At 64.1% G+C, this 57,671-nt stretch carries 52 protein-coding genes and 3 pseudogenes (2 of these 55 cut by a window edge); 30 read left to right on the top strand and 25 right to left on the bottom strand.

From position 1 onward, the window contains the following. On the top strand, window positions 1-1,290 hold the 3' portion of the coding sequence (locus tag ABZ677_RS04735; RefSeq protein ID WP_358366960.1) for an NAD(P)/FAD-dependent oxidoreductase. 33 nt of this gene lie to the left of the window's left edge; only the last 1,290 of its 1,323 coding nucleotides appear in the window; its start codon lies off the left edge, out of view; its stop codon occupies window positions 1,288-1,290. A 94-nt stretch (window positions 1,291-1,384) separates the two neighbouring features. Here ABZ677_RS04735 and ABZ677_RS04740 read toward each other — a convergent pair whose 3' ends face one another. Continuing rightward, a complete protein-coding gene (locus tag ABZ677_RS04740) occupies window positions 1,385-1,783 on the bottom strand; it encodes a hypothetical protein (RefSeq protein ID WP_037194198.1) in 399 nt (132 codons plus the stop codon). Between the two features lie 210 nt (window positions 1,784-1,993). On the opposite strand from ABZ677_RS04740, the gene ABZ677_RS04745 reads away from it, so the two are divergent. Both ABZ677_RS04745 and ABZ677_RS04750 read left to right on the top strand, forming a co-directional pair. Then, window positions 1,994-3,046, top strand: a complete 1,053-nt coding sequence (locus ABZ677_RS04745; RefSeq protein ID WP_037193963.1) for an alpha/beta hydrolase family protein — start codon at window positions 1,994-1,996, stop codon at window positions 3,044-3,046. A gap of 105 nt (window positions 3,047-3,151) precedes the next feature. After that, complete coding sequence (locus tag ABZ677_RS04750) at window positions 3,152-3,448, top strand: hypothetical protein (protein ID WP_032376174.1); 297 nt, start codon at window positions 3,152-3,154, stop codon at window positions 3,446-3,448. A gap of 456 nt (window positions 3,449-3,904) precedes the next feature. Here the strand turns inward: ABZ677_RS04750 and ABZ677_RS04755 are convergent. Continuing rightward, window positions 3,905-4,090: pseudogene (locus ABZ677_RS04755) on the bottom strand (CsbD family protein); the annotation flags it as partial. Between the two features lie 301 nt (window positions 4,091-4,391). Between ABZ677_RS04755 and ABZ677_RS04760 the strand changes: the two are divergent. Together ABZ677_RS04760 and ABZ677_RS04765 are read left to right on the top strand one after the other, a co-directional pair. After that, window positions 4,392-5,591, top strand: a complete 1,200-nt coding sequence (locus ABZ677_RS04760; protein WP_255137228.1) for a lipid-transfer protein — start codon at window positions 4,392-4,394, stop codon at window positions 5,589-5,591. Next, window positions 5,588-6,052: a hypothetical protein gene (locus ABZ677_RS04765; RefSeq protein WP_358366964.1), complete on the top strand. Its 465-nt coding sequence runs from the start codon at window positions 5,588-5,590 to the stop codon at window positions 6,050-6,052. The genes ABZ677_RS04760 and ABZ677_RS04765 overlap by 4 nt, the downstream gene beginning before the upstream one ends. A 25-nt stretch (window positions 6,053-6,077) precedes the next feature. On the opposite strand, the gene ABZ677_RS04770 is transcribed toward ABZ677_RS04765, so the two are convergent. Next, window positions 6,078-6,752: a TetR/AcrR family transcriptional regulator gene (locus ABZ677_RS04770; protein ID WP_068055593.1), complete on the bottom strand. Its 675-nt coding sequence runs from the start codon at window positions 6,750-6,752 to the stop codon at window positions 6,078-6,080. A 144-nt stretch (window positions 6,753-6,896) separates the two neighbouring features. Between ABZ677_RS04770 and ABZ677_RS04775 the strand changes: the two genes are divergently transcribed. The 6 genes from ABZ677_RS04775 (at window position 6,897) to ABZ677_RS04800 (ending at window position 15,174) form a co-directional block, all read left to right on the top strand. Continuing rightward, entirely contained in the window at window positions 6,897-7,817 is a 921-nt protein-coding gene (locus tag ABZ677_RS04775) for an alpha/beta fold hydrolase (RefSeq protein WP_052047947.1), read from the top strand. A 2-nt stretch (window positions 7,818-7,819) separates the two neighbouring features. Then, window positions 7,820-8,698 (top strand): metal-dependent hydrolase, encoded by an 879-nt coding sequence (locus ABZ677_RS04780; protein WP_358366968.1) that lies wholly within the window; start codon window positions 7,820-7,822, stop codon window positions 8,696-8,698. Beyond that, window positions 8,695-9,801: a PDR/VanB family oxidoreductase gene (locus ABZ677_RS04785; protein WP_358366971.1), complete on the top strand. Its 1,107-nt coding sequence runs from the start codon at window positions 8,695-8,697 to the stop codon at window positions 9,799-9,801. Before ABZ677_RS04780 ends, ABZ677_RS04785 begins: the two co-directional genes overlap by 4 nt. Before the next feature lie 42 nt (window positions 9,802-9,843). Continuing rightward, a complete protein-coding gene (locus ABZ677_RS04790) occupies window positions 9,844-11,625 on the top strand; it encodes an amidohydrolase family protein (protein WP_358366974.1) in 1,782 nt (593 codons plus the stop codon). After that, window positions 11,622-13,610 (top strand): SDR family oxidoreductase, encoded by a 1,989-nt coding sequence (locus ABZ677_RS04795; RefSeq protein WP_358366977.1) that lies wholly within the window; start codon window positions 11,622-11,624, stop codon window positions 13,608-13,610. The genes ABZ677_RS04790 and ABZ677_RS04795 overlap by 4 nt, the downstream gene beginning before the upstream one ends. A 220-nt stretch (window positions 13,611-13,830) precedes the next feature. Next, the gene (locus ABZ677_RS04800; RefSeq protein WP_358366979.1) at window positions 13,831-15,174 is read left to right on the top strand and encodes a lipase family protein; all 1,344 of its coding nucleotides are present in this window, start codon (window positions 13,831-13,833) and stop codon (window positions 15,172-15,174) included. A gap of 42 nt (window positions 15,175-15,216) precedes the next feature. Here ABZ677_RS04800 and ABZ677_RS04805 read toward each other — a convergent pair whose 3' ends face one another. After that, entirely contained in the window at window positions 15,217-16,566 is a 1,350-nt protein-coding gene (locus tag ABZ677_RS04805; RefSeq protein WP_358366981.1) for a lipase family protein, read from the bottom strand. A 616-nt stretch (window positions 16,567-17,182) separates the two neighbouring features. On the opposite strand from ABZ677_RS04805, the gene ABZ677_RS04810 reads away from it, so the two are divergent. Then, on the top strand, window positions 17,183-17,392 hold the full coding sequence (locus ABZ677_RS04810; RefSeq protein WP_143546327.1) for a hypothetical protein: 210 nt from the start codon (window positions 17,183-17,185) through the stop codon (window positions 17,390-17,392). Here the strand turns inward: ABZ677_RS04810 and ABZ677_RS04815 are convergent. Then, entirely contained in the window at window positions 17,352-18,038 is a 687-nt protein-coding gene (locus ABZ677_RS04815; protein WP_358366984.1) for a TetR/AcrR family transcriptional regulator, read from the bottom strand. The two genes, ABZ677_RS04810 and ABZ677_RS04815, sit on opposite strands and share 41 nt — an antisense overlap. Before the next feature lie 362 nt (window positions 18,039-18,400). On the opposite strand from ABZ677_RS04815, the pseudogene ABZ677_RS04820 reads away from it, so the two are divergent. From ABZ677_RS04820 to ABZ677_RS04830, 3 genes and pseudogenes are all read left to right on the top strand, one after another. Beyond that, a pseudogene (locus tag ABZ677_RS04820) lies at window positions 18,401-19,998 on the top strand (NAD(P)/FAD-dependent oxidoreductase). 17 nt (window positions 19,999-20,015) lie between these two features. Continuing rightward, window positions 20,016-20,817: pseudogene (locus tag ABZ677_RS04825) on the top strand (alpha/beta fold hydrolase). Continuing rightward, entirely contained in the window at window positions 20,814-21,491 is a 678-nt protein-coding gene (locus ABZ677_RS04830) for a TetR/AcrR family transcriptional regulator (RefSeq protein WP_358366987.1), read from the top strand. The pseudogene ABZ677_RS04825 and the gene ABZ677_RS04830 overlap by 4 nt, the downstream one beginning before the upstream one ends. Before the next feature lie 67 nt (window positions 21,492-21,558). Here the strand turns inward: ABZ677_RS04830 and ABZ677_RS04835 are convergent, their stop codons facing one another. After that, a complete protein-coding gene (locus ABZ677_RS04835) occupies window positions 21,559-23,166 on the bottom strand; it encodes an AMP-binding protein (RefSeq protein WP_358366990.1) in 1,608 nt (535 codons plus the stop codon). A gap of 160 nt (window positions 23,167-23,326) precedes the next feature. Here ABZ677_RS04835 and ABZ677_RS04840 point away from each other — a divergent pair, with 160 nt between their 5' ends. Further along, window positions 23,327-24,478 carry a helix-turn-helix domain-containing protein gene (locus tag ABZ677_RS04840; RefSeq protein WP_037193984.1) on the top strand — a complete coding sequence of 384 codons (1,152 nt, stop codon included), beginning with the start codon at window positions 23,327-23,329 and terminating at the stop codon, window positions 24,476-24,478. A 151-nt stretch (window positions 24,479-24,629) separates the two neighbouring features. Further along, window positions 24,630-25,397: an SDR family NAD(P)-dependent oxidoreductase gene (locus tag ABZ677_RS04845; RefSeq protein ID WP_358366994.1), complete on the top strand. Its 768-nt coding sequence runs from the start codon at window positions 24,630-24,632 to the stop codon at window positions 25,395-25,397. 6 nt (window positions 25,398-25,403) lie between these two features. Here the strand turns inward: ABZ677_RS04845 and ABZ677_RS04850 are convergent, their stop codons facing one another. Genes ABZ677_RS04850 through ABZ677_RS04900 form a run of 11 tightly spaced genes read right to left on the bottom strand, consistent with a single transcriptional unit; the run spans window position 25,404 to window position 36,916 of the window. After that, window positions 25,404-26,846: an AarF/UbiB family protein gene (locus ABZ677_RS04850; RefSeq protein ID WP_358366997.1), complete on the bottom strand. Its 1,443-nt coding sequence runs from the start codon at window positions 26,844-26,846 to the stop codon at window positions 25,404-25,406. Then, window positions 26,815-27,393 carry a hypothetical protein gene (locus ABZ677_RS04855; protein ID WP_358366999.1) on the bottom strand — a complete coding sequence of 193 codons (579 nt, stop codon included), beginning with the start codon at window positions 27,391-27,393 and terminating at the stop codon, window positions 26,815-26,817. The genes ABZ677_RS04850 and ABZ677_RS04855 overlap by 32 nt, the downstream gene beginning before the upstream one ends. 37 nt (window positions 27,394-27,430) lie before the next feature. Continuing rightward, a complete protein-coding gene (locus ABZ677_RS04860; RefSeq protein ID WP_358367002.1) occupies window positions 27,431-28,567 on the bottom strand; it encodes an MCE family protein in 1,137 nt (378 codons plus the stop codon). 14 nt (window positions 28,568-28,581) lie between these two features. Next, entirely contained in the window at window positions 28,582-29,715 is a 1,134-nt protein-coding gene (locus tag ABZ677_RS04865; RefSeq protein WP_358367005.1) for an MCE family protein, read from the bottom strand. Window positions 29,716-29,726: 11 nt separating this feature from the next. After that, a complete protein-coding gene (locus ABZ677_RS04870; protein WP_358367007.1) occupies window positions 29,727-30,827 on the bottom strand; it encodes an MCE family protein in 1,101 nt (366 codons plus the stop codon). Next, complete coding sequence (locus ABZ677_RS04875) at window positions 30,824-31,834, bottom strand: MCE family protein (protein ID WP_082898755.1); 1,011 nt, start codon at window positions 31,832-31,834, stop codon at window positions 30,824-30,826. Before ABZ677_RS04875 ends, ABZ677_RS04870 begins: the two co-directional genes overlap by 4 nt. Next, entirely contained in the window at window positions 31,831-32,856 is a 1,026-nt protein-coding gene (locus tag ABZ677_RS04880) for an MlaD family protein (RefSeq protein ID WP_037193996.1), read from the bottom strand. Before ABZ677_RS04880 ends, ABZ677_RS04875 begins: the two co-directional genes overlap by 4 nt. Next, a complete protein-coding gene (locus ABZ677_RS04885; protein WP_358367011.1) occupies window positions 32,853-34,130 on the bottom strand; it encodes an MCE family protein in 1,278 nt (425 codons plus the stop codon). Before ABZ677_RS04885 ends, ABZ677_RS04880 begins: the two co-directional genes overlap by 4 nt. A gap of 8 nt (window positions 34,131-34,138) precedes the next feature. Next, on the bottom strand, window positions 34,139-35,005 hold the full coding sequence (locus tag ABZ677_RS04890; RefSeq protein WP_037193998.1) for an ABC transporter permease: 867 nt from the start codon (window positions 35,003-35,005) through the stop codon (window positions 34,139-34,141). A 1-nt stretch (window position 35,006) separates the two neighbouring features. Beyond that, window positions 35,007-35,816, bottom strand: a complete 810-nt coding sequence (locus ABZ677_RS04895) for an ABC transporter permease (RefSeq protein ID WP_037194213.1) — start codon at window positions 35,814-35,816, stop codon at window positions 35,007-35,009. An 11-nt stretch (window positions 35,817-35,827) separates the two neighbouring features. Then, window positions 35,828-36,916, bottom strand: coding sequence for a ferredoxin--NADP reductase (locus ABZ677_RS04900; RefSeq protein ID WP_094684333.1), 1,089 nt, complete (start codon window positions 36,914-36,916; stop codon window positions 35,828-35,830). Window positions 36,917-37,031: 115 nt separating this feature from the next. On the opposite strand from ABZ677_RS04900, the gene ABZ677_RS04905 reads away from it, so the two are divergent. The 7 genes from ABZ677_RS04905 (at window position 37,032) to ABZ677_RS04935 (ending at window position 43,095) form a co-directional block, all read left to right on the top strand. Then, window positions 37,032-38,039 carry an alpha/beta hydrolase gene (locus ABZ677_RS04905; protein WP_358367014.1) on the top strand — a complete coding sequence of 336 codons (1,008 nt, stop codon included), beginning with the start codon at window positions 37,032-37,034 and terminating at the stop codon, window positions 38,037-38,039. Continuing rightward, the gene (locus ABZ677_RS04910) at window positions 38,036-38,914 is read left to right on the top strand and encodes an SDR family NAD(P)-dependent oxidoreductase (RefSeq protein ID WP_037194001.1); all 879 of its coding nucleotides are present in this window, start codon (window positions 38,036-38,038) and stop codon (window positions 38,912-38,914) included. The genes ABZ677_RS04905 and ABZ677_RS04910 overlap by 4 nt, the downstream gene beginning before the upstream one ends. 1 nt (window position 38,915) lies before the next feature. Next, the gene (locus tag ABZ677_RS04915) at window positions 38,916-39,836 is read left to right on the top strand and encodes a ferritin-like domain-containing protein (RefSeq protein ID WP_358367018.1); all 921 of its coding nucleotides are present in this window, start codon (window positions 38,916-38,918) and stop codon (window positions 39,834-39,836) included. Beyond that, window positions 39,833-41,368: an NAD(P)/FAD-dependent oxidoreductase gene (locus ABZ677_RS04920; RefSeq protein WP_358367021.1), complete on the top strand. Its 1,536-nt coding sequence runs from the start codon at window positions 39,833-39,835 to the stop codon at window positions 41,366-41,368. The genes ABZ677_RS04915 and ABZ677_RS04920 overlap by 4 nt, the downstream gene beginning before the upstream one ends. Before the next feature lie 80 nt (window positions 41,369-41,448). After that, the gene (locus tag ABZ677_RS04925; RefSeq protein WP_358367023.1) at window positions 41,449-42,186 is read left to right on the top strand and encodes a MerR family transcriptional regulator; all 738 of its coding nucleotides are present in this window, start codon (window positions 41,449-41,451) and stop codon (window positions 42,184-42,186) included. 76 nt (window positions 42,187-42,262) lie between these two features. Next, window positions 42,263-42,469 (top strand): hypothetical protein, encoded by a 207-nt coding sequence (locus ABZ677_RS04930; protein ID WP_037194008.1) that lies wholly within the window; start codon window positions 42,263-42,265, stop codon window positions 42,467-42,469. Between the two features lie 50 nt (window positions 42,470-42,519). After that, window positions 42,520-43,095 carry a YdcF family protein gene (locus tag ABZ677_RS04935; protein WP_094740009.1) on the top strand — a complete coding sequence of 192 codons (576 nt, stop codon included), beginning with the start codon at window positions 42,520-42,522 and terminating at the stop codon, window positions 43,093-43,095. A 10-nt stretch (window positions 43,096-43,105) separates the two neighbouring features. Here ABZ677_RS04935 and ABZ677_RS04940 read toward each other — a convergent pair whose 3' ends face one another. Together ABZ677_RS04940 and ABZ677_RS04945 are read right to left on the bottom strand one after the other, a co-directional pair. Beyond that, entirely contained in the window at window positions 43,106-43,471 is a 366-nt protein-coding gene (locus ABZ677_RS04940; RefSeq protein ID WP_094632813.1) for a CrcB family protein, read from the bottom strand. After that, window positions 43,468-43,872, bottom strand: a complete 405-nt coding sequence (locus ABZ677_RS04945) for a CrcB family protein (RefSeq protein WP_358367027.1) — start codon at window positions 43,870-43,872, stop codon at window positions 43,468-43,470. Before ABZ677_RS04945 ends, ABZ677_RS04940 begins: the two co-directional genes overlap by 4 nt. Before the next feature lie 128 nt (window positions 43,873-44,000). On the opposite strand from ABZ677_RS04945, the gene ABZ677_RS04950 reads away from it, so the two are divergent. From ABZ677_RS04950 to ABZ677_RS04960, 3 genes are read left to right on the top strand one after another with little or no spacing between them, the layout of a single operon-like run. Next, a complete protein-coding gene (locus ABZ677_RS04950; protein ID WP_037194222.1) occupies window positions 44,001-44,333 on the top strand; it encodes an STAS domain-containing protein in 333 nt (110 codons plus the stop codon). 21 nt (window positions 44,334-44,354) lie between these two features. Further along, complete coding sequence (locus tag ABZ677_RS04955; RefSeq protein ID WP_052047952.1) at window positions 44,355-44,810, top strand: ATP-binding protein; 456 nt, start codon at window positions 44,355-44,357, stop codon at window positions 44,808-44,810. A gap of 39 nt (window positions 44,811-44,849) precedes the next feature. Further along, entirely contained in the window at window positions 44,850-46,637 is a 1,788-nt protein-coding gene (locus ABZ677_RS04960) for an ABC transporter ATP-binding protein (protein ID WP_358367030.1), read from the top strand. 17 nt (window positions 46,638-46,654) lie between these two features. On the opposite strand, the gene ABZ677_RS04965 is transcribed toward ABZ677_RS04960, so the two are convergent. Next, window positions 46,655-47,035, bottom strand: coding sequence for a hypothetical protein (locus ABZ677_RS04965; RefSeq protein WP_358367033.1), 381 nt, complete (start codon window positions 47,033-47,035; stop codon window positions 46,655-46,657). 90 nt (window positions 47,036-47,125) lie between these two features. Continuing rightward, a complete protein-coding gene (locus ABZ677_RS04970) occupies window positions 47,126-47,635 on the bottom strand; it encodes a low molecular weight phosphatase family protein (RefSeq protein ID WP_358367036.1) in 510 nt (169 codons plus the stop codon). A gap of 144 nt (window positions 47,636-47,779) precedes the next feature. On the opposite strand from ABZ677_RS04970, the gene ABZ677_RS04975 reads away from it, so the two are divergent. Beyond that, the gene (locus tag ABZ677_RS04975) at window positions 47,780-49,138 is read left to right on the top strand and encodes an Hsp70 family protein (RefSeq protein ID WP_358367039.1); all 1,359 of its coding nucleotides are present in this window, start codon (window positions 47,780-47,782) and stop codon (window positions 49,136-49,138) included. Between the two features lie 22 nt (window positions 49,139-49,160). Here the strand turns inward: ABZ677_RS04975 and ABZ677_RS04980 are convergent, their stop codons facing one another. Continuing rightward, window positions 49,161-50,099: an endonuclease/exonuclease/phosphatase family protein gene (locus tag ABZ677_RS04980; RefSeq protein ID WP_037194017.1), complete on the bottom strand. Its 939-nt coding sequence runs from the start codon at window positions 50,097-50,099 to the stop codon at window positions 49,161-49,163. A 358-nt stretch (window positions 50,100-50,457) separates the two neighbouring features. Here ABZ677_RS04980 and ABZ677_RS04985 point away from each other — a divergent pair, with 358 nt between their 5' ends. Both ABZ677_RS04985 and ABZ677_RS04990 read left to right on the top strand, forming a co-directional pair. Next, the gene (locus ABZ677_RS04985) at window positions 50,458-51,462 is read left to right on the top strand and encodes a DUF1839 family protein (RefSeq protein ID WP_094632820.1); all 1,005 of its coding nucleotides are present in this window, start codon (window positions 50,458-50,460) and stop codon (window positions 51,460-51,462) included. After that, the gene (locus tag ABZ677_RS04990) at window positions 51,459-53,879 is read left to right on the top strand and encodes a glycoside hydrolase family 2 protein (RefSeq protein WP_358367043.1); all 2,421 of its coding nucleotides are present in this window, start codon (window positions 51,459-51,461) and stop codon (window positions 53,877-53,879) included. Before ABZ677_RS04985 ends, ABZ677_RS04990 begins: the two co-directional genes overlap by 4 nt. 43 nt (window positions 53,880-53,922) lie before the next feature. Here ABZ677_RS04990 and ABZ677_RS04995 read toward each other — a convergent pair whose 3' ends face one another. The 3 genes from ABZ677_RS04995 to ABZ677_RS05005 form a co-directional block, all read right to left on the bottom strand. Next, the gene (locus ABZ677_RS04995) at window positions 53,923-54,885 is read right to left on the bottom strand and encodes a glycosyltransferase family 2 protein (RefSeq protein WP_094740002.1); all 963 of its coding nucleotides are present in this window, start codon (window positions 54,883-54,885) and stop codon (window positions 53,923-53,925) included. After that, window positions 54,882-55,739: a glycosyltransferase family 2 protein gene (locus ABZ677_RS05000; RefSeq protein ID WP_094613278.1), complete on the bottom strand. Its 858-nt coding sequence runs from the start codon at window positions 55,737-55,739 to the stop codon at window positions 54,882-54,884. The genes ABZ677_RS04995 and ABZ677_RS05000 overlap by 4 nt, the downstream gene beginning before the upstream one ends. Before the next feature lie 213 nt (window positions 55,740-55,952). After that, a protein-coding gene (locus tag ABZ677_RS05005; RefSeq protein ID WP_358367047.1) for a hypothetical protein crosses the window boundary here: on the bottom strand, window positions 55,953-57,671 show its 3' portion. 534 nt of this gene lie beyond the right edge of the window; only the last 1,719 of its 2,253 coding nucleotides appear in the window; the start codon falls outside the window, past its right edge — the gene reads right to left on this strand; its stop codon occupies window positions 55,953-55,955.

Consider the following 57,671-nt stretch of genomic DNA (forward strand, 5'->3'; position numbering starts at 1 on the left):
GGATTCGGCGGACTTCATGCGGCCCGACGTCTGCGCAACGAGGACGTCGATGTGACCGTGCTCGAACGAGGCACCTCCCACGTCTTCCAGCCACTGCTCTATCAGTGCGCCACCGGTCTGGTGTCCGAGGGCTCGATCGCCAGTCCACTGCGACACCTGCTGCGCAAGCAGAAGAACGTGCACGTGGCATTGGGTGAAGCGACCTCGGTGACCGCAGTGGGCGACGGCTCGGCTGGCGACGGCGGAGTGGTGACCGCGAGTCGCTTCGACGGCTCGACGTTCGAGCTGCCCTACGACTACCTCGTCGTTGCCGTCGGAATGCAGCAGGCCTATCACGGCCACGACGAATACGTGCAGTGGGCACCGGGGATGAAGACCCTCGACGATGCCCTCGCGATCAGGCGAAAGCTGATCTCCGCCTTCGAGATGGCCGAATCCCTGCCCACCGCCGACGAACGCCGACCCTGGCTCACGTTCGCCGTGGCGGGAGGAGGTCCGACCGGAGTCGAATTGGCCGGTCAGATAAGGGAACTCGCCTCCCGAGCGCTGGCGAAGGAGTTCGACTCGATCCACCCGTCGGAAGCGCGGGTGCTGCTCTTCCACGGCGGTGACCGCGTCCTCGAATCGTTCCCCGACTCGTTGACGAAGAAGGCGCAGCGCACCCTCGACACCGTGGGTGTGGAGACGCATCTCGGGGTGCACGTCACCGATGTCACGGCCACCGACGTCGAAGTGACGGCCAAGGCCGAGCCGAAGACGGTCACTCGCTACGACACTCACACGGTGCTGTGGACCGCAGGCGTCGAGGCCGTTCCGTTCGTGAAGCAGCTTGCCAACGCTATGGGCGTCGAACAGGACCGATCCGGGCGCATCGCCGTGCAACCGGATCTCTCGATCCCGGGACACCGCAACGTCTTCGTCGTCGGAGACATCATGTCGCTGAACAAGCTTGCGGGCGTCGCCGAAGTGGCGATGCAGGGCGGCCGAGCAGCGGGCGCGGCGATCGCAGCAGACCTGTCCGGTTCTGCGCGAAAGGATTTCGAGTACCGAGACCTCGGGACCGCGGCCTACATCGCCCGAGGTCATGCACTGGTGCAGGCCGGGCCGCTACGCATGTCCGGATTCCTCGGCTGGGTGTCGTGGGGCGTCATCCACATCGCGTTCCTGGCCGGCAACCGCAACCGCGTGGGGACGCTCATCAACTGGGCCGCAACCTTGGCCACCGGCACCCGACGCGAACGGGCCATCACGTACGGCGACCCGGAAACGGCGCGTAAGCCGTACAACTGACCTGAGCGTCCACTGTTTTCACCCTCACACGGAATCCCGCTTTCGGGGGGCGAATAGTGGACGCTCAGGTCAGTTGCTGCCGGTGTCGACGGGGTCAGCCGATGCCGGGGATGAAACCGGGGTAGACGAAGTGCCCGGGACCGCCGCCGGGCAGCAGCTGGCCCGTCGAACCCGGATAGTTCATGTTCAGCAGAATCAGCTTGTGCGGGTTGCCATTCGAATCGGCCTGCCAGCAGGAGCCGAGCACGCCGTGAAATCCGGTGCACACGATGCGGGTGCTGTTGCCGTAGGGGGAGGTGAGTCGATTCTCGCTGACGAAGGGGTTCCAGTAGTCCGGGTCCTGAGGCGTGAGGAACAGCCCGGTGACGTCCTGTGGAGCAGACGGACTCGGATACGGCGGCGGAGTAGGCCACTCGTCGGCGGCGGCCGTTCCCATGCCGAGGGCGGCGGCACCTGCAATGACGCAAGCAATGACGGCGGTGCGACGAAACATCTCGATCGACTCCTTCGCGGGGCGGGCACCCAATAGACCACAGACACTCGTACCGAGGGAACAATTCGCCACCGCGACCGAGAGCATCACGATCGCGTCTCGGATTCGTCCGGTCCATAACGCTCGGGACGTTTGCTCGAGGTAACGTCACCTCATCTTCGGCCGATGTAGAAACTCGACCGGTGTAACTCGACGAAAAGGTGAAACAGCGTGCCACGATCTCGACGACACGGCTTCCGGCGAATCGGTTCGGCTACGGCCGTCGCCCTCGCAGTGGCGATTCTTCCGACCGCGCTGATGACGCCCGTCGCGTCCGCAGACGAACTGCCTGCGGCCACGACGCAGTCGAGCAACGGATCGCGGATCGAGTCGGTGAACACCCTCGACAACCGCCAGGTTCAGCTCCAGGTGTACTCGGCGTCGATGAACCGCACCATCCCCGTCACGGTGCAGCGCCCCGCCGACGAGAGCGTGTCGCGTCCCGTGCTGTACCTGCTCAACGGTGCAGGCGGCGGCGAGGATGCCGCGTCGTGGCAGTCGCAGACCGACGCCGAGGCCTTCCTCTCGGACAAGAACGCTTTCATCGTGACTCCGCAGAAGGGTAAGTGGTCCTACTACACCGACTGGCTCCAGGACGATCCGAAGCTCGGCAGCAACAAGTGGAGCACCTTCCTCGGTGAGGAACTGCCCCCGCTGATCGACGCCCAGTTCGACACCAACGGTCGCCAGTCGCTCGCAGCGCTGTCGATGACGGGCACCTCGGTTCTCAACATCGCGATCAAGTACCCGGGCAAGTTCACCGGCGTCGCTGCGTACAGCGGCTGCGCTCAGACCTCCGACCCCATCGGTCAGCAGTTCGTCAAGCTCGTCGTCGAGACCTACGGCGGCGGCAACGTCGAGAACATGTGGGGCCCGCTCGACGGCCCCGTGTGGCGCGAGAACGATCCGCTGCTCAACGCCGAGAAGCTTCGCGGAACGCAGATCTACATGAGCACCGGCAGCGGCCTGCCCGGTGCCCCGAACGACACCTACGCCAACCCGCGTCTGAAGAACGACCCGGCGACGCTCGCCAACCAGGTCATCGTCGGCGGCGGCATCGAAGTTGCCACCAACTTCTGCACCTCGAACCTGGCCAAGCGCCTCGACCAGCTCGGTATCCCGGCCACCGTGGACTTCCGCCCGATCGGAAACCACTCGTGGGGCTACTGGCAGGACGACCTGCACAACTCCTGGCCGTTCCTGGCAGGATCGCTCGGCATCTGATCCACACGACACCGAAGAACGGCCACTTGCACCTCGCGTGCAGGTGGCCGTTCTTCGTCGTCAGGGGCGGTGGTTCAGTGCGTGAATCGAACGTATGATCGAACGATGGCACGGCGCGCACAACCTCGACCGGCGTCTGCCGTGCGCCCCTTCAAGCTGCTCCGGCCGCCGCTGAAGGTCTGGATCGACCTCAACATCCTCTACCCGCTACCGCCGCACCACGCCTCGAAGTTCAACCCCGAGGGGTTCGATGTGCGACGCGTGGTGCCGGGAGATCTGGTCGAATGGTCCATCACCGTGGACGGGGATTGGCTCGGCCGCGTCACGTACGAGTTGATGTCGCGTGACCGAAGCGAAACCGTCACGCACTGGGTGCCCAGCCGGGCACTGAAGCCGCTGTAGAGACGAGAAAGCCCCGCCTCGATGGAGGCGGGGCTTTCTGCGCAATTACCTTCAGAAGCTGCGCTTGCGGGCCTTCTTGGCGAGCTTGCGGGTGGTGCGCTTCGACGGCACGAACAGGTGCGCAGCACTGTTGCGACGGTTGCGTCGACGGATCAGCACGAACGCGACAGCGCCGGCAACGGCTGCGATGGCGGCGATGACGGGGGTGCCGACCTTCGCGGCCTGGGCGACATCGTCGCTGTCGATGTTGCGAACCGTGTTCTTCACGTCGTCGGCGACGGCGGAGGCCTTGTCGGCTGCCTTGTCGGCGACCTGGGAGGCCTTCTCCTTCACGTCGTCGGCATCGACGTTGGCGACCTTGTCCTTGACGGTGTCCTTGACGTCCTCGGCAACGTCGGCCGCCTTGTCGGCGACGTCGGACGCGGCATGCTTGGCCTCCTTGGCTGCACCGGCAGCGGAATCGGCAACATTCTCGGCTACGTCGGAAGCCTTGTCGGCGGCCTGGTGGGTGTTGGCCTTGGCCTGGTCGGTGGCACCTTCGGCGCGGAGGCTGTCGTCACCGGTTGCCTCGCCTGCCTTCTCCTTCGCAGTCCCGGCCAGTTCTTCTGCCTTGTGCTGAGCCTTGTCGATGAAGTCGGCCATATCGGTGCGTACCTCTTTCGTGTAGGTCGTCTCCGGACATCCGGAGCTGGGGGCGTCGCGGAGGACGCCGATAAGTATGAGTCGAACCGGCTGCTCCGAAACATACGTCCGACGGCAGTGTGATGGGTCACTATCGACCGGGCGCACTCGGCGTTGTGCATTGTGTCCATCCAGGCGGTCGAAATGTCGGTGAAGTGCACCTGTCGAAAAGATCGGTTCTACGCCACAGTCGACGGGTGTCCGCACGGATGCGCCGACCGCCACCGTGGTCGATTCCATGTCGAGGGGAGCGCCCAGAACCGTGAGCGGCAACAGAGTGTTCGTCATCGGCGTCGGGATGACCAAGTTCGAGAAGCCCGGCAGCAAACCGGGGTGGGACTATCCGGACATGGCCCGGGAATCCGGTACCGCGGCCCTCGCCGACGCAGGTGTCTCCTACGCAGACGTCGAACAGGCGCATGTGGGGTACGTGTACGGAGATTCGACGTCCGGTCAACGCGCCGTTTACGAGCTCGGCATGACCGGCATTCCGATCACCAACGTCAACAACAACTGCTCCACCGGATCGACGGCCCTGTATCTGGCGACTCAGACGATCCGGGGCGGCCTCGCCGACTGCGTCCTGGCGCTCGGGTTCGAGAAGATGCAGCCCGGTTCGCTGTCGGTGGCCTACGAGGATCGAGCCATGCCGCTCGGGCTGCACATCCAGGCCGAGGCAGAGCTGTTCGACTTCCAGTTTCCGGCCGCGCCCTGGATGTTCGGCGCGGCGGGGCGCGAACACATGGACAAGTACGGCACCACCACCGACCAGTTCGCGCGGATCGCGGTGAAGAACCATCGCCATTCGGTGAACAATCCGTACGCGCAATTCGACGACGAGTACTCGCTGGACGACGTCACGGCATCGAAGATGATCTACGAGCCTGCGGGATTGACACGCTTGCAGTGTTCGCCCACCTCCGATGGATCCGGTGCGGTGATACTCGCCAGTGAGGCATTCGTGGAGCGGCGTGGACTGTGGGATCGGGCGGTCGAAATCGTGGGGCAAGCAATGGTCACCGATCTGCCGTCCACGTTCGACGACCACAGTGCCATCAGCATCGTCGGCGCGGACATGACCCGTCACGCAGCTCGAAAAGTGTACGAGCAAGCGAACATCGGCCCCACCGACATCGATGTCATCGAATTGCACGACTGCTTCTCGGTCAACGAGCTGTTGACCTACGAGGCTCTGGAGCTGTGCGACGAGGGCATGGGCGGGACGTTGATCGATCAGGATCTGACCACCTACGGCGGCACCTGGGTGGTCAATCCCTCCGGTGGACTGATCTCCAAAGGTCATCCCCTCGGTGCCACCGGTCTGGCCCAGGCCAGCGAATTGACGTGGCAGCTGCGTGGGACAGCCGGGGACCGTCAGGTGCCCGGTGCGCGAATTGCTCTGCAGCACAACATCGGGCTGGGCGGTGCTGCGGTGGTGACCGCCTACCGTTCGGTGATGTGAAACCTGGGCACCGCGCGGTGCCGGACTTGCTGACGTTGAACAGGGATCGCGTTCGTCGCCTCGACGGTTTCTACGATGTGGATCGCTTCACCGTCGACGACGAAGCGCGAACTCACATGCAGCACTGGCTCTTTCGAGCTGCAATCGATGTCGGGGCGATAACGTGGGATATCGCGAGGTGGGGGCATCCGGAATTCGTTGCGGTGTTCGCGCATCGGAATCAACACGAACTCGAATTCGCGATAGTCTACGACGTTCGGTCGGCGCCTCCGGTCGTGTCCAGTGACGTGACGGCGTACCCTGCGAATGCTCGCTCGCTGTCCGGCGACGCATTCGCTCGCCTGCCTTCGACTCTGATTCCCGATCCTCCGACAGAGTTGGCGTGGCTGGCGTATCTGGTCTGCCGTTTCAACGATCTGCATCGTCGCACCGCAGCACTGGTGGACAGGTGGCCTCGATGAAGACCACGAGTGTCTCAGCGGCATCTCATTGCTTGAGCTTCGCCAGGATCACGAACACAGGTTCTTCCGGGTCGATCTCGACTCCGGTTCGCTCCAGGAAGGCTCTCAGGAGTCCGCCGATCAGATCGGTCAGCTGGTCCACGAACCGATCGATATCCATGGTCTCGGATTCCTCTTCGAGCCACAGATCCGTCGTCGCGACGATCGCGCCCACCGCAGCTCGACTGGTGAACTCGACCCCGTCGTTCTCGAGGCCTATCGACTGCAGCACGGAGGTTGCCACTCCGGCGAATCGGCGCGCAACGTCCCTTCCGATATCGAACGCACCCGAGGAACTGTCCTCCGTCCACGAACGCGATTGGGCCAGAACGCGGAACACATTGGGGTGTCGATCCACGACGTTCGAGTAGCCACGCAGCGCGTGGCGCAATGCCGACGACGGAGCGTCCAGAAGGAAGTTGAAGTCCGCGACGGCGAGTTGATACACCTCGTCGGCCATGCGTTCGCCGAGCGCGGAGAGCAGGTCGGACTTGTCCGAAAACTGTCGGTACAAGCGCGGTTTCGTCGATCCGGCCTCACGAGCAATGGCGTTCATGCTCGGATTCGGACCATCGGCATCGATGACTCGGATCGCAGCATCGACGAATTCCTCGCGGGCGCGGGTCTGCCGGGAGTTCGGAGATCTTCGAGAGTCGGGCACGGCGGTCAGTCTAGGACGCTCTCGCGAGCTCGGTGTTGTCCGACAGGGGTTGACATACCGCGTCGGACTGCGCCATGGTGTAGCCGTAACCGCCGGTAACGAAAAGCGTACCGACGGTCCATTTCATTGAGGAGCGTCCTGCCGATGCCAGTCTCCTACGACCGGTCGTTTCAGCCACAACACAGAACGGTGGAGGTAACCGGTGCGCAGCTGTCGGTATTCGAGCAGGGAAACCTGCACGGTCCGACGGTGATTCTCGTGCACGGGTGGCCGGACACCCACCACCTGTGGGACGGCGTCGTGCCGGGTCTGGTGGATTCGTTCAGGGTGGTCACCTACGATACCCGCGGTCATGGACGGTCCACCTCGCAAGGAACTGTCGCCGAGATGCGGATCGAGCAGTTGGCGGACGACTTCCTCGCTGTCGTCGACAGCGTTCGGGCCGATCGACCCGTTCATGTTCTCGCGCACGATTGGGGATCGGTGCAGGTGTGGGATGCCGTATGCAGGCCAGGAGCGCATCGGGCCATCGCATCGTTCACGTCGATCTCGGGACCGAGTCTCCATCACATGGGTCGGTGGATGCAGTCACGGCTCGCCGCGCGAACCCCGATAGCGCTGTGGCAGTGGTTCACTCAAGTCATCTCGGGCATGTACACGCTCTTCTTCATGTCGGGGATTCTGTCGAGGACCTTCTTCAGGGTCTTCGGGACGCGGTATCTGTGGTCGTTGTTCCTGCGCATCGTCGAACGGGTCGACCGCCGAGACATCCACCTGGCAGAAAGTTTCACCGACGACATGGTCTCGGGTCTACGGATATACCGGGCCAACATCTTCCGCACCGTTCTGTTTCCGAGCAACCGCTTCACCTCGGTGCCGACCCAGTTGCTGATACCCACTCGCGACCCGGCCGTTCGCCCGGCCTCGTTCTCGGACATCGACCAGTGGGCCGCCGAGGTCGACATCCGTCGAGTGAAGTCCGGGCACTGGCTTCCCTTCAAGAACCCCGAGCTGGTGGCCTCGGCCACAACAGCTTTCATCGACAAGCACACAGCAAAGGATTAGCCGTGGACCCCCTCGATCCAGGTGTCGTCTCGCTCACCGCGCGCAACGTCGAGTTCGATTGGACGGATACACCTCTGCACTGGCTTCCCGACGAGCCCGTGGCCTCGCACACGATCAGCGCCCTGAACTTGTTGCTCCCGGAAGGTGAGCGCTGGTTCTGCGCCACGTACGCCGAAGCCCTCCCGTTGATCGAGGACGACAGGCTGCGCGAAGACGTCCGTGGCTTCATCGGACAGGAGACGATGCACGCCGAGACCCACAATGTGGTGCTCTACGACTTTCTGGACACCCATGGCATAGATCCTCGGCCGTTCGCTGCGCAGGCAGAGTTCCTGATGCGACGTGTCCTCGGTCCACGCCCCGGCCGCTCACCGAGGGGTGAACGTCAGCAACTCGTCGAACGTATTGCGTTGATCGGTGCCATCGAGCACATGACGGCATTTCTGGGTGACTACGCACTCAATTCGCGGTGGGACACACTGGGCGGCGACCCCACCATGATCGATCTCTATCGATGGCACGGTGCCGAGGAGGTCGAGCACCGGAATGTCGCACACGATGTCGCCCAATACTTCGGCGTCGGCTATTTCCGACGCAACATCGCCATGATCATTGCGTTCGTCGGGTTCTTGATACTCATGCTCCGCGGCACGAAGTACATCGTTCGACAGGACCCGTCGTTGAAGAACCGGGGATACCTGCGCATCTTCGTCGCCTGGATGGGCGCGATGAGGCGTGACGCATTGCCATCGCTTGCGCATCTGACCTGGGGAGTCGCACGATATCTCAACCCTTCCTACTCGCCGGAACACGAGGGCAACACCGCGCAGGCGGTGGCCTACCTGGCCTGGTCTCCGGCCGCGCGAGCGGCTGCGCGATGACAAGCGCACGTCCGGTGCCCACGGCCGTCCCGCCGGATCTGTACGGACGCCGCCGCCGGGATCTGTTTCTCGGTGTCATCTCCAACCTGATGAACGCGCACATGGCCGCGGTCGGTCGGCTCCGCAGGACTATGCCCGTCGGGCAACCGGTGGACAGATCCCTCACAGTCGTCGTCAGCGACCGTAGCGTCGAGGCCCGCGACGACAACGTCGTCGCCCTGACCTTCACCCGACCGTCAGGAGACGCTCTCCCGCCGTGGCGACCCGGCGCACACATCGATCTCACGCTCCCATCGGGGCTCCGCCGTCAGTACTCGCTGTGTGGAGATCCGGCCGACGCGGACCGATACCGGATCGCTGTGCGGCGAATCCCCGATGGCGGGGGCGGGTCGGTGGAAGCGCACGACGTTCTGGACGTGGGGACCGAGATCGTGATTTCGGAACCGCGCAACGCGTTCGCTTTTGCCGTGCCGGGCTACGGATCGCCGGCCCGGCATCTGCATTTCGTTGCCGGCGGTATCGGGATAACCCCCATCCTGCCGATGCTGCGCCTCGCAGACAGCCTCGGCATCAGCTGGTCGATGGTCTACACCGGTCGCAGCACCGATTCGTTGCCGTTCGTGCCGGAGGTGCTCGCATTCGGTGACAAGGTGACTGTCCGCACCGATGATGTCGACGGCCTACCGACCTCCGCCGAACTTCTCACCGGCATCCGCCCGTTCGCAGCGATCTATGCCTGCGGACCCCCGCCGATGATCGGTACGTTGCGGACCGGTGCCGATGCCCTCGCCGACTGCGAGTTCCATTTCGAGAGATTCTCGGCACCGACGATCGTCGACGGTCGAGCGTTCACGGTCGAACTCGCCCGATCCGGTCGAGTGGTCGACGTGCCCGCCGACGTCTCTGCACTCGACGCGATCGTTGCGGCGCAACCCGACACCACGTACTCCTGCAGACAAGGATTCTGTCGCACGTGCATCGTCGGAGTGCTGAGCGGTACACCGGATCATCGCGACGGCGCTCTGACCGATGCCGAGCGAGCGGACCACATTCTGATCTGCGTATCACGCTCGCAGGGCGAACGGCTCGTGCTGGACCTCTGACCCTTTTCAGGACCACATCCCGAACCAGAAGGAGCACCAACGATGCACGACTTCGATCTCGTCGTAGAGAACGGGCTGTGGTTCGACGGCACCGGTGCCGAAGGGCGGATGCGCAACCTGGGCATTCGCGACGGACTCGTTGCCGAAATCTCCGCCGACCCGCTTCCCGTGGGTCGTGACACCGACGTTCTCGATGCCCGGGGAAAGTGGGTGATGCCCGGATTCGTCGACATACACACGCATTACGACGCAGAGGTACTCGTCGATCCACTGCTGCCCGAGTCGGTTCGGCACGGGGTGACGACCGTTGTCATCGGCAATTGCTCGCTCTCGACCGTGTTTTCCACCCCGGAAGAATGTGCGGATCTGTTCAGTCGAGTCGAGGCGATACCTCGTCAGTCGATGCTCGACATTCTCGACGATCACCGAAGCTGGACGAGTCCCTCCACCTACGTGTCGGTACTCGAATCGCTGCCGCTCGGTCCCAACGTCGCGGCGTTCATCGGTCATTCCGACATCCGTACCACGGTCCTGGGAATGTCCAAGGCCACCTCGACCCGCTACCGCCCCAGCGCATCCGAGCTCGATGCAATGGGTGACATGCTCACCGAGAGCCTCGATGCCGGGTTCCTGGGCCTGTCGTCGATGACCAACAAGCTCGACAAGATCGACGGCAAGGAATTCCGGTCCAGGTCACTGCCCTCGACGTACTCGCGGTGGCGCGAACTGCGTTTCCTGAACCGGATTCTGCGTGATCGCGGACGAATCCTGCAGAGCGCACCGACCATCAACTTTCATCCCAACATCGCCGCGTTCTTCGCCGAGAGCTCCGGTTTGAGCGGCCGCCCCAAGCTGAAGACGTCGTTGCTCTCGGCAGCGGATTCCAAGGCGTATCCACCGATCGTCTACCTCATGCTTGCCGTGGCTCCGCTGCTGAACAAGTTCGCCAAGACCGACTTCCGCTGGCAGCACCTACCGGTTCCGTTCACGGTATACGCCGACGGTATCGACCTCGTCGTGTTCGAGGAGTTCGGTGCCGGCGCCGCCGCATTGCATCTGCAGGACGAAGTGGAACGAAACGAACTGCTGCGCAACGAGAATTACCGCCGATGGTTCCGCAAGAACTACGACGACAAACTCAGCCCTCGTATCTGGCACCGAAATTTCTACGACGCGGTGATCGTGGCGAGCCCCGATGCATCCATGGTCGGCAAGACATTCGGCCGACTGGCCGATGAGCGGGGAATCCACCCCGTCGATGCCTACCTCGATCTGGTTGTGCTGTACGGAAAGTCGCTGCGTTGGCGGACGACGATAGCGAACGACCGGCCCAAGTATGCGGACAGACTGGCCCGAAGTTCCGGAGTGCACATGGGTTTCGGCGATGCCGGGGCACATCTGCGCAACATGGCGTTCTACAACTACCCGATTCGATTGCTGAAGCGAGTGCACGACACCGGCTTCATGAAGGTCGAGCACGCCGTGCACCGACTGACCGGTGAACTGGCCCAGTGGTTCGGAATCGATGCCGGTCATCTACGGCTCGGTGACCGTGCCGATCTGGTGATAGTCGACCCATCGGGACTGAACGCGAGTGTCGACGGCGTGTACGAGGCACCGATCGAACAATTCGGCGGAATCTCTCGCATGGTCAACCGCAACGACGAAGCGGTCGACGCAACCGTCGTTGCCGGAGAAGTCGTGTTCCGCGGCGGGCGATTCACTGCGGGCAAGAACGGCGGTAAGACCGGCCGCTTCCTCAGAGCCGGTGCGTATTCCAGAGACATCGACTCGACCGAACAATTGATCAGGAGTGCACTGTGAGCGTCAATTTCTTCGTCACCGGCGGAACCGGATTCCTCGGCAGGCGAGTGGTCCAGGAGATACTCGATCGGGATCCATCGGCCTCGGTCCACGTGCTGGTGCGAGCGGGATCGCTGGATCGCGTTGCGTCCCATCACCGGGTGCTGCCGATCATCGGGGATCTCACCGAACCGGGTCTCGGTATCGACGACGGGGTGTTGCCGGACCGTCTCGATCACGTCGTGCATCTCGGTGCGGTCTACGACCTGACCGCGGGTGACGATCAGGCCGTGACGAACGTGGAGGGAACACGCGAGGTAGCGCTCCTGGCCCTGCGCACCGGTGCCGTCATGCACCACGTGTCGTCCATCGCAGTCGCGGGCGATTTTCGGGGACGATTCACCGAGCACGACTTCGATCTGGGGCAGGGCTTTCCGACTGCCTACCACCGCACCAAGTTCGAGGCGGAGAAGCTCGTGCGAGGCATGGACGGACTCGAGTGGAAGGTCTATCGCCCGGCAGCGGTGATCGGAGATTCGAGAACCGGCGAGATGGACAAGATCGATGGTCCGTACTACTTGTTCGGCGCGTTGAAGTTGCTCTCCGCGCTCCCTGCCGGTCTTCCGGTGGCTGTGCCCGCTATCGGCGCGACAAATCTGGTTCCGGTCGATGTGGTCACTCGCGCGCTGGTGCATCTGATGCTCACCGACACCGGGACGGAGCGGGTGTTCCATCTCGTCAACCCCACACCTCAGCCCGTGCGCGAGGTGTACAAGGCATTGGCTTCTGCGGCCGGAGCTCCGCATCCGGTCGCCTCGCTGCCCGGGTCCGTGGGGCGATTCGCGTTGCGAAATCCTCGTCACCGGCAGCTACGGCTGCTCCGGTCGGCGGTACTGAGACGTCTGGACCTACCGAGCGTCGTGCTCGAGCACTTCGCGATCCCCACCGAATTCTCCTCCGCGATAACGTCGTTGGCCCTGAGGGGGAGTGACATCACGTATCCGCCGCTCGCCGACTACGCCACCGGTCTGTGGACGTATTGGTACAACCACCTCGATCCCACTCGCGCCCGGCGCCCGTCCACCCGGGGGCCGTTGGTGGGCCGACACATCGTTATCACCGGGGCGTCGTCGGGCATCGGCCGCGCGACTGCGATCAGGGTGGCCGAAGACGGCGCCCTCGTCGTACTGCTGGCCAGAAACGAAGAACAGTTGATGGCAACGGTGAACGAGATCCGCAGCAACGGTGGGCGGGCGTTCGGTTACGTGTGCGACGTGACGGACACAGAGGCCGTGGACGCCACCATCATTCGTATTCTCGCCGACCACGGTCACGTCGACATGCTGGTCAACAATGCCGGCCGATCCATTCGTCGCTCCCTTGCTCGGTCGACGGATCGGTTCCACGACTTCGAGCGAACCATGGCCGTGAACTACTTCGGTGCCGTCAGAATGACCATGGGTCTGCTTCCGCAGATGCAGGCACGCAGATTCGGCCACGTGGTCAACATCTCCAGTGCTGCGGTGCAGAATCACGCGCCCAGGTTTGCCGCCTACGTGGCGAGCAAGTCGGCACTCGACGGATTCAGCGAGGTGGCAGCGACCGAGCTGTTGCACGAAGGGATCACGTTCACCACCATCCACCTCCCGCTGGTCGATACGCCGATGATCTCCCCGTCCGACGGCTATCACGCCGGACCGATCACGAGTCCCGAGACGGCGGCCGCCATGGTGGTGCGGGCTCTGGTCAAGCGACCTAGGAGAATCGACGTTCCTCTCGGCACGATCGGCGAATGGGGACATACGTTCACACCGCGCTTGAAGCTGTGGATCGCGAGCGCCATGCATCAGGCCATGGGCGACTCACCGGCTGCCCGGGGTGCGTTGCGGGCCGACATGTCCGACACCGCGGTGCTCGAGGCCGTGCCCGCATCGGATCGACGCGATCGGCACGCGCCCAAGCCCTTTCGTCGTCTCGCTGCGATGGTTCCCGGCGCGCAGTGGTAGACCCTCCGGCGTCGTAGTTCGGGAAACGGCGTGGATCCGTCCCGTCTGGATAGTCGGATTCGATTCCGATGCAGGCAAATTCGACTCTGCTGGCATCAAGTGAAAATGCATCTTGTCAGATAGGTGTGGTGTGGCTTACGCTGATTCTCGGAAGCCACTCGGCTCACTCTCACTCTCTCGCGGGTACTTCGTCGGGACAGCAGAACGGATATCTCATCCAATGATCGATTCAGGTGGTCGGTGGGCGCGACGCGCTCAGGTAATTCTCTTGGTGGTCGGGGCAGTGCTGGCCGGGGGAGGAGTCGCAGAGGCGAATCCGCAATTCCCACCGGCCTTTCCGTCGGACCAGAATCAGCTGCCACAGCTACCGTCGGAACCGCAGTTGTACGAGGTGCTGCCTGTGCCGGTCCCCGACGAGGATCCCTGGTACGACGACCCGTCGGATATCGAGAACTTGGAGCCTGGTGCAGTGGTGCGCACGCGTGAGGTGCAAACGCGCATTCTGGGTATTCCCTTTCCCGTCTACACCCGGCAAATTCTGTACCGGACATCGGACGTGCACGACACACCGACCGTGACTGCGACGACGGTTGTCGTTCCGGGAATTCCGTGGACGGGAAGCCCGCGACCCGTGGTGTCTTTCCAGGAAGCGATAGATTCCACCGACTCGTCGTGCAACCCTTCCTTCACCCTTCAGGTCGGAACGATGAAAGAGTCTGCGCTGCTTGCGGGGTGGTTGGCGCAGGGATTTGCCATCAACATTCCTGACTTCGATGGCAAGAACAACACGTTCAACACGTACGACGAGGGCAAGATGGTGCTCGACTCGCTGCGGGCGATGAAGAACGAGATGAGCCTGGGGTTGTCGGAATCCGCGATTGCCCTGTACGGCTACTCGGGCGGCGGTTCGGGATCGTTGCGTGCTGCCGAACTTCGGCAGAGCTACGCGCCGGACATCGCGTTGAGTGGTACGGCGATCGGCGGGACGCCCGGCGATCTCGTGACGCTCTCGAACTACGCGACCGAACCCCAGACGGGAATTGCAGGCACCGGGAACTTCACGATGTGGCTCGGATTCGCTGCGCTCTCGCGTCAATATCCCGAAGTCTTCGACAGCAGTGAATTGTTGACCGTGGAAGGTCAGCAGTTGGTGGCCGATCTGGAGAGCCGCTGCGTCTACAGCGCAGCCCTCACCGGCGTGTATCGGCCGATCAGCGAATACTTCCAACCCGGAAAGTCTCTGGCGACCGCACCGGGAGTCCTGAAGGTGCTGCAAGACAACAGTCTCGGACAGCACATTCCGGACAGTCCGATCCTGTGGTGGCACGGAGTGTGGGATGAGCTCATTCCGCAGTCTTCGGTTCTGCCGACGGTGGAAAAATACTGGGCGAGCGGAGCCGATCTCCGGTTCTACACCTCACCGATACCGGAACATCTCGTGAACTCCACAGTCGGTTTTCCGCCGGCGGTGGCATGGATTTCTGCCGTGCTTCGCGGACTTCCCCCCGGCCCGACCTTCAAGGCGGATTTCGCGCCACTGCCGGAGGGATTTCCAGGAAGTTGAGGTGACGTTGGTTCGGTTGGTCAGCCGCCGTCGGCCCGTGTGTCAGCGGGGCGAATGCGCCTGCGGGGCAAGTGAGTTACCCGGAGCGATGCGGCCGCAGTTGCTCGGAGCGGGGCGATCTGCGAATCGATCCGTCAACCATGCCAACGCGCCGGGAAGCCACAGGGCTGCACCGACGGTGTGGCTGATGGTGTCGTACTCGTCGTACTGAATGGACAGGCCGGCGTCGCAGTACTTGTTCATCAGGCTGCGGACGTCGCCGGCAACCATGACGCCGTCCCCGGGTCCGGTACCCATAGGCCCGGGAAGGGTGCCCTCGAGGATTCCGTTCGAGGCCTGCGCTACGAACATCGGGATGGTGGGAGTTGGAGCCTGTCCCATGTTGATCTTGTTGACCACATCGACGAACTCGGGAACCGAATTGGGGTCGGCGAACTCCGGGGTGACCACGTCCGCCCACTTCAGGCCCGGATATTGGAACAGCACGTTCAGGATCGACGCGTCGTCCACGTGCGCGAAGAGGTCGCGTCCACGGTCGTTGTAGTACGGACCGAAGTCGATGTCGTAGGCACGTCCGAGGCCGATGATCGCCATACCTGCGACGCCTGCCCATCCGATACTTCCTTCGATGTAGCGCAGGTTCTTGGCCGGATCGACCAGCAATCCGCCTTGGGCGGCACCGATCAGGTTGTCGTCGATGTCAGGTGCGTAGCTGGGGGCGAGGATGGCCGCCCAGTTGGTTGCGATCGCACCACCCGAGTACCCGATCAGCCCGATCTCTGCGTCGTCGTCGATGCCCGTCTCCGGTACTCGCTGGGACGCCCTCAGTGAGTCGAGAGTCATCTGCCCGTATTCGGGCCCTGCGGCGAAATTCGCTGTGGGGCCCTGGGTATCGGCAACGACGACGGTGTACCCGAGGAGGAGGAGAGGTGCCAGGATGGCAGCTTCACCCGATGCGACCACACCGCCGACCGCGACGTTGCGGCCGCTCGGCGTCAGACCGAGCAGCGGTGTGTTTCCGGCTATGGCGCGTGAGGGGCCGTCGTCGGGATTGAGTGAGTCGTAGGCGGATTGGTACGCGACCACTTTGTCGGGTTGCGCGTTCGGTGGCCGCAGAATGGAGGTGACGTTCGCGACGGGACGGCCCTGCGAGTCCGTCGATCTGTACAGAATCTGGATTGCTTGCAGAGGCGTCGGCACGTTCACCACGTGATACGGAACGGTCCGAGTCGCGAGAACAGCTCCGGGTTCGAGATCTGCGAGCGCAACCTCGCCGGAGTACCGGAAGAACGGATCCTGAACCGGCGCTGACGTTGCCGTCGGTGCGGCAACAACTCCGATAGCCCCCACACAGGCAATTGCCAACAGTCGCCGCAGCGTCGAACCAACCATTCGATCTCCCCCGACCCACACGCCTCCGAATGTGAGGCGCATCACGTGTTGTTACCGGTGGGTAAGATAGCACACGAATTTTGTGGATTCTGCCGAATCGACGCTCCGTCACAGTCTTCGGGATTGCGGGGTAGCGGCGGTGTGGTGTGGCGGGAGTGTTGGTTCTCTCCGAGGCTTCCCGATGCGTCGACGCATCTCGGCGGCCTCGTCTTCCAGGCTGCTTCGGGAGATCACCGTGCCCATGCAGACGGCCAGCATGGTCGACACGACCAGCCATAGAAGAAAAGCGATGTAAACGACGAGCCACATCGTGCACCTTCTCTCGCTGCCACACAGCACATAAGCCATCACCGGATGGTTCATCGACAACTGGCATGCTAGCAGGGTGCATGTCCGGGCGCATCGCGTGACCTGGGGAACCTCACGGCAGCACGCCCGGCTCGCTACCGCCGTTCGTTGTCCAACTGCACAACCGGATGCGACCGGGGGTACGCGAATGTCCGATGGACCACGGCGCTGTGCCGGTGATGAACTGAACGAGTCCTGTCACGCACTCGATGACGGGACCGAGCGCGAACGCGGTTGCAGCAGTTGATCGACAGAGACGGAGGCGTCGATGCGTAACTCGACCGAGGATGCGATGCTGCTCGATTTCGCGGCGCAATGGCAGCCGTACGGCGGTCCCGAGGCGTCCGAGATCTTTCTCCGGTTCGGCATCGGGCGCGGTGAATTCCGAGCCCGAGTCCACCGGGCACTGATACGTACCGGCGCTGTCGACATGGACATCAAGGTCTATCGGAGCCTGCTGCGATATGCGACCGGATGACGGCGAGATCGTCGTTCGCTCGGTCGTGATCCACCAGAGCTGCCCTGGCCAGTTCGACCAGGGTGTCGACGTACGGCGCGAAAGTGGCATCGGGCGAAGGTGCAAGTGCCCATTCCTGGGCAAAGATGTTGGCAGCACCGATAATTGCGAGAACGACCAGCCGATAGTCCCTGTCCGCCAGTTCCCCTCGGGCCGCCGCAGCCGATGCAAGTCCACCGAACATATCGACGATCACGTCTCGCTGGCGGGTTCGCCACAACTCGATATCGGTGCTGACGCCGACGACCTCGACGTAACAGACGCGAGCTGCTGTGCGGGTGTGGCACGTGACGTCGAGATACGCGCGAATCGCGGCTTCTATCGATGTCGTCACCGGTTGCGGGCCGGTCGCACCGATGGCATCACGCGCCGCGTCTTCGCCGCTGCGGTTCAGTGACGTGACGAGCAGCTTGAGCAACTCCGAGCGACTGCCGATCTCGCGATAGAAGTGTCGCGTCGAGACATTGGACTCGGAGCAGAGCATGCCTATCGTCGTCGCGGCGTATCCGTGGGTGCCGAACAGCGTCAGGGCTGCGTCCAACAGTCGGGTGACACGCTCGGATGCGCGCTCCTCCGCAGATCTGCCTGCATACTTCCTGTCGGACATGACGCGAGCTTACTGACCGGTGTTGTGGGCGGTCAGCTCGTCGAGCGCAGCCTGCACTTTTCTCGGGGAGCGCGCGCCGATCTCGAGGCGTACGCCGCCGTGAGGGAACGTCGGTCGAAGTCCAGACCCGATCCCCTCGACGCGAGTAGGACGAGGGCGATGACTCCTGCGGCCCCGACCACCACAGGAGTCATCGGGTACTGGTTCCGGGCGCGATGGGGGTGCAGCCAACGGAGGGAGTGAAGTTCATGAGGGGTTCCTGTCTTCGGTATGCCTTGAAGACTGTCATTGACACCACCACTCGTCAATGGCACATTATGTGATGTAAGTCGCGATCCGCTGCTCAGTCGGTCGACATTGCGATGGTGTTCGGCAAGACAGTGAGGCGTGGCGTGGCGAAAAGCCCAGGTAGGTGGCCCGAGGTCGACGATACTGTCGACAACTTCAAGGACGTTCTCATCATCGGTGCCGGCATATCGGGCGTCGGCGCCGCATATCGCTTGCAGGAGATGGCTCCGGAGCTGAGCTACTCGATCCTCGAGGGCCGCGAGCGGGCAGGCGGTACCTGGGATCTGTTCAAATACCCCGGAATTCGGTCGGACAGCGACATCTTCACGTTCTCGTTCCCGCACACGCCGTGGCAGGGAGACACTCTGCTCGCGCACGGCGAAGACATCCGCAACTACATCGTCGATACCGCCTACGCCAATGGTATCGACGAGCACACGCATTTCTCGACCATGGTCACTGCGGCGAACTGGGATTCGTCGACGGACCTGTGGACGGTCGACGCGCTGACGAACGGTGTTCCCACTACCTACCGCAGTCGATTCGTGTTCCTGTGCACCGGCTACTTCGACTACTCGGGTGGGTACACCCCCGATCTTCCCGGGCTCGAGGAGTTCAGCGGGCAGGTGGTGCACCCCCAGCAGTGGCCGGAAGGGCTCGACCACACGGCAAGAGGGTCGTCGTGATCGGAAGTGGCGCAACCGCAATCACATTGGTGCCCTCTCTGGCGGCCGACGCCGCGTCGGTGACGATGCTGCAGCGTTCACCCACCTACATCGCGTCACTACCGATGACCGATCCGTTCACCACGATCACCAAGCGCCTCCTGCCGGACTCGCTGGCGCACAGTGCATTGCGGTGGCGCAATGCACTGTTGATGGTCGGCTCGTACCAGTTGTGTCGACGGGCACCGAAGACGGCCCGCAGGGTGTTCCGGGCGATGACGAAGGCGCAGCTGCCGCGTGGATACGACGTCGACAAGCATTTCAAGCCGACCTACGCCCCGTGGGACCAGCGTCTGTGCGTCGTGCCGGACGGCGATCTCTTCAAGGCCATTCGTTCCGGTCGCGCGACGGTGGTGACCGACCGGATCTCCGGTGTTACCGCCGACGGTATTCGCGTGGAATCGGGAGAGGAGATTCCTGCCGACATCATCGTCACCGCAACGGGGTTGAAGCTCCAGGCCTTCGGCGGAATCGAGCTGTCCCTGGACGGAACGCGGTTCGAGGCGCACGACAAGTTCGTCTACAAGGGCCACATGCTCGAGGATGTGCCCAACGTTGCCTGGTGCATCGGGTACACGAATGCTTCGTGGACGCTCAAAGCCGACATGACGGCCCAGGCGGTAGCGAAACTGTTGGTGTACATGCGATCTCACGGATACACCCACGCGACCCCGGACCGTCAGGGCAAGGCCGTGGAATCTCGTCCGGTCGTCGATCTCGCCTCCGGCTACGTCACGCGGTCTCTGAACGAACTCCCCAAATCAGGGACGGAGCGCCCGTGGTCGGTACGCCAGAACTACATTCTCGACAGAATAGACGCGCGCTTCGACGATCTGACGGAATCGATGACGTTCGGCCGTGCGGCGCAACCGAAGGTGGCCGGATCGAACCCGTCGGGTATGGAGAACGTGTACCGCATCGAGCCGAGAAAGATTGGTATGCAGTGACTTCGGACATCGATGGGCTGACTCTGGCGCACACGATCCGGGGTGAGGGCCCGACGTTGGTACTCATCCACGGCATCGTGCACCGGCAACATGCGTGGGACAGTGTCGTCGAAGACACTGGCACGGCACCGGCGAGTGGTGACGGTGGACCTGCCCGGCCACGGTGATTCGCCGGAGCTCCCCACCGAGGAGTTCGACCTCGGCCCGTGGATCGTCGCCGAACTCGAGCGGTTCCTCGAGCACGTGGCGGTGGACGGTGAGAAGCCACATGTGGCCGGGAATTCGTTGGGCGGATACTTCGCACTCGAACTCGCCGCCCGTGGGTCGGTCGCCTCGGCCACCGCGCTGTCTCCGGCCGGCTTCTTCCGCGGACACTGGGATCAGACACGTGCGCTGCTCGTGTTCCGATTGCTGCGCGCGTTGTCCCGAGCGATCAGTCCGATCGCACCGGCCGTGATGCGTTCGGTCGTCGGTCGCACGATCGCCAATGGCGTCTTCTACGCCAAGCCGTGGCGAGTTCCCGTGGCCACGGCCACCATCGACGCGCTCAGTATCACCACCAACCGCGCGATCGACGCGGCGGGTAACGCAGTGCCGCGCTTCAGCATTCCGGTTGACGAGTCCGTTCCTGTCACGGTCGCGTGGGGCCGTCGCGACTGGGTTCTGCCGGTGTATCAGGCACCGCTGGTGCGTCGAACATTTCCGCAGGCCGACGTGACGACGTACTCGGGGCTCGGGCACGTACCGATGTCGGACGATCCGGAACTGGTGGCGTCCATTCTGTTGAGGGGATCTCGAACCGTCTCGCAGTCGGCGTGAGCGTGCCGGAGAAGGTCGACGGGCGAAGCCTCCGGTGGCGCGATCACCGGATCACCCGGCGGCGTGAACTGCTCGACTGCACTCTGGCCGCGATTCGTCAGCAGGGGCACGACATCGGCATGGACGACATCGCCTCGGCGAACGGCGTCTCGAAAACCGTGCTGTACAAGCACTTCGCCGACAAGAAGGGCCTGGCGGACGCTGCGATGGCGCGATACGTCGAGACGGTGCTGGTGCCTGGTATCCAAGACGCGATGTCCGACGACCTCGACGAGTACCACCTCACCCGCGCAGTGATCTCCGCCTACGTCACGACTGTCGCCACCGATCCCGAGATCTACATCTACGTTCACGCCAACAACGCCGTCTCCGGCAACCGAGACGTCATCACCGCCGCGGAGGGACTGATCGCAGAATTGCTGGCCGGTGTCATCGCCGACAGATTTCGAGAGCGACAGTTCTCCACGGCCGGCTCGATGCCCATCGCCTTCGCGATGATCGGTGCCGTTCGGCTGGCGTCACACTGGTGGATCTTCGATCGGACCATGACGGTGGACGAGCTCGTCGACTACCTCACCATGATGGTGTGGGGTGGAATCGCGGGTATAGCGCGCGCCGCGGGATCCGCTGCGACGTTCACGTCGGCACCTCACCCGTTGACGCTGGAGAGCTGAGCGTCCTCGCCGTCGGTGATCTGTTTCAACTCGTCGCCGGTCGCGAATTGTGTTGCGCCGTTCACCTTCATTGCAGTCGGGGTAACTCGGCGAACGCAGTGAGGTCGGACATGACACGGCGGTCGATCTTGCCCGTGGTGGTGCGAGGGAGGTGGTCGACGAACACCACGTCGCGCGGAGCCTTGAAGCGGGCGAGTTCGGTTCGGATGTACGTTCGGACGGCCTCCGCAGTCAGAGTCGGATTCGATCGCACGATGACCGCAGACAAGCGCTGACCGAACTCGTCGTCGGGTACGCCTGTCACGGCCGCTTCTTCGATGTCGGGATGCGCGTACAACGTTGCTTCGATTTCGCCGGGAAACACGTTCTCGCCGCCGGAGACGATCATGTCGTCGTCCCTGCCGTCGACGAACAACAGCCCGCTCGAATTCCAATGCCCTACATCGCCGGTGGACATCAGGCCGTGTGCGAAGGCCTTGTTCCCACCGGACGAGTAGCCCTGGAACGAGATGGAGTTTCCGACGTGGATGGTGCCCCTGCGGTCAGGTTCGGACACCACGTCACCGTCGGCGTCGATCAACTTCACGACGATGCCGAGGGGTGGACGCCCCACGGTTCCAGGACCCGCCAGCCAATCTGCCGGAGTGGCGACAGTGGCCGTTCCGGTCTCGGTACAACCGTAGTAGTTGTAGATGACGGGGCCGAACTTCTCGATGGCGCGGTTGCCCAGACTCGGAGCGAGAGCTGCTCCTGCAGTGAAGATGACGCGCACGCTCGAGGTGTCGTGAGTGTCGATGTCGGGGGAGCGGAGAATGCGGTGCAGCATCGTCGGCACCAGGACGACGGCCTCACACCGGTGAGATTCGATCTGGCGCAGAGCCTTCGCGGCATCGAAACGCCCGTGAAGTACTACGGTGCATCCCAAATTGATGGCAATGATGAACTGAGACAAAGCAGTTCCATGGAAAAGGGGAGCGCACAGGAGAACAGTCTGACCGGTCTCCAGTGGCACTCTGTCGAGAAACTGCGCCGAAGCGAAAGGCGAGTCCACCTCACGCGGTGCGCCCTTGGGGGTTCCCGTCGTCCCCCCGGTCAGCAGCACGAACTGGCCCTGGCGCGAGGGCACCGGCAGCGCAGTGTCGATGCTGTCGTCACCGATTCCGTCCATCGCGGTTCCGAGCCGGGTGATGTGCGGCGGTAATTCGGCAAGAACGGCATCGAATTCCTGGTCCTGTACGACTGCAGAGACCCGTTCTCGCACTGCAACATCCGCAAACTGCCGAGCGCTGAATCCGGTGTTCATCAGCACCAGCCTGGCTCCGAGTTTGGCTGCCGCGATCATCGCCAGCACCAGACCGCGGTGATCACGGCACAGCACGGCAATGGTCGCTTCTTCGCTCAGGCCGCATGCATGCCAGTTGTGGGCGATGGCGTTGGTGGCACGGTCGACCTCCCGATAGGTCAACGGACCGGCATCGTCGATGATCGCGACCCGGTCTCCGTGCCACCTGGCTCCGGTGGTGATTCCACTGGCGATCGGTCCGAGAGTGCGCACTGCTCTGGACTTCTGCCGAACGCGCAGCGGACGCTTCAGATCGATGATTCCACTGCGCTGCATGACTGCGATCTGGCGAGCTCGCAGCACTGTGGACTCCAAGGCTGGGTATGTGGACATCGAAACGTGAGCCCCCTCGGTGTTTCCGTCGCATCGATGAGACGGGTGAATTCGGTGTGCCACCGATCTCACAGCAGCTCGAACCGTCCGCACAGTGACGATCCGACGATGCTGAACATCCACTGTTGTGCATAGTGCCAACGGGTGGAAGTGTGAACGGATGGACGACGATTCGGTGCCAGGTTCGGAGTCCGCAGTCAGCGAGCGCGTTGCGGCAGTCATCGGTTGGTACGCAAGCCAGGGCGGACCGTCGTATCGTCGTGTGCCCAGTGAGCTGGTGGCACACGAATTCTTCGACGGAATCGAGTTGAACGTCAAAGCACTGTTGGCGTTCATCGAGAGCGGAAAGATGCCGACCGCGCACGATCTTCGGCCGGTGACCGAACTCGCTATGGCGCGCTTGGCCAACGGGGCAAGTCTGCAGGAGGTGATCGGGTCCTACCAGGTGGTGTCCGCCGACCTCTGGCGTCGGTTCATCTCCGAATCCGACCCGTCCGAGCGCGAAGGCCTGCTCGAACTGATGCCGAAGGTCACCGACTACATCTTCAACGTCGTCACCCTCATCGCCACCGAAGCTGCGCACCGGTCGGCCGATCCTCGCTCCGAGGCACGCGAGCGGGACCGCGCGGCCGTCGATGCTCTGCTCGCCACCGGTGAGGCGACGGGGCCTTTCGAAATCGATCACCCGTGCTTCGTGATCGCCGTGTTCACGCTCGCAGGTTCACCGGGTGCCGGCTCGTCGGTCGCTGCACTCAAGTCCGGAATCGAATCGATTCCCGATGTGCGAATTCGACTCGACCTCAACGGATGGGTGGCGGTCCACTGGTCGGCGCAGGGACGCGAGGCTGCCACAGTCGATTTCAGGAACGCGGTCGAACTCGCGCACGACGCCGCGGCAGTGCGGTGCTGGGCAGGTATCGCAGCGTCGACCACCGCCCACGGCGTGCCCGACGCGTACCGCGTGGCGCGAGGCCTGTCCGGCGCGGCACACAAACTGGACAGACCCGAATTCGTCGCCGATCTGGCGCACCTGACCGTCGAATATCTGGGTGCCGCATCGGGGCCCGATCTGCCTGCCGTCGCAGAACTCGTGGAGCCACTGGCGAATGCAGATCCGATTTTCGAGCAGACTCTGCGAATCTTCCTGGACGAGAACTGCAACCAACTCGCCACGGCCCGTCGCATGCACGTGCACCGAAACTCGGTCACCTATCGGTTGGGCAAAGTGCAGGCATTGACCGGCTTGAATCCGATGGTGTTCAGCGAGGCATCGTCGCTGCACGCTGCACTCGTCGCCCGCGACATGATGTGAGTCTGTTGTCGAAGTGCACAACTGGGCACTGCCATTACTCATGCTTCGACTGTGGCCCCTCAGATCGGCTCGTGTTGCACTGGACGCACCGTCGCGCGTGGTAACTCGGGTAGTCGGCGTCGGGTGGAGCGATTGTCGGAGAGGATCTTCGATGGATATTTCAGGAACGACAGCAGTGGTGACAGGGGCGGCGTCGGGACTCGGTGCGGCGGTTGCTCGCCGGCTCGTCGACGGCGGAGCACAGGTGCTGGGGCTCGATGTGCCCTACTCGATCGAACGCGCCGGAGACCGCGTGCCCGACGGCATCACCTTGGTCGCAGCAGACGTCACCAGTGAGGCGGAGGTGCAGGCGGCGCTGAGCGCGCTGACCGGTTCTGCCCCTCCGCTACGGGTGGTGGTCAATTGTGCGGGAGTGGGGTGGGCCGGTCGCATCGTGTCGAAGAACGGGCCCCACGATCTCGAGATCTTTCGCACGGTGATGACGGTCAATCTGCTCGGGACCTTCAACGTCATGCGGCTGACAGCGGATCGGATGCAGTCACTCGACCCCGTGAACGACGACGGACAGCGAGGGCTGATCGTCAACACTGCCTCGGTCGCTGCATTCGAGGGACAGGTAGGTCAGATCGCGTACGCCGCATCCAAGGGCGGCATCCATGCCATGACCGTCGTGGCGGCACGTGATCTGGCGCAGTTCGGTATTCGTGTCAACACCATCGCTCCCGGCACCGTCGACACACCGATGCTCGCGAGTATGGACGCCGGTTATCGAGCCGCGTTGGAGGCAAGCGTGCCGTTCCCCACACGACTGGGGCGACCGGAAGAGTTCGCACAGCTGGTGCAGATGTTGGTCGAGCACGACTACATCAACGGGGAAACGACTCGAATGGACGGTGCGATCCGAATGGCACCCAGGTGAGGGCGGTCAGTCGGGCAGCGTGATGTTTCGCGCGAGGGCGGCGGCCGCGACCTCGTTGGGCAGTATGTTTCGGAAGAGGAAGAGATCTCGGCCCAGTATCCAGTCGGGAGCCAGTGTGGCCGAGTATCTTTCGAAGTAGCCCAGTTGTTTGCCGAACAAGACCAACTCTTCCGGCGTCGCGACGCCCCAGCGCCTACCGGTCTCGACGAGCGACCCCACCAGCCTGCTCAGATCCAGTCGGCCGGCACCTCGGCCGAGAACCGGCTCGAACAGTTTTCGCAACTGGAGGCCGACCAGTTTGTCGCCCAACGTCGTTCCCTCGGTGATGCCCAGCATGCGGATGCGTCGCGCAGCCTCGGTGTAATTACCGTCGAACAGAGATGCACGGAACATTTCGCGCAACACGTCGCGCCACTCTTCGGGCAGCTCGCCGACGATCCCGAAGTCGAGGAACCCGACCCGTCCGTCGTCCAGCTCCCACAGATTGCCCGCGTGCACATCTCCGTGGAACGGCCCGTGCAGCACAACGGCTTCCAGCCAGACCTTCACGCCACGACGAAGCTGTAGCTCCGAGTCGACCGTGGCCGGACCGTCCGACATGATGCGGCCGACCGGAGTGCCGCGAACTCGCTCCATACAGATCACCCGAGGTCCGCAATGGCTCCAGAAGATCTCCGGAACCATCACGTGGGAATTGTCCCCGAACACGTACAGATTGTCGCGAAAACGTTCCTGGCGCAGCGCTTCTGCTGCGCTGTTGAGTTCCTGGGCCGTCAGGTCGTTGAGATCGCGGACGACGGCCGTCGCATTCGTTATACGGAAGAACTCGAAGAATCTCTCCAGCAACGCGGCTCCGGTGTATGCGACCCGGAGATCGACCCGCATGCGACGTCGAATCTCCGGCCGTTGCACCTTCACCACCGCCTCGCGGCCGTCGGGTAGCACGCAGGCGTGTACCTGCGCCACAGATGCAGCCGAGAGAGGCACGTCGTCGAACGACCGAAACAGCTCAGCAATGCTGCCGCCCAGGTCGCGCTCGACCGCGCGGCGAGCCTTGTGCGCCGGGACGGGTGGGACACCGTCGAGCAGTCGTAGACATGCATCGGCCAGAACCGGGGGAAACACGCCGGGTGACGAGGCCATGAACTGGCCCAGTTTGACGAACGTCGGCCCCAGCGCCTCGAACCCCTTCACCACACCTTCGGCGAGAGCAACCGTGAAGCGACGCCGTTTGGAGAGCCAGGACACCGGCCATCGGATGACGGCTATCGCAGCGGCAGCAACGAGGACCACGGTGATCCAGGCGGCGCGGCCCAACTCCTCGAGTCCGAAATGCGTGAGGTCCGGGTATTCGATGTCGAGGGCTTCGGGAGGCGGGCCGTCCGAGTACGGCCCCGGGGAGAACGCGTCGCCCGAACTACTGCGCGGAGCTGGGATTGGCGACGTCACTGGTCAACCACCTACCGTCTTCCTGCTTTTCGAGCGTCATGACCACTGCATTCACCGCCTGACGCGGTTCGGTGACCGTGGCGTTCGAGGCCGTCTGATCGATGATCACCAACACTTCCACCCGGTCGACGGCCGTGGACTTCGCAGCGATGTCGAGGACCTGCGCCGTCGATGTGGCACTGGCCTCCACCAGAGTCGCCTGCAAATCGCTGCTGGTCTCGGTAAACGTATCAGCCAATGACCCAGTGGCACCAGATAATACGTCGTCGACGTAGGTGTCGAACGTATCTGCACTGTAGGTGAACAACGTGATCGCGAAGGTACGAGCGGTATCGACGGCCTCGGCGCGCGAGGTGTCGAGCGAGCGTCGGTGTTCGAGCTGGTACGCGAAGACACCCGCACAGGCGATCGCGGCGATCAACGCCAGCGCCAGAGCAGACACCACTGCCGACGGCCGCCGACGTGTGCGAGCCTGCACCGCGGGCTCCTCGGGGATCTCGTCCAGATTTTCGTCGGATATCGGGTCGTCGGTTCTCAGGTCGGTCATGTGTACTCCTTCGTTGGGAAGACGGTCGAGGGGTCGGTCAGCCGCCCGTCCGCTCCTGCCCGGTAGCGCCGGCGGGGGGACCGCCGGTGTCGTCGCCTGGTGGACGAGGAACGTTCTGCGCGCCCCGAACCTGCAGCCCCGGGTCGGTGCTGTTGCAGTACATGTACTTCAGCGGCGGAGTCATCGCGGCGATGGACGGCGACACAGTGGGGTTGAGGTAGTCGCACGTGGGTCTCGGATACGGGTCGGCGACGACATTGAGCTGGTTGTCGTGGCCGGCGAGTCCGAAAGCGCCTGCGCCGGCCGACATCGCCGGGAACAGGGCCTCGATCGCGGGTGTGTGCAGGCGAGCGGCCCTGGCGATGCGGGCGAGGTTCTTCAGAAGATCCCCGCCGGCATCGCGATTCTCCCCGATGACCGCCTTGGCGGAATCGAGTCGAGCAGGGGTGTCGTCGAGCAGAGCGCGAATCTCTGCATCCGACGCAGACAACTGCTCTGCCAACGCCGTGCCGCCGACCGAGAGTCGGGTCAGATCGGGTTCGATGTCGCCGACGGTCTGCAGCAGCGTCCGACCGGTGCGAATCAGGGTGATCGTTTCGGGAAGAACGGAATCCAGACCGGTGAGCAGTGCGCCGCCGCCGTCGATGATCGCTTGCAGTTCCGCGGGCCCACCCGCCGTCGCAGCATCGAGCTCGTCGATGATCGAGGACAGCTGCGCCGGGTCGATCTGGCTCACCAGATCGGTGACACTCACGAGCATCGTGGCGAAGGGGACCGGGGTGTCCGTTCGATCCTGTTCGACCACGTCGCCGTCGGCCAGATACGGAGCATCGTCGGAATCGGGGCGGAAGTCGATGTACTGCTCGCCCGCAGCGGACAGCGCTGCCACCACGACGGTGCCGTCGGCCGGAACGCGGTGCCCGGCCGAGATGTCCAGTTGCGCTTCGACACCGTCGATGGTGATGTCGACAGCAGCTACTCGCCCGATTCGTTGCCCGCGCACGGAGACATCTCCGTTCGCCTGCACCCCACCGGATCCGTCGAGCCGCACGGTGACGCGGTAGTCGTCCGAGAGCGGATCGATGCGCAGCGCTCCGACGGTCAGGTATGCCGCCCCCACGAGAAGGACGAGCGCGAGTGCTGTGTTCGAGACGAGTACAGGATGTCGAGTCACCCAGTGGCGCAGTGTCATCGGCCGGCCCCCGTGTCGTCGGGAGACGGGGTGCCGGTGGGGGTCGGCAGTTCGACGGTCGGCGCGGGAGTGAGTCCCTGTCCGGTCACCCGACCGTACACACGGTTCAACGTGTCGGTGAGGCTGCCGACGAAGTCCTCGCCGTCCTGGGCCCCCGGCCAATGGCTCTCCGGATCGTCCAGCGCAGCCAGGCTCAGCCAGGAGAGCCGAACATAGATCGCGACGGAATTACCCTTGGTGTTCGAGGCCAGTTTCGGTGCGAGCTGCTCGAGTTGCTTCATGGCCACGTCGAGGTCGTCGCCGATCGCAGCGACCGACGAGAGCGTCTGCTCGGTGCCGACCAACAGATCACGCAGCGCCGGACCTGTTTCGTCGGTGAAGGTTGCTAGCTTGCCTGCCGCACCTCCCGCGGCGGCGATGACGTCGGTGATGCCTTTGCTGTTGTCGGCCAGCGTCTGGGTGAGTTCGGGTAGCTGCTGTGCGATCGCGTCTATCGCGTCGGTTCTGGCACCGAGAATCGAACTGAGCTCCTGCGTTCGGTCCAGCATCGAATCGATTCGATCGGTGCGCTCGTTCAGGTCCGTCACCGTGGCGGTGAGCTCGGTGAGAATGTTCGACGCGTCGGCGCTCCGACCGTCGATCGCCGTGCCCAGTTCTGCGATGATGGTCTGCAGTCTGCTGACCCCACCGCCGTTGACGACGAGCGACGCCGAGGCGAGCAGTTCCTCGACACTGGCACCCGCGGAGGTGGAGGTGATATCGATGGTCGAATCGGGTTGCAGCCGAGGGGTATCGGGTCCTGTGCCGGGCGAAGACAGAGAGACGAAGACATCTCCCAGCGGAGTCGCCTGTCGCAGTTCGGCCCGTACGTCGCTCGGAAGGTTCACGCCCGACCGAATGGCCATCTGTACCCGCGCCGTGTAGTTCTCGGCGTCGATCTCCTGGACCTGACCGATGTCGACCCCGCCGAGTTTGACCTTCGCCTGCTGAGGCAGGTTGAGTGCATCGGTGAAAACGGCGTCGATGCGGTACGAGTCGGCACCGACCCCCGGGCTCGGCAGCGGCAGGTCCTCGAGGGTGGTACTGCAGCCGGCGAGAAGTGCCGTCGCCGAGATCGCTGCGATCGGCATCGTCCAGTACTTCACGGCTGACTCAGCCCCAGCAGCGAGGCCGAGATGCCGAAGTCCGGTCCGAAGTCGTACACGCGGCCGGTACGGCAGCCCTCCGACTTCGACTGGATTCGCTGGCAGAACTCGTTGACCAGTTCGGTATCGAACAGCGTTCTGTCGGTGAGGAAGTGGACGCGCAGAGCTCTGGAGACCGGATCGGTGGCGTTCTCGAGATTGCGGAACAGCGTCGGTGCCGTGTCGATCGTCTCCGACAGTTCACGGCTGTGGTCGGTCAGTCCCGCGACCGTGGTCTCCAAGTTGGCGAACAGTGCAGGAAAGGACTCTCGGTTCGCGTCGATCAGGCCCGTCAGTCGACTCGTCAGCCGATTGATCTGCGCGACGGTTTCTCCGAGCGCGGCCGACTGATCACCTGCTTCACCGATCACCTGCGCCATGTCCGTCGAGAAACCACGAATCTGCGTATCATTCTCTGCCGCAACGCGGGTCAGCTCACTGACCGAGGTGATCAGGCGGGTCAAGGAGTCCTTGTTGTCCACCCCGACCGCCAACGCTGCGGACAGATCGTCGAGAGTGGACCGGATCTTGGCCCCGTTTCCCGTCAATCCCTCGTTCGTCACCGCCAGTAGATCGGCGATCGGCCGATTGCCGTCGCTGCTGTCCGCGAGAGTGGCCGACAGCTCGGTGACGGCGTCGAGCACCCTGTCGATCTCGACGGGTACGTGCGTTCGGGAGAGGGGCACATGCGCCCCGTCCTCGAGAACCGGCCCGTCTCCCGAATACGGCGGCGTCAACTCGACATGCCGATCGGTCACCACCGACGTCGAGATGGTCGCCACGTCCAGATCCGCTGGTAACTGCACCGATTCGTCGACCGTCATGCTGATGCGTACGTGCGAACCCTGCGCCTCGATGCTGTCGACTGTTCCGACCGACATGCCCAACACCGCAACCTCGTTTCCCTCGTAGAGTCCGGCCGCGTTCTCCAGATCGGCGGTGATGGTGATGGTCGAACCGGTCGCCGAGGAGAGCGGTCGAGGCATGCCGCAGCCGGTGCTCGTCAGCAGCACAGCCGACGCGCATACGGCCGTGGCGACCCGAATCCCGGCTCTCATCGGCAACCCTGAACCACGTGGGCCGAACACAACCAGTTGTCCGGCAGCAGCGACCACGGAGTGGCGATGTCGACGTAGGGACCGTTGCCGAAGGCGTTCGTCATCTGCCGCACGGTGACCGGCAGACTTTCGTACACCCGCCGCAGCGTGTCGTCGTTGTTGGCCAGACCCTGACTCAGCGCAGTCAATTGCCCGATCAACGGGTCTATCGCAGCACGGTTCTCGGCGAACACGGTGTCGAGCTGGGCGGTGAGCGCATCGGTCGAGGCAAGCAAGTTCGCCACCGCGCCCCGCTGCGCGGCGATGGTGTTTGCGAGAGCCGCACCTTGGCCCAGCATCGACATCAGGGCGGCACTGTTGTCCGACAATCGCGCCGTCACCCGATCTGCATCGTCGAGCAGCGCCGCTATCTGATCCTCTCGATCGGCGATCACCCTCGACAGGGCCGAGATGCTGTCCAGTGCTTGACCGGTCAGTTCGGGAGTGCCTTCGAGTTGATCGGCGACCGTGGTCAGTGACTCGCGCATCGTTCTCGCATCGATCTGCTCGATCACCGGTGTACCGGTCTGGATCGCCTTCTGCAGATCGAAGGGAACTGTGCTGTGCGACAGCTCGATCGGACGATCACCCAGCGGGGCGTCGCCGTCCGGTGTGAGTGAGACGTAGCGCGACCCCAGAATGGTGGACAATTTGATCTCGGCTTTCGTCTCGGAACCCAACTCGACGGAGTCGTCCACATCGAGCACGACGTGAACGTGATCGCCTGCCAGCGCCAGAGAATCGACCTTCCCGGCGGAGACTCCGGCGATGCGGACGTCGTCACCGCTCCGCAGCCCGGCGGACTGAGCGAAGAGAACGTCGACGGTCCGATCGCCGATGCCTGCATGCTGATAGCCGAGCACCGCACCGAAGATCAGGACGATTGCCACGCATCCGGCGATACCGCGCCAGAAGTCACGGGGCATCGCCCGGGTCGAGGCCCGAACGCGGGCCGATAGCGACGTCATTCGAGGCAGACCTCCGACTGTGCGGTGCCGCCGACTCGACTGAAAACACCTGGTGGGAAAAGAAGTCCGGCGAAACTGACGTCCAGATTGCAGACGTACATGTTGATGAAGCTTCCGTTCTCGGTGATGCGCGAGAACGACGAGAGCACCGAGGGCAGCATCCCGATGGACGTGCTCAGTTGCGCGCCGTCGCGGTTCACGAGATCGGTGGTCGCGCCGAGTCGATCGATGGTGCCCGAGAGCGTCGGCCGTACGTCGTCCACCATCTCGGCGACGGGACCGGCGGAATCTCCGATCGTGCGCACCGCGGTGGCCAGAGGTTCTGCTTGCGCATTGAGATCGGTCATCAATCTCTGCGTGGATTCGATGAGAGCCGTCGTATCGTCACCGCGATCGGCCACCTCGGCCAGTACCTCGCCCAGGTTGGCTACGATCAGACCGAGTATTTCGTCCTTCTCCGCGAATTCTGCTGCCAGCGAGGCACTTTGCACCACCAGAGTGCTGATCGAGACGCCGTCTCCCTGCAGGGTGGCAACGATGGACTCGGACAACGAATTGACCTGCTGGGGGTCGAGCACGCTGAACAGTGGTTGGAAGCCGTTGAGGAGAGCGGAGACGTCGAACGACGGCTCGGTGCGCTCGATCCCGATGGTTGCACCCGGCTCGACCGTACCGGTGGATTGCCCGATGGTGTCGAGGGCGAGGTAGCGCTGACCGATCAGATTCTGGTACTTGATCGAGATCGTAGTGTTCTCGTACACGGTCTGGCCGCGCTCGAGGACGAATTGCGCTCGTGCGGTGTTTCCGTCGAGCGAGACATCCTCCACTTTGCCCACGCGCACACCGGCGATCCGGACGTCGTCGCCGCTCTGTAGCCCTGATGCATCCTCGAAAAGCGCAGCGTACGTTTCGGTTTCACCTGCCACCGAACGGCCGAGGGTGGTCCAGATCAGCGTGGTCACCGCGATGGCCAAGACCATGAAGATGCCGAATCCGATGAGGGGCCTGCGAATCGACGTCATGGTGCACCGACCGGATCGGCGTTGTCGATCGCGATGGTCTGCCCGCGCAGCAGCGGCCCGAGGAGAATGATCGAGGTGGGATCGGCCGGCCTACCGAGCACATCGCCGATTGCGGCCTTCTCCTCGTCGCTGCCGACGGATCCGATGTTGCCCGGCGAGTACGAGATTCCCTCCGCCGGAACACTCGTGCCGCCCAGCGCGTCGCCGCCCGAGGCTCGCGACGGCGGTGCAGTGGAGCAGCTGGCTCCGGCCATGTCGCCGTAGCGGGGGCAATCTTCCCGGGTGTACGGGGTGAATGGGGTGGCGGTGATGTCGATCGACCAGATCAGTCGCCCGTTGGGGCCGGTGAAGGCGCGGTTGAAGCCTTCCAACGTTCGGCCGAACTCCCGCACACCGGCAGGAAGGTCGTCTCCGTTGACGGCCAGAGCTCCCATGACCGGGTCCAGGTCTCGAACCAACGAAATCGCCCCGGACAGGTTGGGTGCCAGCGCCGCGTCGAGACTCGACGTGGAACCGGCCGCGCTGGTCAGGAATTGCGTCAGCTGATCGCGCTTCTCCGCGATGGTCGCCGCGGGAATCAGCGAACTTTCCAAGGTGTCCAACAACAGCGGGGCCGTTCTGCTCAGGCTGCCGATCGAGGTGTCGAGCAGGTCGATATCGGAAGTGAGATCCGGCATTTCGGCTCGGAGTGCGGTCAGGTACTCACTGGCTGTCGAGATGGTGGAGCCGATCGATTCACCGCGGCCGTCCAGAGCGTCGGCGAGCGTGGACAGCACCGAACTCGACTTCTCGGGGTCGACTGCGGTCAGCACGTTGCGCAGACTCGTCATCGCGGTCTGCAGTTCCAGCGTTTCCTGTGAGGCGTCGCCAGGAATGGTTGCGCCCGCCTCGATGCTCCGTCCGCCGCCGGTATCCACCAGTTCGATCGAGGAAACGGCGAAGATGTTGCTGGGCACGACCCGCGCGGTGACGGTGTCCGGGATCGTCTCGGCGCGTGCGGGATTCAACCGAATTTCCACGGTGCTGTTGCCGGTGGGATCGCTGTCCACCCCGGCAACCGCGCCGACCAGAACTCCGCGGAACTTGACGTCCGCATTCTGCGGCAGACCGTCTCCGAGTGTGGACATCGACGCGACGACGTCGACGGTGTTGCGCCAGACACCCGTGTAGCGCGCCAGCAGAAGCCCTGCGATGGTGCTGAACAGCAGGAACACGCACAGGCCCCGGATCACGAGCGCGGACATCGACGGTGCGCGCCCTCCCACATCGAACATCCCGGCCCCTATCCCGAGATCCTGATGCCGGGATCGGATCCCCACATCGCAAGGGTCATCAACGTATTGACGAAGATGACGACGATGATGCTGGTGCGGATCGCCTTGCCTGCCGCCACCCCGACTCCTTCGGGGCCGCCGGACGCGTAGTACCCGTAGTAGCACTGGATTATCGTCGTGAGAAGAACGAAGACAACAGCTTTGGTCACCGAGTACAGGACGTCCTGGACGGACAGGAACGAATGGAAGTAGTGCAGGTACGTGCCCGCGGATTGGCCGCTCTGCACCCCGACCACGATTTGAGCCGTGAGGTAGCTCGCGCTCAGTCCGAGAACGTACAGCGGCAGAATTGCGATGACGGCGGCCATCATTCGGGTGCTGACCAGGTACGCCAAGGGGTCGATCGCGAGTGACTCGAGCGCGTCGATCTCCTCACCGATTCGCATCGAACCCAGTTGCGCGGTGAAGCGACAACCGGCCTGGGCGGCGAACCCGATGGCAGCGATCAGAGGAGCAAGTTCTCGGGTGGTCCCGAACGCGGACACTGCTCCGGTCAACGGGCCCATGCCCAGAAGATTCAGCGCGGTGTAGCCCTCGATGCCGACGGTGGCTCCGGCGAAGGCTCCGAGGAGAACGATCACTCCGATGGTGCCGCCACCGACGACGATGGCACCGTTTCCCCAGCTCACGTCCGAGAGCAGACGCCACAGCTCGGGCCGGTACCGCCGCACCGTGTAGGGCATCGATCCAACGGATCGGCTCAGGAAGGTCGCCTGGTGGCCCAACGTGGCCAGGGCGCGCGTCGGTGCGGCGACCGCGGCGTTCGCCGCACCGACGAGGGGGCGTAGCAGCGGCGGTGTGTAGCGAGTGGCCATGTCAGATCAACCGAGCCGGGAACACGATGGTGTAGAGCTGGGTGAACAGGACGTTGACAGCGAAGAGCAGGATCACCGAACTGACCACAGCCGCGTTGACCGAGTTGGCCACACCACCGGGTCCACCGCGAGTGGTCAACCCCTTGTCGCAGGCCACTATTGCCACGATCGCGCCGAAGACGACGGACTTGATCAGAGCCAGCACCAGATCACCGATGGTGGCGAAGGCCGCGAAAGTACCCAGATAGCTACCCGGTGTACCGGACTGAACGAACACGTTGAACATGTAGCCGGTGATGAATCCGACGAAGCAGACGCTGCCGCAGAGCAACACACTGACCAGCATCGCGGCGGCCAATCGTGGCACGACGAGTCGTTGCAACGGCGAGATGGCCATGACTTCCATGGCGTCGATCTCGTCCCTGATCGTGCGAGAACCCAGGTCCGCGCACACCGCCGACCCGACCGCCCCGGCCATCAGCAGCGCGGTCACCAACGGCGCGCCCTGACGGATGATGCCGAGACCGTTCGCGGCACCGGCGAACGAGGTGGCACCGACCTGGCCTGCGATGGCACCGACCTGAACCGACACGATGACTCCGAAGGGGATCGCGACCAGCAAGGTCGGGATGACCGATGTGCTTGCCATGAACGCACATTGGCGGATGAATTCGGAGAAGGGAAACGTCCGGTGGACGATGTCCGAGGTCAGTGATCTCCCGGCCCTGACACCCATCCCCATCTGGCGGCCGAAAGTGGAGATCGCGACAACGGGGTGCTGCCGAAGGTAATTCGAGGCCATCCGGCCCATCGCGTTGGGCATCAGCGGTCGAACACCGCGCGGACCGTCTGGGACTCGGGCACGGACTGACATGCCAATCGCACCCCGTGTTCCATCTCGTGCTCGTCGAGCGTCTCGTTCGCGAGCATCGTCACGGTGCCTTCGGTGAGCGTGTAGGCGCAGCCGCCGCAGGTTCCTTCGCGGCAGACGTACGGCGCGTCCAGACCGAGTTCGAGGAGGCGGTCGAGAAGCTTGGTGCCCGCACTCCAGGCGAACTCGGTCTCGGTCCCGTCGATCTCGACCCGAGCGGTGACGGAGTTCGCATCCGATTCGTGAGCAGTTGCGGTCCTGTCGTCCCGAAACGGGTTGGAGTCGAAGGAGGAAAAGACCTCTCGATGCGTTCTACGTGCGACCGTGCCGGTGCGGTCGAGCCACTCCTCGGCGACGTTCATGTACTGCGGGGGACCGCACAGGAATGCCTCGCAGTCGGCCGGAACGGTCGCGCCCGTCGAGGCCAGTCCCGCAGCGGTGGGCAACCCCGATTCCGAGGCGTACCAGTGGTGCACCTCGAGTCGTTCGGGAAAGCGAGACTGCAGTTCGGTCAGTTGCTCAGCGAAGATCACCGAGTCGCGGTTCTGATTGGCATAGACGAGGGTGATCCGGTTGTCGTGCCGCAACAGGGCGGTCTTGATGATCGACATCATCGGGGTGATTCCGCTGCCTGCGGCCAGAAGGACGAAGTCGACGTCCCAGTTCTCGGGTCCGAACATGCCCGACGGCTTCAATGCCTTGAGCCGCATCCCGCGAACAGCGTTGTCGTGCAACCAGTGTGACGCTACCCCGTCCTGGATTCGCTTCACGGTCACGGTGGGGTACGGGTCGCGTACCGGGGAGCTGGAGAAGGAATAGCAGCGGGCAACCGAGCCGCCGTCGGTGCACGGAATCTCGAGGGTGAGAAATTGCCCGGGCTCGTACCGAAAGTGCGGTTCCCGGTGCGCGGGAACCGCAAAGCCGAGGGAGATCGCATCCTCGGTTTCGTGGGTCACCTCGGCGATCTCCAACTCGAAGATTCTGTCCTCGTGACCGACGGCAGACGCATCGAGGTCTGCCGGTGCTGCGTTCCCGAACATCGTCACGTACTCCCTCCTTCCGGCTGGCTTCGTTGTGTCGGTCGTCACTCTTGCACACTGGACCACTAATTAATAGGCCATTGACAAATGGCGAATAGCCAGTGAAGGTGACGAGGTGACTTCCACCACAAACCACGACTACCTGCCTCGCGGTGCCTTCGCGGCGGGTTCCCGACGAACTCGGCTGGCTGCCTTGACGACTCGGCTGACTCTGCGTCCGATCACCAACCTGCTTCCGACGTCCCGAGGCGGCATAGAGTTCTCCCGACGCCTCGTCGCCACCTCGATGAACCTCTTCGGTCCCGTTCCGAAGGGAACGAGAGTGGACCTCGTCGCCGACGGCCCGGTGCGCGGGGAATGGGTACGCGCGCCCGGACTGGCCCCGGGACCCCGGGTGATTCTCTACATCCACGGCAGTGCATACGTCATCTGTTCGGCACGGACCCATCGTGGCCTGACCGCGCGATTGTCCAGCTCGACCGGCCTGCCCGTGTTCACGGTCGACTACCGGTTGGCCCCGGAACACCCGTTTCCCGCCGCCGCCGACGACCTCGAAGCCGCCTACCGCTGGCTACTCGGCCAGGGGTACGACGCGGCGAACATCGTCATCGCCGGGGACTCCGCCGGCGGTCACCTCGCCGCCGACCTGCTCATCGAGAACGACCGGACCGGAACGCCGCAGCCCGGCGCGATGGTGTTGTTCTCGCCGCTGGTGGATCTCGACTTCGAGCTCTCGGCGCGGATGGAGCGCACGCGCAAGGATCCGATGATCTCGGCGAAGGCAGCGCGAGGACTCGTGGCGCTCTACACGGACGGTCACGACTCGAGCCTCCCGCGGTTACGGCTCGATCTCGCCCGCATGCGCGATCTGCCACCCACGCTCATCCAGGTGGGCGGAACCGAGATGCTGCGAGGCGATGCGCGGCACCTGCACACGATGATCGAGGCGGCGGGCGGACGAAGCGAACTCGAGATCTGGCCCGACCAGATGCACGTGTTCCAAGCTCTCCCGCGGCTGATCCCCGAGGCCGCTCACGCGCTCGAGCATGCAGCCGAGTTCATCGCCCACACACTCGACAACCAAGTAGTGCACCATGATTCGAAGGAACAGGTAGGTCGATGAGAAGCAAGACCGGAAAACCCTCGTACGGGTCGAGAGCGGTAGTGACCGGCGCAGGCAGCGGCATCGGCCGGGCCTTCGCCCTCGAGCTGGCTCGACGCGGAGGAGCCGTCATGTGCGCCGATATCTCGTTGCCGCGCGCACAGGAGACGGTAGCGATGGTGAACGCCCTCGGTGCCACCGGATACGCCGTCGAATGCGATGTGTCGGTACGCGAGAACGTCGAGGAACTGGCGCTTCGTGCCGGCGTCGAATTCGACGGACCCACCACGGTGCTCATCAACAACGCAGGCGTCGGAATCGGCGGAAAGCCCGTCGGAGACATCGGTTTCGAAGATTGGAACTGGGCTCTGGGGATCAACCTGTGGGGCGTGATCCACGGCTGCGAGGTGTTCACGCCTGCGCTGCGGGCAGCCGGTGAGGGCGGAATCATCAACGTCGCCTCCGCCGCAGGCTTTGCCGCCGCGCCGCTGATGGGTCCCTACAACGTCGGCAAATCCGCGGTGATGTCGCTGTCGGAGACGATGGCGGCGGAACTGTCGGGTACCGGTGTGCGGATATCGGTTCTGTGCCCCACGTTCGTCAAGACCAACGTTGCCGTCGACGGCCGGATCACCGCGAGTTCGTCCCGGCTGGCCGAGTTCGCGATGCGCTGGACCGGACGCTCACCGGACAAGATCGCTGCCCGAACACTCGATGCCTTCGACAAGGGTCGGCTCTACGTCGTTCCCCAGTTCGACGCCAAGGCCGTCTGGCGATTCAAGAGACTGCTGCCCGCGGTGTACGTGCGTTTTCTCGGGTTGCTCAATCGTGTGATGCCCGCCGAGCAGGAGCCGGCGAAGAACGAATCCCTCACCTCGACAACCACAGGAGCCTGACATGGCAATGGATTTCGAAGACATGTTGACCAAGATCAAGGACCGTCAATGGGCGCTGGCCGATATCGACTGGGACGGTCCGGGTGCGGAGACCATCAGTCCGGAACTGCACGCCAAGCTCAAGCCCTTCATGTCCGATCTGATGTGGATCGAGAACGTCGGCGCTCGGGGCTTCGCGGCCATGGCGCTCAAGGCCCCGAACGAGACGCTGGCAGAGATCTACCGCTACTTCCACGCCGAAGAACAGAAGCACGCCAATGCCGAGCTCGCTCTCATGCGACGCTGGGGCATGCTCGACGGTGACGAGATGCCCGAGCCCAACATCAACGTCAAGCTCGTCATCGACTGGCTCGACAAGCACTCGGACGGGCTGTCTCTGGCCGTGCTGGGAACCGTGATTCCCATGCTCGAGGTCGCGCTGGACGGTGCATTGGTCAAGTTCATCATGGACGAGATCGACGATCCGGTGTGTCAGGCAGTCTTCAAGAAGATCAACTCCGACGAATCACGGCATTTGGCAGTCGATTTCGCCGTGATCGAGCTTCTCGGGCATTCGCGGATGCGCAAGATTCTGGTCGACACCGTCGGCGCATGGATAAACCCGGCCCTCATCGTCGGCACGCTGCGGTACATCCCGCTGCTGAACAAGATGCGCGACAACATCGTCGAGATGGGCGTCGACGAGGAGCGCCTGTACACCGCGATGAAGCGATTCCGCAGTGTCGGGCAGCGTAGCCCCGAGGCACTGCGTGTGCCGATGTACCGAATAGTGCAGTGGCACGGCAGCATCGTCATCAATCGCAAGCACCCGTATCACCTCCTGGCGGACGGCCTGGTGAAGCTCACTCGCCGGTACCCGAGCAAGACTCTCAATTCCGAGCCGACCTGGGCCAAGGAACTGACCTACGAGCCCGTCGCATGAGCGAGCTCGATGCGCGCGAAGGTGTCCTCGACGCGGTGATCGTCGGTGCAGGCTTCGCCGGAATAGGTTCCGCTATCCGACTGCGCAACAAAGGTATCGACAACTTCGTCATCCTCGAACGCGGTAGTGCGGTCGGGGGGACCTGGCGCGACAACACCTATCCGGGCGCAGCCTGCGACATCCCGTCCAGGTTGTACTCGTACAGCTTCGCGCCGAACCCGAACTGGTCGCACACCTACTCCGGTAGCGGTGAGATTCTCGACTACATCCACACGATGGTGGACGAGTTCGACATCGAGTCGCGTATTCGATTCGGGCACAATGTGGTCGACATCATCTGGAACGAGGCGGCCGGGCATTGGCACCTGAGCATCGACGGGCACCCCGATGTTCGAGCGCGCACGGTGGTGATGGCGTCGGGGCCGCTCGCCAATGCCAGCCTGCCGAACATCCGGGGCATCGACACCTACGAGGGGCACAAGATCCACAGTGCTCGGTGGGATCACGACTACGACTTCGAGGGTAAGAAGGTCGCCGTGGTCGGAACCGGGGCGAGCGCGGTGCAGATCGTTCCGGAACTGGTGAAGATCGCCGACACGGTCAAGGTGTTCCAGCGCACGCCCGGTTGGACGCTGCCGAGAGTGAACCGAAAGACACAGGGCGGCACCAAGCGTCGATACGCTCGGTACCCGCAGGCTCAGACCATCGCGCGTTCGCTGTGGTTCTGGGGCCACGAGTCCGTCGCCCTCGGTGTCGTCTGGAAGACCCCGCTGACCCGCATCGTCGAACTGGTCGGTCGCGCCCATCTGCGGCGTCAGGTTCGCGATCCATGGCTGCGGCGTCAGCTGACTCCGCGGTTCAGGGCCGGCTGCAAGCGACTGTTGATGACCAGCGATTACTACCCGGCATTGCAGAAGCCGAACTGCACGCTGGTCACGTGGCCGATCGCAACGCTCTCGCCCAAGGGTATTCGCACCGTGGAAGGCATCGAGCATCAGTTCGACGCCATCGTGTTCGCCACCGGATTCGACGTGTCCAACACCGGGACGCCGATCCCGATCACCGGGCGCGACGGTCGGGTGCTGGCCGACGAGTGGAGCGCAGGGGCCAAGGCGTACAAGAGCATCGCTGTGTCGGGCTATCCGAACATGTACTTCACCTTCGGCCCGAACTCCGGACCGGGGCACAGCTCTGCCCTGGTGTACATGGAGGCCCAGATCGACTACCTCGTCGAGGCGATCTCCCTGGTTCTCGACGGCAATCTGCACAGCGCCGACGTGCGCCAGGACGTTCAGGATGCGTACAACGAGGAGATGCAGCGCAAGCTGGCCAAGACGACCTGGAATTCGGGTTGCAGCAGTTGGTATCTCACCGAGGACGGCTTCAACGCAACCATGTTCCCCGGTTTCGCCACCCAGTACGTCAACCAGCTCAGAGGCGTCGAGCAGGGCGACTTCACGATGGTCCCGCGCCGCGTCGAACGGCCGCGGGAACCGCTACGGGCCGCCGAGAGCATGCTTCCGTCGCGATGACGTTCGGGTTCGGGTCCACCTTCCGCCGCGTCGTCGACGTATATCCTGTGGGTCGACGCGCGGCGGAGGTAGGGAGATCGGTGGAGTATCGAATCGACGACTTGGCTCGAGAGGCCAAGACGACCACTCGTAACGTGCGGGCGTACCAGGAGCGTGGACTGCTTCCCCCGCCCACACTCCGCGGCCGAGTCGGTATCTACGGCGACGATCACCTGACGCGGCTGAAGGTGATCGATTCGCTGCTGCAGAGAGGTTTCACCTCGGTGCACATCGCCGATTTCCTCTCGGGCTGGGAGCAGGGCAAGGACCTCGGTGAGATCCTGGGCCTCCAGGAGATCGTGACCCGTAAATGGTCGTCGGAAGAGACCACGGTCATTCCCCTCGAACTGATCGCCCAATTTCTCGGCGAGGACAACGACGCCATCGTTGCCCGACTGATCGAGGCGAAACTGATCAGGATCGGCGGCGACCAGTGCGAGATTCTCGACCCCACTCTCCTCGAGGTCTTCGTCGATCTGAGCCAGTACGGCTTCACGCTGGAGCAACTGCTCGATCAACACGAGAGGACCGCGTCCAAGATGAACGCCATCGCCGAGTCGATGGTGGGGAGCGTGACCGACCACTTGATCGCGCAACACGGCCCGGGTTGGCTCCCCAAGTCGGGGGAGGTGGCCGAGACCACCGAGATGTTCGAGAAGATGCGCAGCCTGGCGATGAAATCTGCGCAGGCGGAGCTGGCCCGCGCCCTCGATCGCGTCCAGGAACAGGCGCTCAGTGACTATCTGTCGCAGACTCTGTCCAGGCAGAACGACCAATGATGGTTTGAAGACTGCAACAATCGGACATACCTGGCTCCCGACAGCCGAACGGCGGCTGACCGATCGAGGGGGCACCATGAGGTTCGTAACGTTGATCGTTCTCGTCTGGCTGATCATCGGCGCATTCGCGTCGTACCAGCGCGGAGACTTCGAGAGCGCACCCGAGAACTGCGCCGGAGCGGGCACCATCGCCCTCACCGTCGTCGCAGGACCGCTCAACTACTTCGGAGTCAACCCGGAGGTCACGGACTGCAACGTCAACGTGCCGCAGCCGAGTGAGTGATTCGAGTCTCTGACCGCGCGCCCGCGGTACACCTTCCCTAACCTGGTGAGGTGTTCCGCGGACGCTTACTGCTGTTTCTGGCCTTCGCGATCCCCGTTGTCCTGGTGTCCGCGATCGGTGTCGGCGGCTATGTCGCGTTCACCAAGGCTCGCGTCGATCCGCTGACCACGGCCGACGCCATCGTCGTACTGGGCGGCGAACACGACGGCCGCGAGGCCTACGGAATCTCGCTCGCCGAGCAGGGTCTGGCGAAGACGGTGGTGCTCTCCGATCCCTACGGGTCCGGTGACTCGACGATGAAGAAGGCGTGCGCCACATCGTCACAGAAGTTCGAGGTGCTGTGCATTCCGCCGGTGCCGTCGACCACGCGCGGAGAGGCGATCTTCACCGAGGAACTCGCCCGCGAACGCGGGTGGAACCACGTCATCGTCGTCACGTGGCGATATCACCTACCGCGCGCCCGCTACATCTTCGATCAGTGCTTCGACGGAACCGTCACCATGCGTCCGACGCCACGCACCTACGACTTCTCCCTCGTCGAATGGGAATTCACCTACCTCTATCAGCTCGCGGGATTCGTCAAGGCCGGAGTGCAGGGGCCGTGCGAGGACTCGGCGAGCGACTGACGGAGCCGAGTCAGAAAATCTTGTGATAGAGCGTGATGCCGGATTTCCACGCCAGGAATCCGAACATCACCGCGGCGATACCGCCCACCACGTTCGCAGCGAAGAACGTTGCTGCGCTGCGGTACTGCTGGTTCCGAGTGAGCCGAAGCGTAGCCAGCACGACCGTGGCCAACGGAGCCACCGACGCCAGAAATCCGATGCCCACCAGCGAACGAAACCGGTCCGGTGGATCGAGAGCGAACACCAACCCCAACGCCGCGCACGCCACCAGGTTGAGCGCGGACAACCGTCGCCGAGACCTGATCGCGTGCGAGAACACGAACTGCCCGAGCGCGGCGAGCCCGCCTCCGGCGGCCACCAGGAGCATGGTCGTCATCGAGCGCTGCTCGATCTCGGCTTGGTGATCGCCGCGCCGAGTGCCATGGCGATCAACGCGATCACCGGCGTTCCCACCAGATACATCACTGAATTCCAGGCACCGCGATGCGTCACGGCCTGGAACGCGTACAGGCCGAACGTGGTGAAACCGCACGCGAGCCCGAAGAGTCCGGCGCGGGCAACCGGGGCGTGCCGTCCCCACAGGTAGCCCAGGGCAGCGCCGACGACAAGACAACCGAACACGTTGACGCCGAAGGTGCTCATCAACAGCCACCTCGGCGAAGCCCGCCACGTCCAGACCTCGTACCGCAAAGCCGCACCGACAGCGCCGCCGACCGTGACCGCGACGTATTCGCCGACCGAACGACGACGGTCCGCTTGCTGCAGTCCCTCGATCACCGGAGCGAGCCTAGTGGGAGTCGAGCAACTCGGCCGAGTGGAAGAAAGTCGGCCGGGGTGGGCCGGGGTAAAGTCGGCATGTGACTGCGGACGACACGGGCCTCGGGCCCCAGCACTTCGATGTGATTGTGGAATGGCGTGATCAGGACGTGGTTCTGGCGGTGTCCGGTGAACTGGATCTGGTGACTGCTCCCGATCTGTCCGAGTCGGTTGCTCTCGTGCTCGAGAAATCGCCTTCGGCTGTGGTGATCGACCTCAGTGATGTGGGATTTCTCGCCTCCGCCGGCATGTCTCTGTTGGCGTCGACACATCAGCAACTCGGCGGCGACGCCGGGTTTGCGGTGGTCGCGGATGGTCCGGCCACCGGTCGTCCCCTCACTCTCGTCGGTCTGGACGAGGTGTTCGGAATCTATGCAACGGTCGACGAAGCATTCGTTGCACTTCGTAAGGGTAGATCCTGAACTTTTGGGTAGACGGGATTCATGATGGCGACTCTCTTCGGAGGTGACGACTCACGTACCGACAGTTCGATCTCGACGGCAGGTGCGCGAATGGAAGAACTGCTGTTCACCGGCGAACCTGCCGACGCCGATCGAGCGTCGGAGCTTCGTCGTGAGCTCGGTGACTGGTTGGGCAAAGTGGGCGTCGACCCCGATCGTGCATACGACGTGGTGTTGGCCACGTACGAGGCAATAGCGAACAGCGTCGAGCACGCGTATCGAGACCACACCGATCGCGGAACACTCGACATCCGGGTCTCGCGTGCCGTGGAGGGTCGAATAGAGGTGAAGGTGACCGATCGCGGGGATTGGGCGTCGCACAACTCCGACCCCAACCGCGGGCGGGGTGTGCCTCTGATGCGGGCGCTTGCCGACAGCGCCGCAGTGACCTCGGACCAGAACGGTACGACCGTGCACATGATCTGGGACGCGACCTAGAACGACCGCCCTGACCTCCCTGTCCGGCACACTGGTGCCATGGTCGACGTGCAGATCGCTACAGCGGAGAAGAAGAAGATAACTGTCCCGAATCTGCGCGTGCTGTGGCAGTTCGTCCGGCCGCACCGTCGGACACTGTCGCTGGGGCTGACACTCGGCCTGATCGGAACCGGAGCCGCTCTGGCTACCCCGATGGTGGCCAAAGGAGTGCTCGACGGCCTCGGCACCGACGCGTCCCTGATACAGCCGGTGCTGATCCTGGTGAGTCTGCTCGTGGTGGGTTCGCTGGTTCTGTATCTGCAGTGGATCGTGCTGGGGGTGCTGGCCGAACGCGTGGTCCTGGACGCCCGCAAATCGATAGTGCGCAAGTATTTCGGTGCCACGGTGGGAAGTCTCGGCACTCGGCCCACCGGAGAACTCGTCACCCGGGTCACCTCCGACACCGTGCTGCTGCGCGAGGCCACGTCGAATGCCTTGGTGGCCATAGTCAACAGTGTCGTCGGCCTCGTCGGTGCACTGATTCTCATGGCCGTGCTCGATCTGGTGCTGCTCGGCGCGATCGCCTCGGCCATCATCGCGATCGCGGTGTTGTTCGCGCGCCTGATGCCTCCTATCGCCGTCGCACAGCGGCAATCCCAGGAAGCGGTGGGCCGCCTCGGTGGAATTCTCGACGGCACGCTGCGGGCGATTCGTACCGTCAAGTCCAGCAGAGCCGAGGCCCGCGAATCGGAGCGAGTCATCGCCGAGGCGCGAATCTCCGCCCAGCACAGCGTCAGGGCGGTCAAGATCTCCGCGCTGGCATGGACGTTCGCCGGGGGCGGAGTGCAGTTGGCGATCATCGGCATCCTCGGTCTCGACGGCTACCGCGTCAGTACCGGGGCATTGGCCGTGTCCAGCCTGATCGCGTTTCTGCTGTACGCATTCCAGGTGATGGGGCCGGTGTCCACGCTGGCCACGAACATCACCGCACTGCAGGCCGGAATGGCGGCGGCTGCCCGTATTCGCCAGATCGACGACCTGGTCACCGAAAAAGGCGAGACGGGTCCCACGCGTTCGGTGAAGACCGAAGCGCCCGCTCCGGCTCTCGAATTCCGCAGCGTCACAGCCCGATACGCGCCGGGCAGGGAGCCGGCCGTGCGCGGTATGGACCTCGAGGTGCCCGCGCGTGGGCACACCGCGATCGTCGGCCCGTCCGGAGCAGGCAAGACCAGCGTCTTCTCGTTGATCCTGCGTTTCCTGACGCCCGAGGCCGGCGAGATCCGGCTCGGCGGCACTCCATACGACGAGCTGACCATCGACGAGGTGCGAGCCCGGTTGTCGTACGTGGAGCAGGAGACGCCGGTGCTCCCCGGATCGATCCGCGAGAACCTACTGTTCAGCCATCCCGATGCCAGCGAAGACGACATCTGGTCGGCGCTCGAGTCGGTACATCTGGACTCGGCGATCCGCGCCCTGGACGAAGGGTTGGACACCGACCTGATCGGATCGACCGTCTCCGGTGGGCAGCGTCAACGAATTGCGTTGGCCAGGGCGATCGTTCGTCGTCCGGAGATCCTTCTGCTCGACGAGGCCACGGCTCAGGTCGACGGCCGAACCGAGGCGGCAATCCACGAGGTGATCCGATCGATCGCGACCGACTCCGCCGTCGTGACCATCGCGCACAGGTTGTCCACCGTGCTCGACGCCGACACGATCCTCGTGATGGAGGACGGAGTGGTCCGCGCCAGGGGCACGCACTCCGAACTCATGAACACCGACTCGCTCTACCGAGAGCTGGTGGCCGCGTTGCGAATCGGCGACAACACGACATTGACGAAGTCCGGCTGAGAACACCCGGCCGGTGTCTAACGCCCGGAGTCGGATTCGGACTCGGTGGTGGTGCTCTCGTCGTCCGAATCGTTCTCGGCGGTGGTGGTGGTCGTCCGGTCCGAGGACGGGGTTCGGCGCGGGCTTCGCGTCGTGGTCTCGGGGCGATCCGGAGTGGTCGTCGTGGGGCGAGCGGTGGTGGGTACTGCGACCTGCCAGGTGGGCGACGGCGGGACGATGACGATCGTCGAGCTCGGCGTCGCCTCGACCGAACTCAGGCTGTCCGACTTCAGGGCGGGAGGACGAACGGTCTGGCTCGTGTCGTCGAACGCGCCGCCGAGAGCGCCGATGGTCAAGCCGACTGCGACTGCCACTCCGGCGCTCGCCACTGCTGCCGACGCGATGACCTTGTCGCGCATGCACAGACCCTAACGCCGTGGCCGGACCCGGATGGTCGGCAATGATGCGAGAACGTTACCTCAGGGAGCGACGCGGCGAGAGGTGGACGTTCACTGCGTCGACAACCGCAGAACATGGGGCAGTGTCTGCGCGATCAACTCCCCGGCCTGCTCGTACACCGAGTGATCGCGCCGATACGGATCGCCGATGTCGAGGGTGTCGACCCGGTGCACCGCCCGTGCGTCGGCCAGGGTCGCGATGGACTGCGCACCCGACGCGGCCGCGAGACCGGACGCCTCGAGCAGCGTGAAGGTGCGACGCATCTGCCGCGGTGCAAGTGCCAGGACGGCATCGCGATGGGCCGCCGTCATCGTCAGAACCAGGTCGGCGTCGGCAGCGATCGCAGGCGTGAGGCGTCGGGCAACAAAACCGTCCGGATCGCCACCGAGCTGCGTCAGCACCGTCGCGGCCGTCGGGTCCATGGCGTATCCGGTCAAGCCCTGCGTTCCGGCGCTGCTCGCGGTCAGCTCGAAGCCACCCTCGCGCGCGAATGCGGCCGCAAGTCGCTCGGCTGTGGGCGATCGACAGATGTTCCCGGTGCAGACGAACAGAACGCGCATGCCCGCAACCCTAGTGCTGTGGTCGGGTCCCGCACTGTGCACCGCGGGACGCGCTACAGTGAGCCATTGGTAGGGGGGATCGAGACTCGTTCGTGACATCGAGTCTCGGCGTGTGTTCACGGGGAAGTCGACCGAAGGCGGGTAATGACCGAAGTTCTCGGTGTGTCGGTGGGGGCCAGTGCCGTGCGCATGGCTCGTCCCGACGCGCGCCCTCAGGATTCGGGTCGCCTCGATTTCCACCACGACACCGTCGACGCCTACTGGGACCGCGCGGAGGAATTGGCCGCCGAATCGATCGGCGTCGTGCTCTCGCAGCCGGGCGACGGTGGACCGGTGCAAGCGACAGGCGTCGCGTATCGGGACCAGCAGCAGTTCGGCGAGATCCAGCAGGCGATGGCGAGTCAGCGCCTCTACAACTACCGACTGGTTCCCGAGGCGCGCGCGGCCTTGCAGTACCTCGAGGCGTCGGGCGAGCTGGGGCACTTCGGCACCATCGCTCTCTACGATCTCGGCAGCTCCGGATTGACGATCAGTGTCATCGACCGCGGTACCGGGCAGGTTCTGCTCGCCGAGCGCACCATCGACATCAGCGGCGACGACTTCGATCGGCTCATCTCGGACAATCAGCTCGCCAAGCAGGGCGTCGACATTGCCGACAACCAGGAACTGAGCGAGTTCACCGCGCGGTGCCGCGTGGCCAAGGAGCAGCTCTCGACCAGCGGCGCGGTGTGCCTGCCCGGTGACGGCGGCGTGATCCTGATCTCGCGTGAGTCGTTCGAGTCTCTGGTGACCGTTCCCATCGAGTACTCGGCGCGGTTGGTACGTGACGTGATCGGTCGTTCACCCAAGCACGTCGACGCTCTCTTCCTCATCGGCGGCGGTGCACGCATCCCACTGGTGGAGTCGATTCTCAGTGCGTGGATCGGCCTTCCCGTCGTCACCCCGGCGAACCCGGAATCGGTGGCCGCACGCGGCGCGGCGCTGCTCGCGACTCCGGTGGCCGACGCACCGCGTCGACCGAGCCAACAGCCGGGCGTTCGACAGTCTCCGTCCGACCCCGCATCGCTGACCGGGGCTCCCGATTGGTTGAGCCCCGACCCCGCTGCCGACAAGCCTGCCGACTCCAAGCGCAAGGTCCGCGGCGCAGTGCTCGTCGCAGGTGGCCTCGTCGCCATCGCTGCACTCGGGTTGTCCCTCGGGTACGGCGGCAGTTCGACGGAACCGACGAGTGCACCGGCCGAGACGAGCGCACCTGCCACGGCAGTGCCCACGACGCCGAGGACGACCGCGCCACCCACCACAGCGCCGCCGACCACCACCGTGCCGCCGACCACCGAGGCCGCTCAGGCCCCGGCTCGCACCTACTCCGAGCCGGAATACGTGCCGCCCGCTGAACCCGCGCCTGCTCCCGCCCCGGCGCCGCTGATCCCCGGCCTGCCGCAGATTCAGCTGCCGCAGATCCAGCTGCCTCCGGCGCCGGTGATCGAGTTGCCGCGCTTCTAGCTCGCGTCGGTGCCCGCCCGGATCAGGGCAGCTGCAACTCCGCGAGAACCGCCAGGTGATCGCTGTCCGGGATCGCCAACGGCTCGACCGACCGAGCCCGGACGTTCTCGCTCGTCACCACATGGTCCAGCCGCGCGAGCGGACGCTCCGACGGGAACGTGCGGAACAGGCCCGCGCCTGCCCCGTCTGCCGCGTCGGAGAACGGGGACGATGCCAAGGTGCGGAACTGCCGATGGTCGTTGGTGGCGTTGAAGTCGCCCGCGACGAGCACGGTGCCCTGATAGGTCTCCATGATGGACCGCATCCTGGCCAGGTCGGCGTCCCACTCGGTGGTGTGGCGCGGTGTGGCAGGCGACATCGCGTGGAAGGAGACGACGGTCAGATCCTGCCCGTCGACGGTGGTCTTCGCCTGGACCGGTACGAATCCGAAGTTGTCGAGGCGGGTGCCGTCGGTCAGCGGGGTGCGGCTCCACAGCCCGGTGCCATCGGCCACCGGTAGGGCAGCAGTGAAGGAGAACGGCAGCAGGTCGTCGATGCCGGCGGCCTGCAGATCGGTCACTTCTTCCGGGGTCAGTTCCTGGACCGCGAGAATGTCGACGTCGTGGGTGCGCACCGCGTCGACGATGGACGCTGCGTCGGCGTCGCCGTGTGCGACGTTGATCGTCAGGACCGACAATTCGGGTCCGGTGTTGTCCGGGCCGTCGGACAGGTACATCGGCACCTGAACGCCGACGACGGCGACGGTGATCAGTACTGCGACGGCCGACCCGATGCGGGAGCGCGCTGCGGCGAACAGGATCACGGCGGCGATCGAGGCGACACCGAGGTACGGAGCCCCGACGACGAACGCAACAAAAGTGATCTCGGTCACACCAATCTGGCGAACGAGGAACATTCCGAAGACGACTGCGAGCAGAGCCCAGCCGATGACCAGCGCTGCGCTGGATGCGAATCGGCGCATCGTGCTCGTGCCTCCTATTGCGTGCCCGAGATGGGCGTGGATGTGTCAGGTGTTGTCTACACTCGGCATGTGCCCAGCTCAGAGCCAGTATGCAAGTGTCATCACGAACAGGCTGCGCACCAGCATTACCGGCGCGGAACCGACTGCTCGCTCTGTGACTGCCCCCGTTACCGGGGGCAGATGTCACTGCTGTCGAGATGGTGGCCCTGGAAGTAGTTCGTGCGGGCAAAAACAATCCTACCGTCCGATCGAGTGCGAAGAACAAACCGATTCGTTAGGATTAGGGGCCTGGATACAGGCAATACGGACAAATGCGGCTCGGGGACCGTCCGACATTCGATCCGGTAGGAGAGGCTTCATGTCGAACGATGCAGTGCTGGACAGGCTCGGGACCAGCCTACGAGTCCTGGAACTCGACCCCATCAGTTACCGACCACACCCGATACACAATCACGACCGCATCTGGACCGAAACCAACTGTTACGTCGACCTGTGGATCGAAGTTCTGCACTCGTTCGGTGCAGATCCCACACCCGCTCTCGCCTTCGTGCTGAGCGCCGGCTGCGACGGGAGACAGTGGGACTTCGTGAAGATCGCGCCCGAGGACCTGCGCACCCTGTACGGCATCGGCGTCGCCGAGATGAACGTGTGGCGTCCTGTGCTCGAGCATGTCGTCGAAGGCCTGGAAGACGGCATCCACGTCACCGTGGAGGTCGACGGCTTCTGGCTGCCCGACACCGCGGGGACCAGCTACCGCAACCAGCACACCAAGACCACCATCGTGCCGAACCTCGTCGATCGCGACGGGAAGGTGATGGGCTACTTCCACAATCGCGGCTACTTCGAGCTCACCGGGGCCGATTTCGACGGGATCTTCAATCTCGCTCCGGAACCGCACGCCGAGGTGTTGCTGCCGTACGTCGAGCAGATCAAGGTGGACTCCACGGTTCTCGACGCCGGTTTCGGTGACCGTGACCTCGATGTCGCTCGCGCACACCTGGCACGCCGCGCTCCGGGCAACCCCGTCGACGCGCTGGCTCGCCGCATCATCGCCGACATCCCGCTCGTGCAGACCGCAGGGCCCGACGCATTCCACCTGTGGTCGTTCGGCCTGCTCCGGCAGTTCGGTGCCACGGCCGAACTCGCGGCGAACTACGTGCACTACCTCGAAGGTCGTGGCGTGACGGGAGCCGCCGCCGCAGCGCCGCACTTCCTCGACGCCGCCTCCGGTGCCAAGGCCGTTCAATTCCGGATGGCGCGCGCCGCACGTGGCCGGGATGTGGTGCTCGACGAGCCGCTGATCGAGATGAGCAAGAACTGGACGGCCGCCATGGACATCGTTGCAGGTGCATTGGGCGCGTGATCGATCTGCTCGACGGCGCTCGGTGGCGGCTGGCCCGAACCGACGCCGGTTCCGTTCTTCACCCTGAGGACCTACGCGAGGATCTCGACTGGGTCGACGCAGTGGTGCCGGGCACGGTTGCCGGCGCGCTCGGAGACTCACTCGCGGTGAATCCGGACGATCACGACTGGTGGTTCGTCGCCGACGTCCCCACCGGTGGCCATCGCCGGGTTCGAGTGAGATTCGATGGCATCGCGACCCGTGCGCAGATCTGGATCGATGGTGTCCAGCGCAGAACCGTGGCGTCGATGTTCGTTCCCGAGACTCTCGATCTGACGGACTGTGGTGACACCGTCGCCATCGCCGTCCACGTCGAATCGCTGGCAGCACATCTGACGTCTCGACGCCCCCGCGGTCGGTGGCGATCGTCGCTGATCGCCGCGCAGGGGCTGCGACACGAACGGACGACGATGCTCGGTCGCGCACCCGTGTACGGGCCCCTTCCGGTACCCGTCGGGCCGTGGCGTCCGGTGTCCATGACGGTGATCCCGGACGTTCGTCGCGTCGACCTGAGGACGTCGGTATCGGGTACGGACGGCGTCGTCACACTGCGCGCCGACCTGGATGCTCCCGGAGTGGCTCGAATTCTGATCGACGACAGGGCCTTCGAGCTCGGAACCGTCGAGCGCATCGACCGGGCGGTGACGTTGCCCGACGTCGAACTCTGGTGGCCGCACACGCACGGCCGACCGCGAACGTATCGCGTGGCACTCGAGGTGGACGGCATCGTCCATCCCATGGGATTCGTCGGGTTTCGCACGATCGAGCTGGACCGTACGGCAGGCGGCGCAGTACTGACGGTCAACGGCGAGAACATCTTCTGCCGCGGAGGAACGTGGACCCCGCTGGACCCGGTGCGGCTGTGGTCGCCGGAGGCCGATCTGCGGGCTGCTCTCGAGCAGCTCCGATCGGCGGGCCTGAACATGGTGCGCATCGTCGGCACCCTGGTGTACGAGCAGCCCGAATTCTGGTCCCTGTGTGCAGAACTGGGCATCATGGTGTGGCAGGACGTCATGTTCGGCACCATCGACCCGCCCACCGACGACACGTACACCGCGGCAGTCACCCACGAGCTCGACGCGTTCGCCGACATCGTCTCCGCCAACCCCGCCCTGATGGTCGTCAGCGGCGGAAGTGAGACTCAGCAGCAACCCACGATGTTGGGTCTCGCAGCCGAGGATCAACGAATGGAGATGCTGGACAGCGTTCTTCCTGATTTTTTGGCAGATCGCCTGCCCGCTGTGGCGTATGTGACATCGAGCCCGTCCAGCGCTCAGGGGGAATTGCACACCCATGTGGGCGACGGCATCGCGCACTACTTCGGGGTGGGCGGATACCTGCGCCCACTGTCCGATATCCGAACTGCCGGAGTGCGTTTCGCGGCAGAGTGCCTGGCCTTTGCCGTTCCCCCGGAACGGGCGCAGGTGGAGAAGTTCTTCGGGTCCGCGGCCGTCGCCGGTCACCACCCGGACTGGAAGGCCGCCGTCCCACGTGACCGTGGCTCGTCCTGGGACTTCGAAGACGTGCGAGATCACTACGTACGTACGATCTTCGGCGTCGATCCACACCTGATCCGGCGGGACGACGCCGAGCTGTACCTCGATTACGGTAGGGCGGCGATCGTCGAAGCGTTCACCGAAGCGTTCGGCCACTGGCGTCGAGAATCCTCGGGGTGCGCCGGAGCCCTCGTGCTGACGTTACGAGACACCGTGCCCGGCGCAGGCTGGGGCATCGTCGACACCGGCGGTGTGCCCAAGGCACCCTTCTACGCGTTGGCGCGGTCCAGCGCCCCGGTGGCACTGCTGTTGTCCGACAACGGACTCGACGGCTACTCGGTGGAACTGGTCAACGACGGACCGGCGCGCTCGGGCAGTATTCGAGTGGTGTTGCACGCCTCGCGCGGCAGCCACGAGTTCGAGCGCACGGTGAGCGCCCCGGCGAATGGATCCATCGCACTGACGGTGGATTCCATCGTCGGCACCTTCACCGACGTCAACCATGCCTACCGCTTCGGCAGCCGAACCTACTCCGCCGTCACCGTCCTGTTCCTGGACGACAACGGCGTCGAGGTGACGCGAACCACCGCACTCGTCGGCGCGCAGAGCCGTCAGAACACGGTGGGATTGACCGTGGATGTCGTCGAAACGGATTCTGGGACATGGGAACTGACCGTCCGGTCCGACTGGCCGGCGCAGTACGTCTGCGTCGACATCGAGGGCTTCGAGGTGTCCGACTCGTGGTTCCACCTGGCACCGAACGAACCTCGCACGCTGACTCTCGTCAGTCGTGGCGCGAGTGCACCGCGGGGACATGTGCGCGCGCTGAACTCCATGGAGCGGGCCTCGGTGGCGCCGAAGGTCGTGAGCAGAAGCTCGTAGTGGACTACGAATTCAGTCCGTGGCCCAAGCCGTGCACGTGCCGCTAGCGGCTCGGGCTGAGTTTTCCTCGGGCATAGCCGATTCCGGCCGCGCCAACACTTGCCACCACGGCCATCGCACCCCAGGCACGCACCGGGTTGCCGCGCGCAGCAGCGCTGGTCTCCCGGCCGACCGCGCGAGGCAGAATCTTGGCGGTGTAGGCCCGCTCCGAGGACAGGGCGTCCTCGGACCCGATCAACCGGGCGATGGCGGCCTTGGACACGCCCTCGGCGTAGCTGCGCGTGATGAGATAGCGCGGACGAGTGCGGTCTGCACTGACCGTGTGATCGACGACGATCGAGGGATCGAACACGATCTGCGCATCGGGATGCGTCTGGCGCAGACGGATGCACAGCTCCGTCTCCTCGCAGCCGAGCGGCACGCGTCCGATCCGGCCGATGCCGGAGACGAATCCGCCGAGTGCGACGACGGGCTCACGGCGGAACGACATGTTCGCGCCCATGAGATTGCGGACCTGAGCGGTTTCCGTCGGCTGCCCGCGGTAGGTGCACCCGACGACCCAATCGAGTTCGCCGGGTTCACCCACTACCTCGGCCGGTAAGAAGGCCGGACGCTTGTCCGGCCATACCGGGTATGCAGAGCCCCCAACGGCGTACACGGCATCATCCGAGTAATGGGACAGAATGGCTCCGAGCCATTCCGTGGTGCGCGGTGAGGCGTCGTCGTCCAGGAAGACGACGATCTCACCGGTCGCGAGATCGAGCGAGGTGTTGCGCGCTCCGGAGAGGCCGCGAGGGTGGTTGTTCTCCACCACGTTCACGGTCCGGTGCAGCGGCGAGAACTCGTCGTGTGCCCGCTCCGCCAGTTGCGCATTGTGATCGATGACGATGATCAGTTCGTCGGCAGGCACATCCTGGTCGAGGACGGCCGTCACGGCGGTCCGGAGTTCGGACCATCGAGCCAACGTGTATGCGCAGATGACTACCGAGGAAGTCGGCAGACTCACGCCGTCTTCTCGCGAAGTTCGAGAACCTCGTTGTACGACTCCAGAGCCTCGAACTCGAGGTCCATGTCGGTACGGGCGTCGATCGACTCCCGCAACGGGCGAACGATGGACTTGCGCTTGATCCTGCGGGCACGCATGCGTTCGGTCATCAGAGTGCGCAGCACCCGGAAGCCGTCGGAGAAGGTCCGCAGGTTGCTCTGGCCGTAGATGCGAGCCAACTCGACGCTCGGCACCTCTTCGATGCGCACGGACGCCTCGGCGAAGCGGCAGTTGATGATGGTCTCGATCTCGAAACCGTCGCCCCAGAGCATCATGCCCTCGGCACCCGGCTGATCGACGACGGGCAGGTCGAGGACCGGCACCAGATCGCGCCAGAAGGCGTTGTAGCCGTAGCAGAGATCCGAGAAGCGAGTTCCGAAGAGCGTGTTGGCCACGAGGTGCAGTCCACCGTTGCCTGCGCGGCGCAGCGGCGTGATGTCGTGGCTTCCGCCGCCTTCGCAGAACCGGCTGCCCTTGGCGAAGTCGGCACCGGCGATCAGGGCGTCGACGAAGCGCGGGATCTCGGCAGCATCGGCTGAGCCATCGGCGTCGAACATGACGATGATGTCGCCGGTAGCGGCCTCGAAGCCGCAGGCGAGCGCGTTGCCCTTGCCCTTGCGGGTCTGCTTGATGATGCGAATGTCACCGCGGATCTCGCGAGCGGCGTCGATGGTGCCGTCGACGGATCCACCATCGACGAGCACGAGCTCGTAGTCGTGTGAGAGCAGGGGGAGGACGTGACGAAGGTTCGCGGCCTCGTTGAGCGTCGGGATGACGACACTGACGCGGGGATTCTGACGATTCAACATATCCATTCCACATGGGTCGAGTGCGATGGGCAGATGTCTCCGAGCTCCGTGAAACGACCCCCGCCGCATCCACAGACAGTGCCTCGCGATCGTTCTGAAGCGCAAGAACCTGTTTCCTTTGACTGAAAGTAAGCTTAAAAGATGCGACTGGTTTGTCAAGCTGTAAACAAACCAACTGGGAGATTGTTTGGAGATTCACGTCATAGTTTGTGACGCGAATCAACGAGATCGGTACTGGTAGACGATCGTGTTGACGTCCTGATACCGCACCGACCACGCCGAATTGGTCGCGAGCCACTGTCGGAAGCGAGCGACCGCATCGTCGGCGACGAACCCGTAGTACTGCATCGCCTCGAGCGACTGACGGGTGAGGACCATGTAGGTGGGTGTGTCGCTGATCGACGCGTTGTAGTCGATCTGGCCCAGCTTCTCGGGCGTCGGGAAGCCTTCCATGTACTCGGGGCCCAGCGCGTAGAGCGGTACGTCCCAGTACTCGTTCGCCTCGGTCAGCCGTCCGTAGTCCGACGTCGACCGGGCCGGGTAGCCCGAGGAGTACAGCATCGTGATCGAGGTGCCGGACGGCGACGCCGCGGCCACCGCTCGGGCGTCGTCGATCTGTTCGCGATGTTCGAGCACGATCGGCCACAGGCCGAAGTAGCTCTGCAGGCCCAGCACGGCGGAGCCGAGGGCCCCGGCCGTGGCGACCGCAACCGATGTCCGTGCGGTGAGCCTGCGGGCTCGGGACGGGCGATCCTGGGACGGTGTGCGATCGAACAGTGCGAGGAACATCGGCGTGATCAGCAGTACGCAGCCGGGGATCGCGTAGAGATACACCCGGAAGATAGCCTCGCCGCCGTAGCTCTGCCCTGCGAGCAGCATGATCGACCCGAACGCCATCACCATCGGTGCCCAGAACGTCTTCTTGGTGCGCCAGGCGTAGATCGCCGAGGCGAACGCCAACACGAACACCCCGCCGGACAGTGCGCGGCAGACCAGTGACGTGATCTGTTTGCCGAGCACGCCCTCCGCCTCGACGTTGCTCGCGGCGTTCTGCACGGGGTCGAACCCCTGGAAAAGTCCGTACGGCGCCACGATCGGCAGTCGCGGATACAGGTATCCCAGCAAGATGATGCCGAGCGGAATCATCAACCACCACGGCTTGGCTCGTCGCGTCACCAGCAGTACGCCGGCGACGGCCATCAGCCAGTACGGCGTCAGCTGGTGCGTGGGGACCAGGGCCGCGAACGGAACGATCGACAGGAACGCCGCGGCTCGGGTGAGCGACGAGGACATCAACAGCGCCAGGAAGCCCACGGCGAGCAGTAGGGCCCAGGCCTGCGGTGAGTAGTAGTCCTGGCCGACCCAGTTGATGACCTCGGCGAGCATCGCCGCCGTGATCGCTGCGCGTTTGTCGAACCTCATGACCCGCGCCAGTCCGTACACGGCTGCCGCGAGCACGACGTGGATCATCGGCGCGAACACGTGCGCCAGAGACAGCGTGTCGTATCCGGTGACGTGTTGGAACCAGGCCGAGACGAGGAAGAAACTGGGCCACTCGCTGTAGATGTCGACGCCGCTCGGAGCCAGCCGGTTCAGATCGAGCACGAACTCGGTGACGGCGACGTGCTTGTACGTCCAGTCGTAGATCGGAGCGGAGGTGACGAGGGTGACGGTGAATCGCTGTACCGCGATGGCCAGCCCGATGGCGACCAGCATGGTGCGCAGCTGATGACGTCGCAACGCGATCAGGAACGCCGCCATGATCAGAACCATGCACAGCACCAGTCCCGGGCCGGTTCCGGCGGTCAACAGTCCGAACTGCGAGTACGTCGCGCGCTCGAGACCCGGCAACAGCGGTAGCCACAGAAAGAACGCCAGCGCCAGAATCAGGCCGGCAACGTTGCGTCGCAACGTCTCGCGGTCGGTCAGGACGAATTT

Origin of the sequence: Rhodococcus sp. NPDC006774, assembly GCF_040636045.1 — a bacterium.
Taxonomy (GTDB): Bacteria; Actinomycetota; Actinomycetes; order Mycobacteriales; family Mycobacteriaceae; genus Rhodococcoides.

Coding starts and splice junctions, on each gene's coding strand:
- ABZ677_RS04965 (WP_358367033.1), bottom strand. CDS start 47,035: ATGCGCGACAAGGTCATCGCGTCGGCAGCAGTGGCGAGCGCCGGAGTG.
- ABZ677_RS04910 (WP_037194001.1), top strand. CDS start 38,036: ATGAGAAGCAAGACCGGAAAACCCTCGTACGGGTCGAGAGCGGTAGTG.
- ABZ677_RS04890 (WP_037193998.1), bottom strand. CDS start 35,005: ATGGCCACTCGCTACACACCGCCGCTGCTACGCCCCCTCGTCGGTGCG.
- ABZ677_RS04790 (WP_358366974.1), top strand. CDS start 9,844: ATGCACGACTTCGATCTCGTCGTAGAGAACGGGCTGTGGTTCGACGGC.
- ABZ677_RS04985 (WP_094632820.1), top strand. CDS start 50,458: ATGTCGAACGATGCAGTGCTGGACAGGCTCGGGACCAGCCTACGAGTC.
- ABZ677_RS04960 (WP_358367030.1), top strand. CDS start 44,850: ATGGTCGACGTGCAGATCGCTACAGCGGAGAAGAAGAAGATAACTGTC.
- ABZ677_RS04970 (WP_358367036.1), bottom strand. CDS start 47,635: ATGCGCGTTCTGTTCGTCTGCACCGGGAACATCTGTCGATCGCCCACA.
- ABZ677_RS04885 (WP_358367011.1), bottom strand. CDS start 34,130: ATGTTCGATGTGGGAGGGCGCGCACCGTCGATGTCCGCGCTCGTGATC.
- ABZ677_RS04895 (WP_037194213.1), bottom strand. CDS start 35,816: ATGGGCCGGATGGCCTCGAATTACCTTCGGCAGCACCCCGTTGTCGCG.
- ABZ677_RS04930 (WP_037194008.1), top strand. CDS start 42,263: ATGAGGTTCGTAACGTTGATCGTTCTCGTCTGGCTGATCATCGGCGCA.
- ABZ677_RS04740 (WP_037194198.1), bottom strand. CDS start 1,783: ATGTTTCGTCGCACCGCCGTCATTGCTTGCGTCATTGCAGGTGCCGCC.
- ABZ677_RS04915 (WP_358367018.1), top strand. CDS start 38,916: ATGGCAATGGATTTCGAAGACATGTTGACCAAGATCAAGGACCGTCAA.
- ABZ677_RS04870 (WP_358367007.1), bottom strand. CDS start 30,827: ATGAGAGCCGGGATTCGGGTCGCCACGGCCGTATGCGCGTCGGCTGTG.
- ABZ677_RS04815 (WP_358366984.1), bottom strand. CDS start 18,038: ATGTCCGACAGGAAGTATGCAGGCAGATCTGCGGAGGAGCGCGCATCC.
- ABZ677_RS04845 (WP_358366994.1), top strand. CDS start 24,630: ATGGATATTTCAGGAACGACAGCAGTGGTGACAGGGGCGGCGTCGGGA.
- ABZ677_RS04775 (WP_052047947.1), top strand. CDS start 6,897: ATGCCAGTCTCCTACGACCGGTCGTTTCAGCCACAACACAGAACGGTG.
- ABZ677_RS04835 (WP_358366990.1), bottom strand. CDS start 23,166: ATGTCCACATACCCAGCCTTGGAGTCCACAGTGCTGCGAGCTCGCCAG.
- ABZ677_RS04810 (WP_143546327.1), top strand. CDS start 17,183: ATGCGTAACTCGACCGAGGATGCGATGCTGCTCGATTTCGCGGCGCAA.
- ABZ677_RS04785 (WP_358366971.1), top strand. CDS start 8,695: ATGACAAGCGCACGTCCGGTGCCCACGGCCGTCCCGCCGGATCTGTAC.
- ABZ677_RS04875 (WP_082898755.1), bottom strand. CDS start 31,834: ATGACGTCGCTATCGGCCCGCGTTCGGGCCTCGACCCGGGCGATGCCC.
- ABZ677_RS04805 (WP_358366981.1), bottom strand. CDS start 16,566: ATGGTTGGTTCGACGCTGCGGCGACTGTTGGCAATTGCCTGTGTGGGG.
- ABZ677_RS04975 (WP_358367039.1), top strand. CDS start 47,780: ATGACCGAAGTTCTCGGTGTGTCGGTGGGGGCCAGTGCCGTGCGCATG.
- ABZ677_RS04880 (WP_037193996.1), bottom strand. CDS start 32,856: ATGACGTCGATTCGCAGGCCCCTCATCGGATTCGGCATCTTCATGGTC.
- ABZ677_RS04865 (WP_358367005.1), bottom strand. CDS start 29,715: ATGCCGATCGCAGCGATCTCGGCGACGGCACTTCTCGCCGGCTGCAGT.
- ABZ677_RS04940 (WP_094632813.1), bottom strand. CDS start 43,471: ATGACGACCATGCTCCTGGTGGCCGCCGGAGGCGGGCTCGCCGCGCTC.
- ABZ677_RS04955 (WP_052047952.1), top strand. CDS start 44,355: ATGATGGCGACTCTCTTCGGAGGTGACGACTCACGTACCGACAGTTCG.
- ABZ677_RS04855 (WP_358366999.1), bottom strand. CDS start 27,393: ATGACCGACCTGAGAACCGACGACCCGATATCCGACGAAAATCTGGAC.
- ABZ677_RS04920 (WP_358367021.1), top strand. CDS start 39,833: ATGAGCGAGCTCGATGCGCGCGAAGGTGTCCTCGACGCGGTGATCGTC.
- ABZ677_RS04750 (WP_032376174.1), top strand. CDS start 3,152: ATGGCACGGCGCGCACAACCTCGACCGGCGTCTGCCGTGCGCCCCTTC.
- ABZ677_RS04900 (WP_094684333.1), bottom strand. CDS start 36,916: ATGTTCGGGAACGCAGCACCGGCAGACCTCGATGCGTCTGCCGTCGGT.
- ABZ677_RS04800 (WP_358366979.1), top strand. CDS start 13,831: ATGATCGATTCAGGTGGTCGGTGGGCGCGACGCGCTCAGGTAATTCTC.
- ABZ677_RS04980 (WP_037194017.1), bottom strand. CDS start 50,099: ATGCGCCGATTCGCATCCAGCGCAGCGCTGGTCATCGGCTGGGCTCTG.
- ABZ677_RS04840 (WP_037193984.1), top strand. CDS start 23,327: ATGGACGACGATTCGGTGCCAGGTTCGGAGTCCGCAGTCAGCGAGCGC.
- ABZ677_RS05000 (WP_094613278.1), bottom strand. CDS start 55,739: ATGGATATGTTGAATCGTCAGAATCCCCGCGTCAGTGTCGTCATCCCG.